Source organism: Streptococcus sp. LQJ-218, from assembly GCF_003428885.1.
GTDB lineage: Bacteria > Bacillota > Bacilli > Lactobacillales > Streptococcaceae > Streptococcus.
The window spans coordinates 1-51,693 of the sequence record NZ_QQRU01000011.1; the positions used below are offsets into that span (position 1 = coordinate 1).

The window sequence follows — 51,693 nt, forward strand, 5'->3', positions numbered from 1 at the left end:
TTATCCCAAATTTATTTGAAAGCTTCTCTATACTATATCCTTGCTTTCTAAGTTTATAGATCTGAACTTTATCCTCATAAGTTAATTTCATAATAAAAACACCCCAAAAATTAGATTTTTTCTGTCTAACTTTTGGGGTGCAGTACACAACCTTCAAGCTTTTGGACGTTTTCGAGCCAGTACTGCTCGGTAAAAAATTATTTTATTGATTTGAATGTAGGGTAGGAGTGAGAAACTAGCAATCCCAAAAGTAATCCAATTGAGGACGTACCAAGGAAGGAGTTGTAGGTCTAGAATAAAGCGCTGAAATTTGTAGCCTTTCATCAGGAAACGGCTAGTTTTTAGGACTTGTCCAGGTTTAGCTTGTCCCAAGTCTAGGGTGTCACAGAGGAGAAATTCTACCTGCGAATAGGCATAATATTGTGGAATATAGAGACTGTTTCCTATAATCATCAAGAAGATACTTGCTAGAAGGTAAAGACCAAAGGTCATGAGGAAGCGTTCAGTTTCAACTGAGGAGAGATCCAGATTGGGAAATTCAGGGTGAAGGGCAACAAATTTCTTTGCAAGAAAGCTACTGTAAAAAAGGAAGTAAATTCCAAGTAAACTAGGGATGGTCCATAAGAAGAGATAGAAACGTTTGAGAAGTAGAGTCAAAAAGGTTTGTGAAAAAAGCTCTTCGTTAAAGAGAGTGAGACTATTTTTGACGGATAGTTCTGTATCAGGATTCTTTATAAGTTTTAGCGTTGTATAGACGGAACTGGTTAGAAGTATTGTTCCGATAAAGGAGACTAATAGTGGAAAGAGGTAGGCTTGGGATACATGGCCAAACACGCTTAAAAAGGGTTGTTCTAAAATAGCCTCGTTGATGCGCTCTAAGGGATTGAGAAAGCCAGACAAGATGACCAGTATGCTAGGTAAGAAATAGACGAGAAAGAGGCGGGGATTTTCAACTTGAAATTGTCTAGCCTGCAGACGAATGGTTTTTAAATCAATTTTTGGGTATTTCATTCTTTCATTATACCATAGTTCGTGACAGTTCCCGTTTTTTTTGATAGAATCATACAGTATGCCCTTGGGGGCAAAGTAAGAACTGGAACTGTCTTTTCCAGCTTCGGAGGTAAAAAATGTCAGATTCACCAATCAAATACCGTTTGATTAAAAAAGAAAAACACACGGGAGCTCGTCTGGGTGAGATTATCACACCACACGGAACCTTCCCAACGCCTATGTTCATGCCAGTTGGTACTCAGGCAACTGTCAAAACCCAATCGCCAGAAGAGTTAAAGGAGATGGGTTCGGGAATTATCCTATCAAACACTTATCATCTCTGGCTGCGTCCTGGAGATGAACTCATCGCACGCGCAGGTGGTCTCCACAAGTTCATGAATTGGGACCAGCCTATTTTGACAGATAGTGGTGGTTTCCAGGTTTATTCCTTAGCAGATAGCCGCAATATCACAGAAGAAGGGGTAACTTTTAAAAACCATCTCAATGGGTCTAAGATGTTCTTGTCTCCAGAGAAGGCCATCTCTATTCAAAATAATCTGGGCTCAGACATCATGATGTCCTTTGACGAATGTCCTCAGTTTTATCAACCTTATGACTACGTTAAGAAATCGATCGAACGTACCAGCCGTTGGGCTGAGCGTGGTTTGAAGGCTCATCGTCGTCCGCATGACCAAGGTTTGTTTGGAATTGTGCAGGGGGCAGGATTTGAAGACCTTCGTCGTCAGTCAGCTCATGACCTTGTCAGCATGGATTTCCCAGGCTACTCTATCGGTGGTTTGGCAGTGGGAGAAACCCACGAAGAGATGAATGCTGTCTTGGACTTCACAACCCAACTGCTGCCTGAAAATAAACCTCGTTATCTGATGGGTGTGGGAGCGCCGGATAGCTTGATTGATGGAGTGATTCGTGGGGTGGATATGTTTGACTGTGTCTTGCCGACTCGCATTGCTCGTAACGGGACTTGTATGACTAGTCAGGGACGTTTGGTTGTAAAAAATGCCAAGTTTGCTGAGGATTTTACGCCACTGGATCCTGAGTGTGATTGCTACACATGTAAGAACTATACACGTGCCTATCTTCGTCACCTGCTCAAAGCTGATGAAACCTTCGGTATCCGCTTGACTAGCTACCATAACCTTTACTTCTTGCTTAACCTGATGAAGCAAGTGCGACAAGCCATCATGGATGATAATCTCTTGGAATTCCGTGAGTATTTTGTGGAAAAATATGGATATAATAAGTCAGGACGTAATTTCTAAAATAGAATTGACATAAGCTAAAAATCCTAAGTTTTCTCTTGGGATTTTTCTTATTTTTTTGATAGAATAAAGGGTATAATGAAAGGGAGAATAAACTCGTATGCGTATTAAATGGTTTTCCTTGATTAGGATTACAGGTTTACTGTTGGTACTCTTGTATCACTTTTTTCAGACGATCTTTCCTGGAGGATTTTTCGGGGTAGATGTCTTTTTCACATTTTCAGGTTTCCTGATTACAGCTCTACTCATTGAAGAATTTTCTAAAAACCATAAGATTGATTTGATAGGATTTTTTAGGAGACGTTTTTATCGGATTGTGCCACCTGTGGTTTTGATGGTCTTGGTGACCATGCCTTTTACCTTCCTAGTTCGACAAGATTATGTGGCTGGAATCGGGGGTCAGATTGCGGGTGTCTTAGGCTTTATGACCAACTTCTATGAACTGCTAACAGGTGGGAGTTATGAATCACAGTTCATTCCTCATTTGTTTGTTCATAATTGGAGCTTGGCTGTTGAAGTTCACTACTATATTCTTTGGGGATTGGCAGTTTGGTTCTTATCCAAAAAGGCTAAATCAAATGGTCAGTTAAAAGGGATGGTCTTTCTTTTATCTGCTGCGGCCTTCTTGATTAGTTTCTTCTCCATGTTTATTGGTAGTTTTCTAGTGACCTCTTATTCCTCTGTTTACTTCTCCAGTTTAACTCATGTCTATCCATTCTTTTTGGGAAGTGTGTTAGCAACTGTTGTAGGAGTTCGTCAGACGACTTCCTTAGTCAAGCAGTTGGATAAAATTTGGGATTTACGCAAGACCCTGTTGGTTTTTGCAGGAGGTTTTGGCTTCTTACTTATTTTGACCTTCTTTGTCAAATTCACTTATCTTTTTGCCTATCTTATTGGCTTCTTACTTGCCAGTCTGGCAGCCCTTGCTATGATACTAGCGGCGCGTGTTTTACATGAAAAGACTCCTAATGTGCAGGAACCAAAGATTATTAGCTTTTTAGCAGATACTAGCTATGCGGTTTATCTCTTCCATTGGCCTTTCTATATCATATTCTCACAGTTGACATCAAATCTTTTTGCTGTGTTACTGACTTTGCTTTTTTCTTATGGATTTGCTAGCCTATCATTTTATGTGTTGGAACCGTGGATTGCAGGAAAGAGTACACCTATTATACAAACTCTTCGTCCCCTACCTTATATCCATACAATTTTTGCAGCAAGTACTGGAATCTTGGCCTTCATTGTCTTCATAGTGACTTTGAAGGCACCACAAGTGGGAGCTTTTGAGACAGATTTGACTGTCAATGGTTTGAAGCAAGCTGCAACAAATATTGGTCAGACCAAGTTGATGGCAGAACGAGCAGAAGCTGATAGTTTAGGAATTGCTGATGGCACTATGCTAATTGGTGACTCGGTGGCTTTAAGGGCAAATACAGCCCTGCAGACAGCCCTTCCTGGAGCACAGATTAATGCGCAGGTCAGCAGAACAACCAAGACAGCCAATGAAATCATGCTAAATAATAGCCAGAATAAATTTCTACCAAAGATGGTGGTTATTGCAACTGGGGTAAATAATCCTGAAAATTATAAGGAAGATTGGGACAGTATCGTGAAAAATCTTCCTAAGGGTCATCATATGGTTTTGGTGACTCCTTACGAAGGAGATAAGACAAGAGAGACTTATGCAATCGTTGAGAAGGCGGCTGCCTATATGAGAGAATTGGCAGAGAATACACCTTATATCACAGTTGCTGATTGGAATCAAGTCGCTAAGGAACATCCAGAGATCTGGGTAGGGACAGACCAAGTCCACTTTGGAAGTGACACTAGCAAAATTGAAGAAGGAGCTAAATTGTATGCAGATACGATTGCTACAGCTTTACAAACAGCTCAAGACAAGCCAGTTAAATCAAAATAACTTGTATTAAAAAGACAAGAGTTGGAGAAATCCAGCTCTTTTATACTCTTCGAAAATCTCTTCAAACCACGTCAACTTCATCCACAACCTCAAAGCAGTGCTTTGAGCAACCTGCGGCTAGTTTCCTAGTTTGCTCTTTGATTTTCATTGAGTATTAAAATATCTCTAGAAAATAGGTCTATACCATTTACAAATAAAAAAGAAAGGTTTATAATATAATTGACATAATAAATTGTAGAATCAATCTTTTAAGGAGGTTAACATTATGCCTAACTATATTAAAGCGGATCAGTTTTTCTACCCACATGGTGTGCGTCGTGGTGGTTACTTGGAACTTGTGGATGGCAAGTTTGGAAAGCATGTAGAACAAATTCCTGAAGGAGCTGAGGTGATTGACTATACAGGTTATAGTATTGCTCCAGGACTTGTAGATACCCACATTCATGGATTTGGTGGTGTGGATGTTATGGACAATAATATCGAAGGAACCCTTCATACCATGAGTGAAGGATTGCTTAGCACGGGCGTTACCAGCTTCTTGCCAACCACTTTGACTTCCTCTTACGAGCAATTGCTTGCGGTAACAGAAAATATCGGTGCTCGTTACCAGGAAGCAAGTGGAGCCAAGATTCGTGGAATTTATTTTGAAGGGCCTTATTTCACAGAGAAATATAAGGGAGCTCAAAACCCTGTCTACATGAAAGATCCTCGCATGGATGAGTTTCGTGCTTGGCAAAAAGCAGCTAATGGTTTGCTTAATAAAATTGCCCTTGCGCCAGAACGTGAAGGTGTAGAAGACTTTGTACGTACAGTTACAGGTGAAGGAGTGACCGTTGCTCTTGGACACTCAAATGCGACTTTTGATGAAGCTAAAAAGGCAGTAGATGCTGGAGCGAGTGTTTGGGTACATGCCTACAATGGGATGCGTGGGTTGACTCACCGTGAACTAGGTATGGTGGGAGCTATGTATGAATTGCCACATACTTACGCAGAGTTGATCTGTGACGGTCACCACGTAGATCCAAAAGCCTGTGATATTTTGCTCAAGCAAAAAGGAACTGAAAATATTGCCCTTATCACAGACTGTATGACAGCGGGTGGGTTGGAAGATGGAGACTACATGTTGGGAGAATTTCCAGTAGTGGTTGCCAATGGAACTGCACGTCTCAAATCGACAGGTAACTTGGCAGGTTCTATCCTCAAACTCAAAGACGGTTTGAAAAATGTGGTTGAATGGGGCATTGCGAATCCGCATGAAGCCGTTATGATGGCTAGCCTCAACCCAGCAAAATCTGTTCACATTGATGATGTTTGTGGACAAATCCGTGAAGGCTACGATGCAGACTTTATCGTACTAGATAAAGATTTGGAATTGGTAGCAACCTATCTAGATGGTGTGAAACGTTATCAAGCATAATAAGAAGCAGAGGCTGTGTCTCAGCCTTTGTTTTTCTATTCAGAGGTATCTTTAGAAAGCTAGGGATTTGTTCTATAATTTTTAAAGTTAAGCAAAATCCTTTCATTGTTCTAGAAAATTGGTTATAATATACAATACAAAGGAAATGAATGAATATGTATCGTGTTATAGAAATGTACGGAGATTTTGAACCATGGTGGTTCATAGAAGGTTGGGAAAAAGATATTGTAGCAAGTAGGAAATTTGACCAGTATTATGATGCCCTCAAATACTATAAAACTTGCTGGTTTAGATTGGAACAAGAATCCCCTCTTTATAAAAGTAGAAGCGATTTGATGACCATTTTTTGGGATCCGGAAGACCAACGCTGGTGTGATGAATGTGATGACTATTTACAACAATACCATTCTTTGGCTCTTTTGCAGGATGAGCAGGTTATCCCAGATGAAAAACTACGCCCAGGTTATGAAAAACAAACAGGTAAGGAAAGGCACCGTTCTTGCCGTATGCAATTAAGATAGAAAAAAAGTAACTTTTTTGGAGTTGCTTTTTTTATTTTCCAAAATCTTTGCGAATAGTATAGGTGAGGAGGTAAGTATGGTTCAAGAAATTGCACAAGAAATCATTCGTTCGGCCCGGAAAAAAGGGGCGCAAGATATTTATTTTGTTCCTAAGTTAGATGCCTATGAGCTTCATATGAGGGTCGGAGACGAGCGCTGTAAAATCGGTTCTTATGATTTTGAAAAATTTGCGGCCGTCATCAGTCACTTTAAGTTTGTGGCGGGTATGAATGTTGGAGAAAAGCGACGTAGTCAACTTGGTTCCTGTGATTATGCCTATGACCAGAAGATAGCATCTCTACGCTTATCTACAGTGGGTGATTATCGAGGACATGAGAGTTTAGTTATTCGCTTGTTGCATGATAAGGAGCAGGAGTTGCATTTTTGGTTTCAGGATATTGGAGAACTGGGCCAGCAGTACAGGCAACGTGGTCTCTATCTCTTTGCTGGCCCAGTCGGAAGTGGCAAGACGACCCTGATGCACGAATTAGCTAAATCCCTCTTTAAGGGACAGCAAGTCATGTCCATCGAGGATCCTGTCGAAATCAAGCAGGACGACATGCTCCAGTTGCAGCTAAATGAAGCGATTGGGCTTACCTATGAAAATCTGATAAAACTTTCCTTGCGTCATCGTCCTGATCTCCTGATTATCGGAGAAATTCGAGACAGCGAGACAGCGCGTGCAGTGGTCAGAGCTAGTTTGACAGGGGCGACAGTATTTTCAACCATTCATGCCAAGAGTATCCGAGGTGTTTATGAACGCCTGCTGGAGTTGGGTGTGAGTAAGGAGGAATTAGCAGTCGTTCTACAAGGAGTCTGCTATCAGAGATTAATCGGGGGAGGAGGAATCGTTGACTTTGCAAACAAAGACTATAAAGAACACCAGCCAACTAGCTGGAATGAGCAGATTGGCCAGCTTCTTAAAGATGGACATATCACAAGCCTTCAGGCTGAGACGGAAAAAATTAGCTACAGCTAAGCAAAAAAATATCATTACCTTGTTTAACAATCTCTTTTCCAGCGGTTTTCATCTGGTAGAGACCATCTCCTTTTTAGATAGGAGTGCCTTGTTGGACAAGCAGTGTGTGACCCAGATGCGCACGGGCTTGTCTCAGGGGAAATCATTCTCAGAAATGATGGAAAGTTTAGGTTTTTCAAGTGCTATTGTTACTCAGTTATCCCTAGCTGAAGTTCATGGAAATCTTCACCTGAGTTTGGGAAAGATAGAAGAGTATCTAGACAATCTGGCCAAGGTCAAGAAAAAATTAATTGAAGTAGCGACCTATCCCTTGATTTTGCTGGGTTTTCTTCTCTTAATTATGCTGGGACTACGTAATTATTTGCTACCGCAACTAGATAGTAGCAATATTGCTACCCAAATTATCGGAAATCTGCCACAAATTTTTCTAGGCATGCTAGGGTTTGTTTCAGTAGGTGCCCTTTTAGCACTAACTTTTTATAAAAGAAGTTCTAAGATGCGCGTCTTTTCTATCTTAGCACGTCTTCCCCTCTTTGGAATCTTTGTGCAGACCTATTTGACAGCCTATTATGCGCGTGAGTGGGGGAATATGATTTCACAGGGGATGGAACTGACGCAGATTTTTCAGATGATGCAGGAACAAGGTTCCCAGCTCTTTAAAGAAATCGGTCAAGACTTAGCTCAAGCCCTGCAAAATGGTCGCGAATTTTCTCAGACGATAGGAACCTATCCTTTCTTTAAAAAGGAGTTGAGTCTCATCATCGAGTATGGTGAAGTTAAGTCCAAGCTTGGGAGTGAGTTGGAAATCTATGCTGAAAAAACTTGGGAAGCCTTTTTTACCCGAGTCAACCGCACCATGAATTTGGTGCAGCCACTGGTTTTTATTTTTGTGGCACTGATTATCGTTTTACTTTATGCGGCAATGCTCATGCCCATGTATCAAAATATGGAGGTGAATTTTTAACATGAAAAAAATGATGACATTCTTGAAAAAAGCTAAGGTTAAAGCTTTCACATTGGTGGAGATGTTGGTGGTCTTGCTCATTATCAGCGTACTTCTCTTGCTCTTTGTACCTAATCTGACCAAGCAAAAAGAAGCAGTTAATGACAAAGGAAAAGCTGCTGTTGTTAAGGTGGTAGAAAGTCAGGCAGAGCTTTATAGCTTGGATAAAAATGAAGAAGCTAGTCTAAGCAAGTTACAAGCAGATGGGCGAATCACAGAAGAACAGGCTAAAGCTTATAAAGAATACCATGCTAAACAAAATACCAGTCAAAGTGTTGCAGATTAAGGCCTTTACCATGCTTGAAAGTCTCTTGGTTTTGGGACTTGTGAGTATCCTTGCCTTGGGCTTATCCGGCTCTGTCCAGTCCACTTTTGCGGCGGTAGAGGAGCAGATTTTCTTTATGGAGTTTGAAGAACTCTATCGAGAAACCCAAAAACGCAGTGTAGCCAGTCAGCAAAAGACTAGTCTGAACTTAGATGGGCAGACGATTAGCAATGGCAGTCAAAAGTTGACAGTCCCTAAAGGAATTCAGGCACCATCAGGCCAAAGTATCATATTTGACCGGGCTGGGGGCAATTCGTCCCTGGCTAAGGTTGAATTTCAGACCAGTAAAGGAGCGATTCGCTATCAGTTATATCTAGGAAATGGAAAAATTAAACGCATTCAGGAAACAAAAAATTAAGGCAGTGATTTTACTGGAAGCAGTAGTTGCTCTAGCTATCTTTGCCAGCATAGCAACCCTCCTTTTGGGACAAATTCAGAAAAATAGGCAAGAAGAAGCAAAAATCTTGCAAAAGGAAGAAGTCTTGCGTGTAGCTAAGATGGCCTTGCAGACAGGTCAAAATCAGGTAAGCATAAACGGAGTTGAGACTCAAGTGTTTTCTAGTGAAAAAGGATTGGAGGTCTACCATGGTCCAGAACAGTTGTTGGCTATCAAAGAGCCATAAGGTCAAGGCTTTCACCTTATTGGAATCCCTGGTTGCCCTGATTGTCATCAGTGGAAGCTTACTCCTCTTTCAGGCCATGAGCCAACTCCTCATTTCAGAAGTTCGCTACCAGCAACAAAGTGAGCAAAAGGAGTGGCTCTTATTTGTGGATCAGCTGGAGGCAGAATTAGACCGTTCGCAGTTTGAAAAAGTAGAGGGAAATCGCCTCTATCTGAAGCAGGATGGTAAGGAAATTGCGATAGGTAAGTCCAAGTCAGATGATTTTCGGAAAACCGATGCCAGTAGACGAGGTTATCAACCCATGGTTTATGGCCTCAAATCTGCACAGATTACAGAGGACAATCAACTGGTGCGTTTTCGTTTCCAGTTCCAAAAAGGCTTAGAAAGGGAGTTCATTTATCGTGTGGAAAAAGAAAAAAGTTAAGGCAGGTGTTCTCCTATATGCAGTGACCATGGCAGCCATCTTTAGTCTTTTGTTACAATTTTACTTGAATCGACAAGTCGCCCACCATCAAGACCATGCTTTAAATAAAGAAAAGCTGATTGCTTTTGCCATGGCAAAGCGAACCAAAGATAAGGTTGATAAGGAAAGTGGGGAACAGGCCTTTAATCTGGGCCAGGTAAGCTATCAAAACAAGAAAACAAGCTTGGTGACAAGGGTTCGTACGACTAAGAGTCAATATGAATTTCTATTTCCTTCAGTCAAAATCAAAGAAGAGAAAAGTGATAAAAAGGAAGAGGTAGTGACTGATTCAAGTAATCAAGTAGAGAAGAAAAAATCAGAAGAGAAATCTGAAAAGAAAGAGAATTTCTAGCCAATCAAGCTACTTTGTGCTAAACTAAAAATATGAAACATGATTTTAACCACAAAGCAGCAACTTTTGATTCACCTAAAAATATCTTCCTTGCAAACTTGGTTTATCAAGCTATCGAGCAACAGATTGCTCTTCTATCAGACAAAGAAATTTTGGATTTCGGTGGTGGCACGGGTCTGTTAACCTTGCCCCTAGCCAAGCAGGTCAAGTCTGTAACATTGGTGGATATTTCGGAGAAAATGCTGGAGCAAGCTCGTTTGAAAGCGGAGCAGCAAGATATCAAGAATATCCAGTTTTTGGAGCAAGATTTACTGGAAAAACCCTTGGAGAAAGAGTTTGATCTCATTGTTGTTTGTCGGGTTCTTCATCATATGCCTGATTTGGATGCGGCGCTCTCACTGTTTCATCAACATCTGAGGGAAAATGGACAACTTTTACTTGCTGATTTTACCAAGACAGAGGCTAATCATCATGGATTTGATTTAGCTGAACTGGAAAAACAGCTAGCCCAGTTTGGTTTTTCGAGCATTGACAGTCAGATCCTCTATAGCGCTAAAGACCTGTTTCAAGGAAATTACTCAGAACTCTTTTTAACAGTAGCCCAAAAATCACTCGCCTAGTCAGGGAGTGATTTTTCTATAAGGATGGAAAAAAGCAGGGAAATTTGATAAGATAGGAATATGGATTTTGAAAAAATTGAACAAGCTTATACCTATTTACTAGAGAATGTCCAAGTCATCCAAAGTGATTTGGCGACCAACTTTTATGACGCCTTGGTGGAGCAAAACAGCATCTATCTGGATGGTGAGACTGAGCTAAAACAGGTCAAGGAGAACAATCAAGCCCTTAAACGTTTAGCGCTTCGCAAAGAAGAATGGCTCAAGACCTACCAGTTTCTCTTGATGAAGGCTGGGCAGACAGAGCCCCTACAGGCCAATCACCAGTTTACACCAGATGCCATTGCTTTACTTTTGGTGTTTATTGTGGAAGAGTTGTTTAAAGAAGAGGAAATTACGATCCTCGAAATGGGTTCTGGGATGGGAATTCTGGGCGCTACTTTCTTGACCTCGCTTGATAAAAAGGTGGATTACTTGGGAATGGAAGTGGATGATTTGCTGATTGATTTGGCAGCTAGTATGGCAGATGTAATTGGTTTGCAGGCTGGCTTTGTCCAAGGAGATGCAGTTCGTCCACAGATGCTCAAAGAAAGTGATGTGGTCATCAGCGACTTGCCTGTCGGCTATTATCCTGATGACGCCGTTGCGTCGCGCCATCAAGTTGCTTCTAGCCAAGAACATACTTACGCGCATCACTTGCTCATGGAACAAGGGCTTAAGTATCTCAAGTCAGATGGATACGCTATTTTTCTCTCTCCTAGTGATTTGTTGACCAGTCCTCAGAGTGATTTGTTGAAAGGGTGGTTGAAAGAGGAAGCGAGTCTGATTGCCATGATTAGTTTACCTGAAAATCTCTTTGCCAATGCTAAACAATCTAAGACTATTTTTATCTTACAGAAGAAAAATGAAATAGCAGTAGAGCCTTTTGTTTATCCACTTGCTAGCTTGCAAGATGCAAGTGTTTTAATGAAATTTAAAGAAAATTTTCAAAAATGGACTCAAGGTACTGAAATATAAAATAGATTTTGTTATAATAGATGAAAACGCTTAAAAAGGGGTATCATGTTATGACAAAAACAATTGCAATCAATGCAGGAAGTTCAAGTTTGAAATGGCAATTATACTTAATGCCAGAAGAAAAAGTATTGGCGAAAGGTTTGATTGAACGTATCGGTTTGAAAGATTCAATTTCAACTGTAAAATTTGATGGCCGTTCTGAACAACAAATTTTGGATATTGAAAATCACACACAAGCTGTTAAAATCTTATTGGATGACTTGATTCGTTTCGATATTATCAAGGCTTATGATGAGATTACAGGTGTTGGACACCGTGTTGTTGCCGGTGGAGAATATTTCAAAGAATCAACAGTCGTTGAGGGAGATGTTTTAGAAAAAGTTGAAGAGTTGAGCTTGTTGGCTCCTCTCCACAATCCAGCCAATGCAGCAGGTGTTCGTGCCTTCAAGGAATTGTTGCCAGACATTACCAGTGTAGTTGTTTTTGATACTTCATTCCACGCAACTATGCCAGAGAAAGCTTATTGCTACCCTCTACCAACAAAATATTACACAGAAAACAAGGTTCGTAAATATGGTGCCCACGGTACAAGTCATCAGTTTGTAGCAGGAGAAGCAGCAAAACTCTTGGGCCGTCCATTAGAAGACTTGAAATTGATTACTTGCCACATCGGTAATGGTGCTTCTATGACAGCTGTTAAGGGTGGTCAATCTGTCGATACTTCAATGGGATTCACTCCACTTGGTGGTGTGATGATGGGAACTCGTACAGGGGATATTGACCCAGCTATCATTCCTTACTTAATGCAATATACAGAGGACTTTAACACTCCTGAAGATATTAGTCACGTCCTTAATCGTGAATCAGGACTAATGGGGGTTTCAGGTAAATCTAGTGATATGCGTGATGTGATTGCTGCTATGAAAGAAGGGGATCACGATGCCACTTTGGCCTATGAAATGTATGTTGACCGTATCCAAAAACATATCGGTCAATACCTTGCGGTCCTAAATGGAGCAGATGCTATTATCTTTACTGCAGGTATCGGTGAAAATGCTGCAAATGTACGTGAAGATGTTATCTCAGGTATCTCTTGGTTTGGTTGTGATGTTGATCCAGAAAAGAACGTATTTGGCGTGACAGGAGACATCTCAACAGAGGCAGCGAAGATCCGTGTATTGGTTATTCCAACTGATGAAGAATTGGTCATTGCCCGTGACGTTGAACGCTTGAAAAAATAACTAAAATCAGAAAAAATATTTAGTACAAGGAGTTGGGAAAGTGATTTTTCCAGCTTCTTTTTCTGATGAAATTGTCCAAAACCTTGCTATGATTGGCTTTTTTGAAAAATATGGTATAATAGTAGTAATTTAATAGATGGAGTTGAGTTTTGAAGAAAAACTTTCGTGTAAAAAGAGAGAAAGATTTTAAGGCAATTTTCAAGGAGGGGACAAGTTTTGCTAATCGCAAATTTGTTGTTTACCAACTAGAAAACCAGAAAAACCATTTTCGAGTAGGTCTATCAGTTAGCAAAAAACTGGGGAATGCCGTCACCAGAAATCAAATCAAGCGACGGATTCGGCATATTATCCAGAATGCAAAAGGGAGTCTGGTAGAAGATGTAGACTTTGTTGTCATTGCTCGAAAAGGGGTTGAAACCTTGGGATACGTAGAGATGGAGAAAAATCTACTCCATGTATTAAAATTATCAAAGATTTACCAGGAAGGAAATGGGAGTGAAAAAGAAACTACAGTTGACTAGTTTGCTAGGACTGTCTCTATTGATCATGACAGCCTGTGCAACAAATGGGACAACTAGCGATATCACAGCCGATTCGGCTGATTTTTGGAGTAAATTTGTTTACTTCTTTGCGGAAATTATTCGCTTTTTATCGTTTGATATTAGTATCGGAGTGGGGATTGTTCTCTTTACGGTCTTGATTCGTACACTGCTTTTGCCAGTCTTTCAAGTTCAAATGGTGGCGTCTAGAAAAATGCAGGAAGCTCAACCACGCATTAAGGCGCTTCGAGAACAATATCCAGGACGAGATATGGAGAGCAGAACTAAGCTAGAGCAAGAAATGCGTAAAGTCTTTAAAGAAATGGGTGTCAGACAGTCAGATTCTCTTTGGCCGATTTTGATTCAGATGCCGATTATCTTGGCCTTGTTCCAAGCTCTATCAAGAGTTGACTTTTTAAAGACAGGTCATTTCTTGTGGATTAACCTTGGTGGTGTGGATACAACCCTTGTTCTTCCGGTTTTAGCAGCTGTATTCACCTTTTTAAGTACTTGGTTGTCCAATAAAGCCTTGTCTGAGCGTAATGGGGCTACGACAGCAATGATGTATGGGATTCCGGTTTTGATTTTTATCTTTGCAGTTTATGCGCCAGGTGGAGTCGCCCTCTACTGGACAGTATCCAACGCTTATCAAGTCTTGCAAACCTATTTCTTGAACAATCCATTCAAGATTATTGCAGAGCGCGAGGCCATAGTACAGGCACAGAAAGATTTGGAAAATAGAAAAAGAAAAGCCAAGAAAAAGGCTCAGAAAACGAAATAATAAGGAGGAATCTGGTAATGGTAGTATTTACAGGTTCAACTGTTGAAGAAGCAATCCAGAAAGGATTGAAAGAATTAGATATCCCAAGATTGAAGGCTCACATCAAAGTCATTTCTCGTGAAAAAAATGGCTTTCTTGGTTTATTTGGTAAAAAACCAGCTCAAGTTGATATTGAAGCTATTAGTGAAACAACGGTCATTAAAGCAAATCAGCAGGCTGTAAAGGGCGTTCCTAAAGAAATTAATGAACAAAATGAACCAGTCAAGACGGTCAGTGAAGCGACTGTTGATTTAGGGCATGTTGTAGAAGCAATTAAAAAGATTGAAGAAGAAGGCCAAGGGGTTTCTGATGAGGTCAAGGCTGAAATCTTGAAAAATGAAAAACATGCTAGCACTATCTTAGAAGAAACTGGGCACATTGAGATTTTAAATGAATTACAGCTTGAAGAAGCTGGTCTCGAAGAAGTAGAAACTCCTATTGTTGAGAGTCAAGCTGAACAAACTGAAAGCCAAGAATTAGAAGATTTGGGCTTAAAGGTGGAACCGAGCTTTGATATTGAACAAGTAGCTACGGAAGTAACGACTTATGTTCAGACGATTATTGATGATATGGACGTTGAGGCGACGATTTCAAATGATTATAACCGCCGTAGCATCAATCTACAAATTGATACTAACGAACCAGGTCGTATTATCGGTTACCATGGTAAAGTTTTGAAGGCCTTGCAACTATTGGCTCAAAATTGTCTTTATAACCGCTATTCAAGAACCTTCTACATCACAATCAATGTCAATGATTACGTTGAACACCGTGCAGAAGTCTTGCAGACCTATGCGCAAAAATTGGCGACTCGTGTTTTAGAAGAAGGCCGCAGTCATCAAACAGATCCAATGTCAAATAGTGAACGCAAGATTATCCATCGTATTATTTCACGTATGGATGGCGTGACTAGTTACTCTGAGGGTGATGAACCAAATCGCTATGTCGTTGTAGATACAGAATAAGTAAAATCAGGTTTATCCTGATTTTTTGCTAGCTAGAGGAGATTAAACGGATGTTAAATGAAATAAGAAATTATCTAGACTTTGCTGGTTTGCAGTACCGTAATCCTGATAAAGCAGGAGAAGAGCGAGAGAAAATGCTGGAATTGCGCCACAAAGGTCAAGAGGCACGAAAGGCTTTTACAGAGCTAGCCAAAGCCTTTCAAGCAAGCCATCCAGAATGGCAACTCCAACAGACTAGCCAGTGGATGAACCAAGCGCAGCGCTTGCGACCCCATTTCTGGGCCTATTTGCAGCGTGAGGGGGAAGTGACAGAGCCTATGTTGGCCTTACGATTGTACGGGAATCCTTCTGATTTTGGAGTCTCACTAGAAGTCAGTTTTATCGAACGTAAGAAGGATGAGCGAACATTAGACAAACAAGCCAAGGTCTTAGAAGTTCCAGTGGTAGAAGGGATTTATTATCTAGCCTACTCAGATGGAGAAAGCCAAAGATGGGAGGCGAACGAAGAAAATCGTTGTACTTTACGCGAGAAGGTGAGAAGTCAGGAAGTCCGCAAAGTGTTAGTTAAATCAGATGTTTCTGTGACAGAAAATTCATCTGAGGAAGATATCGTAGAAAATTTATTGAAATCTTATGATAAAATTCTTCCCTATTATTTAGCTACAAGAAAATTAGATAATCCGTAAAATATCATAAATCATACAGTCCAAGAGTGAACAGTCCGCTGTGTAATTCTTGGTCTTTTTGTTTCCGCTTTCACATTATATAATATAGGAGAACAATTAAAGACGAAATCCGTCGAATTTGGGGGTAGGCTATGACACGTCCGATTGGAATTTACGAAAAGGCGACGCCCAAGCACTTCACTTGGAAAGAACGCTTGGAGTTTGCCAAGGAGCTGGGCTTTGACTTTGTTGAAATGTCGGTTGATGAAAGCGATGCTCGCTTAGCGCGCTTGGAATGGAGTAAGGAAGAACGCTTTGAAGTGGTCAAGGCTGTTTATGAAACGGGTGTCCGCATTCCGACTATCTGCTTTTCTGGGCACCGCCGCTATCCGCTAGGATCAAACGATCCAGCCCTAGAAGCCAAGTCGCTGGAAACCATGAAGCAATGTATCGAGTTGGCGCAGGATTTGGGTGTGCGGGTCATTCAGCTGGCGGGCTATGATGTCTACTATGAGGAAAAATCGCCAGAAACACGAGCTCGCTTCCTTAAAAATCTACGCAAGGCTTGTAATTGGGCGGAGCAAGCGCAGGTTATTCTTGCGATTGAGATTATGGATGACCCATTTATCAATAGTATCGAAAAATACTTGGCTGTTGAAAAGGCTATCAACTCGCCTTATCTCTTTGTCTATCCAGACACAGGTAATCTCTCAGCTTGGCACAATGACCTCTATAGTGAGTTTGTTATCGGGCACCAGGCCCTGGCAGCTCTGCATCTCAAGGATACCTATCCTGTGACTGAGCAGTCCAAGGGGCAATTCCGCGATGTGCCTTTTGGTCAAGGTTGTGTCAACTGGGAAGATACTTTCAGAATTTTAAAAGAAACCAATTATCAAGGGCCGTTTTTGATTGAAATGTGGTCTGAAAATTGTCCAACAGTAGAGGAAACCAAGGCGGCTATCAAAGAAGCTCAAGATTTCCTTTATCCACTCATTGAGAAAGCGGGGTTAAACTAATGCTGTTACCAGAATTAAGAGAGCGCGTTTACAAGGCTAATTGTGACCTGCCAAAACATGGCTTGGTTAAGTTTACTTGGGGAAATGTCTCTGCGGTGGACCGCGAAGCGGGCTTGATTGTCATCAAACCGAGCGGTGTGGACTACGATAAGCTTAGTCCGGAAAATATGGTTGTGACCGACTTGGACGGCAATATCGTTGAAGGCGACCTCAATCCGTCATCTGATTTGCCTACCCACGTGGAGCTCTACAAGGCTTTCCCAAAAGTCGGTGGTGTTGTTCACACGCACTCAACGGAAGCGGTTGGCTGGGCACAGGCTGGGCGCGATATTCCATTTTACGGAACGACGCATGCGGATTATTTCTACGGTCCCATTCCAGCAGCACGTTCATTGACAGAAAGCGAAATCAACACGGCCTACGAAAAAGAAACAGGCACCGTGATTATTGAAACCTTCCGCGAACGTCAGATTGACCCAATGGCAGTGCCAGGTGTCACTGTGCGCAACCATGGTCCCTTTACTTGGGGCAAGACGCCAGAAGCTGCGGTTTACCACAGCGTTGTCTTGGAAGAAGTTGCCAAAATGGCGCGCTTCACCGAGCAAATCAAACCCGATGTCAAAGAAGCACCAAAATACCTCATGGACAAGCACTACCTCCGCAAACACGGACCGAACGCTTACTATGGGCAAAAAGGCGCTAGCCATTAAAAAACAAAGAGCAGTCTCAGGGATTGCTTTTTTGTGTTGGTTTTAAGTGGCATCTTGATTTTTAAAGTGATATAATAAATGCAATTTGATGAGTTAGAAAGAACAAAATGACAAAAAAAGTAACAATCAATGATATTGCTAACTTGGTTGGGGTGTCCAAGGCGACGATTTCTTATTACTTAAATGGAAATATGCGGAAAATGTCTTTGGAGACGAGGGAGAAAATCCGGCTGGCCATTGAAGAAACTGGTTATCAACCTAACAAAATGGCGCAAAGTTTGGTGACCAGAGACACCAAGACGATTGGCGTTGTGATTGCAGATATCACCAATCCCTTCATTTCCTCAGTTATCAAAGGAATTCATGACACCTGCAAGAAGTACGACTACACGGTTAACTTTACCAATTCAGACAATGACCAGCTGATTGAGCAGGAAAATATCGAGCGGCTTCAGCAGCAGAATGTCTCAGGGATTATTCTCGATACAGTGGATGCCAATTCTCCCCTGATTCAAAAGCTGAGTAAGAAGCGGACGGTTCTAGTGGACAGGCAATCGAGAGAAGTGACGCTGGACACGGTTGTATCTAATAATCGTGACTCGACCAAGGCTTTTTTGGCAGAAATGAAGAAGGCAGGCTATGAAGACATTTACTTTGTCACCTTTCCGATTGAGGGGATTTCGACGCGGGAAATGCGTTATCAGGGCTTTAAAGAAGAGGTTTCGGCTGCCCCAGAGAAACTTTTGGTTTTGGGACAAGACGGGACAGCTCAAAAAATTCTTCAGTTGATTGAGCAAAGGCAAGAAAAAATCGCTTTTTTTACCATGAACGGCCCAGCCCTGCTTGATTTTATGAAAATCTTGAACAAGACCGACTACAGCTATCCCCGTGATTTTGGTCTGGGTTCCTACGAGGATTTGGAATGGATGGAGGTTTTAAATCCGAATGTGTCCTGTATTCGCCAAGATTCTTATAAAATTGGTCAAGTGGCAGCAGAACATCTAATCAAAAAATTAAGAAGAGAGCTAGCGGCGGACCCTGCTCAACTCCTTGTCGTTCCTAGCTTTACAGTTCTTAGAAGCTCTTTTTAGAAATGAAGTATTCGCGCGAGTGGATACTTTTTTTAAAATATTTTTTGAAATCGCTTGCAATTTTGAAGAAGATAGTGTATACTGTAATAGTAGATCGGTGAAACGATTAACCATGAATTAAAGTATTATTTTATAAGAGAACGTAGTTCACTTTTATTTTTTGAAAATAAGTTAACCGTTTCACTCAGAGTTTGAAAATAATTTCGCAGTGAAAGGTTGATTGCTCGTCTAGAAAGGAGACCTAGTGAATAGTAAAACAATATTAAGCGACCACTTGGATGCCTGCTATGCCGTTGCAAGGTTGACCGATAGCGCTAACGACTATCTTTTGGTGGCTTCGGAGACCGAAAATGCCTGCTTAGCCTATGATGTCAATCGTGACTTCGCAAGGACGGTGGTTTGGAGCGAGGTTGGTGGCACCATGTCCATTATCCAAGTGCCAGGGACGCTGGATTTCTTGGCAACACAGCGTTTTTATCCTGGTTTTGATGCCAAGGATTGCCGGATTGTTCACGGACAGTTCGAGAGCGAGGGCAAGTGGACAATCACGGAAGTGGGGGCTTTTCCTTATCTGCATCGATTTGATTTAGTTGACAATGAGCGTGGAGCTATTCTTTTTATCGGTTGTACGATTGCTAATTCCAAGCAGTTTGTCGAGGACTGGTCGGATGACGGGAAAATTTTTGTCGGTCATTTTGATAAACAGCTAAGGCAGCTGACAAATGTAGAAGAATTGCCACTTCGGCTCAAAAAAAATCACGGTTACTATCCTGTTCACGCGGAGCATTACTCGCTTATCACAGCGGTGGAAGGGATTTATCGTTTGGTCTATCCGCAGGGTGTGTCTGACTGGACTTTGACCCAGCTCTTTGATGAAGAAACGAGCGATATTGTGCAGTTGGACATGGACGGTGACGGTCGTCTGGAAAATATGATTATCCAGGCTTTCCATGGCGATAGCTTGAGAATTTTGTCAGAAGATTTTAAGGAGGAATTATTTGCCTATCCAGAAGCGACGCCTTTTGGGCACGCTATCTGGTCGGGGACTTTGCTCGGTCAGCCAACCTTTGTCTTTGGCTGGCGCTCAGGTAAGAAGCACTTGCTTGCTTTTACCTATGAAAATGGACGTTTTCTGGAACACATGATTGCTCCAGAAGTTGCTTCTAGCAACTGTTTGGCTTTTGAAAAAGCTGGAAAATCCTATATCTTTTCGGCGAATAATGGGAAAAATACAGTTGCTCTTTACGAACTACAAAAGGAGGAAAAGAATGCCTAAGAAGAAAGTTCTTGTGACGGGAATTGTGCCTAAGGAAGGCTTGGTCAAGCTAATGGAAAAGTACGATGTGACCTACTCAGACGGGGAGCCGTTTTCACGCGACTATGTGCTGGAACACTTGCCTGAGTACGACGCTTGGCTCTTAATGGGGCAAAAAGGGGACAAGGAAATGATCGATGCGGGGAAAAACTTGCAAATCATCTCTCTTAATGCGGTTGGTTTTGACCATGTGGACATCGAATACGCCAAACAAAAAGGGATTGTGGTCTCCAATTCGCCGCAAGCCGTGCGGGTACCGACAGCTGAAATGACTTTTGCCCTTCTCTTAGCCACTACCAAACGTTTAGCCTTCTATGACAAGATTGTCCGTACAGGAAACTGGATTGACCCGAGCGAAAGACGCTATCAAGGGCTGACACTTGAGGGCGCAACGCTTGGTATCTACGGTATGGGGCGTATTGGTTCAACTGTGGCTGGCTTTGCCAAAGCTTTTGGGATGAAAGTGCTCTATCACGACCTCTATCGATTGCCAGAGGAGAGGGAAAAAGAATTGGGCGTTAGCTATGTGGAATTTGATGATTTGGTTGAGAAGGCTGATGTCATTACCATTCATGCTCCGTCTCTACCGTCCACTCACCACAAATTTAACAAAGAAGTGTTCAAGAAAATGAAGAACAGAAGCTATCTAATCAATGCAGCTCGTGGTCCGATTGTGTCTGAAGAAGACTTGATTGAAGCGCTTAAAACTGAAGAGATAGCGGGAGCTGGTTTGGATGTCTTTGAGTTTGAGCCAGAAGTTTCTGAAGAGCTTCGCGCTTTGGACAATGTTATCATGGCGCCGCATGCAGGAACGGGAACGATTGAAGGTCGCCGTACCTTGGCAGCAGAAGCCGCAGCGAATATTCTTTCTTTCTTCGAAGGGAACCCTGTCAATGTCGTAAACAAATAAAATAAAGGAAAAAGGGTAAAACTATGCTAGAAGCCTTACAAAAATTTTTCGATGTTTTTGGTGCAGCAATTGTTGTGCCAGTAATGATTTTTATTGTTAGTCTGTTCTTGAAAGTCAGTCCCAAGCGCGCTTTTTTCAGTGCCCTGCGCGCTGGGGTTGGTTTGACAGGATTTGGCTGGATCATCTCTGCTTTTACACCGCTGGTAACCAAGTACATCCAGCAAATGGTTGACACGGCAGGGCTCAATTTGCCTATCGTTGACATCGGTTGGCAAACGGGTTCTCTGACTGCCTTCTCTTCTTCAATCGGTCTGTCCTTCTTCGTTTTTGGTCTGCTGATTGAGTTGCTTCTTTTCCTTTTTGGGATTACGCGGGTCTTTGTACCGTCCAATCTCTGGAATAACTTCGGTTACATGATTTGGGGAACAATGGCTTATGCGGCAACAGGAAACTTTATCCTCTCCTTTGCTTTCATGGTCTTTGTCCTTCTTTACTCACTGATTATGTCAGAAGTGGTAGCAGAGCGTTGGTCAGAATACTACAGAGTCAAAAATGCAACAATCAACTCTATTCACAATATCGAAACCTTGATTCCAGCCTTAGTATTGGATCCGCTGTGGAACCTTATCGGTATCAACAAGGTCAAACTCAATCCAGAATCGCTGAAAACCAAGCTGGGAATTTTCGGAGAACCCATGACTCTCGGTTTCTTGCTGGGGATGATTATCGGGATTCTCGGTAGCTTGAAAAATCTGGCGAGTTTGGAAGCCTGGGGTGGCATTCTAGGTTTTGCAATGTCACTTGCAGCCGTTATGACCATTTTCCCCTTGATTACAGGCGTGTTTGCAAGCGCTTTCGGACCTCTGGCTGAAGCGGTCGAAAAGAACAAGAAAAAAGAAAGCGAAGAAGAAGACGGACTGGCAGACAAGAAACGCTGGTTTATCGCAGTGGATGACGGAGTTGGTTTTGGTGAACCTGCCACTATCATTGCTGGGCTCATTCTGGTACCAATCATGGTCTTGATTTCCTTGATTTTGCCGGGCAACCGCGCGCTTCCAGTCGTTGACTTGATTGCTATTCCCTTTATGATTGAAGCCATGATTGCCGTATCAAAAGGAAATATCCTCAAGGCGATCCTAAACGGAATCGTTTGGTTTTCACTGGGACTTTATGCGGCCAGCGCCCTCGGTCCAATTTATACGGAAGCTGTGCAGCAATATGGATCGGTCTTGCCAGCAGGAGTGGTCTTGATTATGAGTTTCAATCTTTTGGCTCACCCTTTGACGGCTCTCGTCTTCTTTGCTTGGATTTCGGGCAATCCGCTTTGGATTGGCGTGACGATTGCTGTTTACCTAGTATCTCTTTTCTTCCTACGGACAAAACGCGAGTCTATCTACGCTTATTTGCGGAAAATGGCAGATAAAAATAGTGGCTTTGAAGGAAGTAAAGAAAAGATTATGATTAGCGAAGACTAATGAATGACAGATTTGAATTTGGAGGACTGTATCATGAAGAAAATTGACGGACATGCACATATTTTAAATACTATTGCTGGTTTTAATGGCAAGGGCAGACTGAATGCTCTGGGCAATGGCTATGCCATTTGGGACGACGGCGAATTGATTAAGCTCATTCCAGACGGCTATGGCGACAAGGACTTTACAGCAGAGGCTTTCTTGAAGTACATGGATGCCAATGATGTTGAGAAAGCGGTGATTTTGCAAGGCCACTTGAATGGCTATCAAAACTACTATACTCATCTGGCGATTAAGCGCTACCCAGACCGCTTTACAGGCGCATTTTCGGTGGATCCATTTGCTGAAAATGCCATGCAGATTGTTCGCCGTCATGTAGAAGAGCTGGGCTTTAGAGCACTCAAATTTGAAATCAGCCAAGGTGGTGGTATCCACGGCTATCGTGGACAAAAGACGCCTTTCCGCTTGGACAGCGACCCGCATGTCAGCTTGATTTTGAGCTACTTGCTGGATTATCCAGGCTTCGTTATCACTGTGGACTATGGCAACTTTGACCAAATCAGCCACCAGCCGGATGCTATTGCCAATCTTGCTCGTTTGCACCCAAGCCTTGACTTTGTTGTCTGTCATTTGTCATTCCCGCATGCAGATACACCAAATCGTCTGCGAGCGGAACTCAGCATGTGGAAAGATTTACCAAACATCTACACAGATATTTCTGCTATCCAAGATATTGACCGTCCAGATACTTTCCCATTCCCTAAATCTGAAAAGAATGTTCGGATTGCTAAGGAAGTGCTGGGAGCTAAGCGCATCATCTGGGGCACAGATTCACCTTGGTCAGCTACTTTTAACACTTATGAAGAGTTGGCAACTTGGCTGGAGCACGTGGATATTTTCACGCCAGAAGAGTTAGAAGATGTCCTCTATAATAATGCAGAGCGCGTTTACTTTAAGCCGTCGGCTGTTCAAGCAAACCGTGAAGCAGTTGATGCAGCGACTAAGGAATTAGGCTTGTACTAAAGCCGCATATGCTTGTTCATAAAGAAGCTGTGAGGCAATCTCAGCTTCTTTTATACTTGAAATCGGAGGAGAAAAATGAAATATTTTTTAAGTATCGATTATGGGGGAACTAATACCAAGGCAATCGTATTTGATGAAGAAGGGCGACAATTAGGGCAGTCTGCTTTTAGTACCAAGAAGATTGAGGAAAAAGCAGGCTATCGCGAAGTGGATTTGAAAGAGACCTGGCAGGGGATTCGTCAGGCTATGAGGCAAGCTGTCAAAAATGCCCAGCTTAAGGCAGAAGACATCAGTGCTCTTGCCTGTATTGGTCATGGGAAAGGCCTCTATCTGCTGGACAAAAATGGTCAGGAATTTACGCGCGGTATCTTGTCTACAGATGAGCGAGCAGTCGAGTTGGCTCAAGAATTTGAGGAGCGGCTAGACGAAATCTGGGATTTGACGCACCAGCATGTTGCTGCCGTGCAAAATCCCGTTTTGCTTCGCTGGCTCAAAGAGTATGAACCAGAGATTTACCAGAATATTGGGGCAATTCTGTCGGCCAAGGACTATGTCCGCTTCAAGCTGACTGGGCGTATTCATCAAGAGATGGGAGATGCTTCGGGCAATCACTGGATTAACTTCCAGACGGGTACTTACGACAAAAGAATTACGGCTTTCTTTGGTATTGAAGAAATGTACGAGGTTTTGGCGCCTCAAGTGGACTATGCAGAGTTTGTTGGTGGCTTGACCCAAGAAGCTGCCGCAGCAACGGGACTTCTTGCAGGAACGCCTGTGGTTGGTGGTCTCTTTGATATTGATGCTTGCGCAATTGGCTCTGGCGTCTTAGACGCCAGCACTTTTAGCGTGATTTCAGGCACTTGGAATATCAATACTTATCCCAGTAAGACGGCAGTCAGCCAAGATAGCGGATTGATGCACTCTTATTTTCCCAATCGTGATTTTTTGATAGAGGCAGGCAGTCCAACTTCGGCGGGCAATTTGGATGCTATGATAAAAATGCTAATGATGGAGGAAATCCAACATCTCAAGGGTTCAAAATCCTCTATTTACGATGTACTGGAAGTGTTTTTGCAGGAGACGGACGCTTCTTACAGCAAGATTCTCTTTTTCCCTTTTCTTTATGGCAGCAATATCAGCAGAGCTGCTGAGGCTTGTTTCTTTGGTCTGACAACCCAGTCCAGCAAGTCAGAGATGATTCGGGCGGTTTATGAGGGGATTGTCTATGCGCACAAGCAGCATATCGATGATTTGTTAGCGACGGTTGAGCAAAGACCGCGCGTTTTGCGTTTGTCAGGCGGTGCGACAAATTCGCCAGCTTGGATGCAGATGTTTGCTGATATTTTAAATATCCCAGTAGAGACGGTTGAAGCGTCAGAATTGGGCGGTCTGGGCGGCGCCATTGCTTGCTTGCAAGCGGTGGATGATTTGAGTCTAGAAGAAGCTGTCGAAAAAATGGTTCGGGTCAAGGAACGCTTTGAGCCTCAGGCTAAGGAACATGAGCTTTACCAAAAGAAATATCGTGTTTACCAAAGTTTGCTCGTAGCCATGGAGCCTGCTTGGGCAGAGCTTTGTCAGCTACGGACGACATTAGAATAGAGGGTTGGGATGAAAATAAAGCAAGAAGAATTGATTATCAACACGATTGCTTTTAAGGAAGAATTAGACAGGGGAGTCAAGCAAGAAGATTTGCTAGAAAGCGTCAAAAATCTAGGGCTTTCAAGGGTTGAAATTCGGCGAGAGTTTTTAGGGGATATTGATGTAGAGTTAAAAAACATCAGAAAAAAAGCCGACCAGCTAGGGCTGTCGCTCTTTTACAGTGTCAATGAGGATTTTGTCATAGGAGATAGGGTCAATCCGAAACTTAAGGCTTTGCGGCAGGAAGCGGAGCTCTTGGGCGCTCCCTTTATCAAATTAAACACGGGCGATGCTAGTCAGATTTCAGTAGCTTCTTTGGCAGAGTTGGCGCCTAGTTTTCAATCATCTGTCGGACTTAAACTGGAAAATAACCAAGACTCTCTTTATGCCAGTATCAAGAATTGCCGTTTGATGATGAACAAGGTCAGCGCAGCAGATCTGCCTATTGCTTTCGTCTTTGATCTTGGCAACTGGGCTTGGCTGGGAGAAGATATAGAGCAGGCTTTTGCTAGCTTGGCAGAAGTTACCGATTACCTCCACTGCAAAAATTACCGTCATGTAAATGGTCAAGTGGAGATTACTAGTTTATTTGAGGGTGAGTTAGATACTCTTAGCCTCATGAAGCGCTTTAGCCATGTGCGCTATCTTGCCCTAGAATATCCGACTTCCTTGGAAAGCTTAGAAGCAGACATAGCGCGGCTACTGGAAAAATAAAACTGGGATAGGTTCACCTACCTCAGTTTTATGGTTGATAATTGTTTTTGTCTTGGTCAGTGATTGGTCGAATGACGCGGCAAAGAACGCCAGCCACCACAACATTAGCTGGGGTGTCCTTGGTCACGACGCTCCCTGAGCCAATGACACTATTGTCACCAATCGTCACGCCTTGATTGATATGAACGCCAGCACCTAGCCAGACATTGTCGCCAATCTTAATCGGCTTGGAATAGCAACTTCCCTGACTACGCTCCCAAGCATCCAGAGCATGATTGGACGTGTAGAGTCCGACGCGCGGTCAAAAAAGGAAAGAAAAGCAAATGATTTATTTAGATAAAAGTAGCTCTGTCTTGCTCAACTATCTTTTGCAGTTGATAGAGCCTGAAACAATTATGGCGATTTCTCGTGCCACAGGGCAATCGCGCCGCAAAATTTATTATCATTTAGAAAAAATAAACGACGCTTTGCCTCAAGGAGTTAACAAGATTGTCAGCCAGCCGCGAGTCGGACTGGTTTTGACAGCGGAACAACGAGAAGCTTGTGAAGCCTTGCTTGAAAGCGTGGATGCTCACAGCTATGTCATGAGTATGGAAGAGCGCATGCAGCTGATGCTTCTCTTTATCTGCGTCTTGAAAGAGCGCGTGACGATTGAAAAGCTCATGGATTTGACCGAGGTGTCGCGTAATACAGTGCTCAAAGACCTTAACACCATTCGTAGCCAGCTGACGGTCGAGCAGTATCAGATTAGTCTCATTACAACCAAGTCGCAGGGCTATGTTCTCAAATGCCACCCGCTCAATAAAGTCCAGTACGTTCACGCTCTATTGACCACGATTTTTTCTGAGGGCAATAGCGGTTTTATGCGGATTTTGGGAAGTAAAATCAAGCAGTTTGTGGAGGAAGATGTGCTGCTATCCGAGGAATTACAAATTTTTCTCAACCAGCAGGTGCATTTTATCGAGCAGGACTTGGGCAAGAAAATCAATCGCTATGAAATCGAGTTTATGCTCAAGGTTCTGCCTTATCTGCTGCTGTCCTACCGTAATATGACCTTGAGCGAGCAGGAGAGAGACGATTTGTACCGCGAGTTTTCTCTTATTCGTAAGCGCGTGGAATACAGCACGGCTAAGAAACTTCAAACTTTGCTGGACGAAAAATTGGGCTTGCGTTTGGATGAGATTGAGCTGTCTTGGATTGCGGTTTTGTTGCTTTCTCATCGAAAAGACCAGGATTTACATGCAACTAGTGAAGATTTCGCGGATTTGCAACTGGCCATTGACAATTTTATCTGGGATTTTGAAGCGCATTCTCCCTATGAGCTGGAAAATCGTGACGACCTGATTCGCAATCTCATGACCCACTGTAAGGCGCTTTTGTTCCGCAAAACTTACGGTATTTTGTCCAAAAATCCTCTGACACGGCACATCCTGCAAAAGTATCCTGAGCTTTATCACTATACCGAGCAGAGCGTGGGGATTTTGGAGGAGGCCTGGCTCATTTCGCTGACGCGAGGCGAGATTGCCTACTTGGCTATGCACCTAGGTGGTGCTTTGAAGCCACAGGCGACGGGGCCCAAGGAGGTCAAGCAGATTTATATTGTTTGCGATGAGGGGGTGGCAGTCCAGCGCTTCTTGCTCAAGCAGTGCCAGTATTATTTTCCGCATGACTATATCCGCGCGGTCTTTACCAGTGAGCAATTTAAGAGCGTGGAAGACCTGCTGGAAGTGGATTTGCTGATTGTGACCAGCGACGGGCTTAGCAGTAGATTTCCGCTGGTGCAGGTCAATCCTATTTTTGACTATGAAGACGTGGTCAAGCTCAACAGCTTTATCAAGTATCGCCTGACAGCCAGTCAGCACAGCGATTTCAGAAGTGAGCTAGAGCGGCTCTTGGGGCATTATCTTGCTAATAGCGAAGAAGCCAAGGAACTCCAGTACCAAATCGAAAACCTGGTCGAAAAGCAGATTTTGACTGGAAATTAGCCTGATTTTACCAGTCCACGAACAAAAATGTACATTTTGAGGGCTCTTGTTTTAATTTTCTGAAAAATTTGTTATTTTATTTTGCATATGAAAAGAAAAATCAACCAATATATCTATCCAATTATTCTAGTAAAGATGTTAACAACCGTGTGGGTTGAAGTTTTTTAAACGGTAGGAAAGTAAAAGTCTACAGCGATTTGGGAATGACGATTTATTTGTCTGCTTTGCTAATTACGATTGTCTGTTCAATTTTTGCTATTTGGCACTGGGGTGATAAATCTATCTTTAAATTTTCTAAAATAAAACTGTCTTATACTCTAGTAACAGTGGGACTTTATTATTTACTTCAGTATTTTAACGAGCAGTATTGGAAATGGTTTCCTAATTACGTTACGACAAATCAACAAGGCTTAGATGATATTAGATATGCGCAACCTAGCACATTTGTATTGGGCAGTCACTTGTTCGTGATGTCTATTTTGAGCCCTGTTCGTGAGGAGTTGGTTTTTCGTGGAGCTATTATGACCAGTTATTTCAGGAATTCCCAATATTTCTTGGATGTTCTTGTTTCGGCAGCAACCTTTAGTATTTTTTACATTATAGGCTTTCCTTGGTCTTGGATTGATTTTTTCTTTTATGCAATGGCTGGTGCTGTGATAGGTTTTATTTTTCGTTACACCAAGTCGATTTACTACCCTTTGGCTTTCTATATTTTTTGGAATACAGCTAATCATTGGAGTGAGATTTGGAGTTTCATCTATTTGAATATTCTCAATTAAACTACACCCGCAAGTCCAAACTCGCGGGTGTTTTTATCAAAAAATAAAGTCCAATCTTGAACACTGGCTTGTGTTTTATTTGGTCTTTTTTTCTTTGCCGCCAAGGGCTATACTAAGAGAGTAGATTAAAATTCGTTTGGAGGAGGAGCCACTCATGCCTAACGTAAAAGATATTACTAGAGAATCTTGGATTCTCTTAACTTTCCCAGAGTGGGGAACTTAGCTCAATGAGGAAATCGAAGAAGAAGTGGTGCCAGCAGACAACTTTGCCATGTGGTGGCTAGGAAACTGTGGTACTTGGATTAAAATACCAGATGGTGCTAACGTTGTCATGGACCTTTGGTCAAACCGTGGAAAATCAACTAAAAAAGGGAAAGATATGGTTCGCGGACACCAAATGGCCAATATGGCAGGTGTTCGTAAATTGCAACCAAACTTGCGTGTTCAGCCAATGGTTATCGATCCATTTGCTATCAACGAGCTAGACTACTATTTGGTTTCATATTTCCACAGTGATCATATCGATCCTTATACAGCTGCAGCAATTCTTAACAATCCCTAAGTTAGAGCATGTTAAGTTTATCGGCTCTTACCATTGTGGACGAATCTGGGAAGGATGGGGTGTTCCAAAAGAGCGTATCATCGTTGTCAAACCAGGCGACACTATCGAACTAAAAGACATGAAGATTCACTCAGTAGAATCATTTGACCGTACTTGCTTGGTAACTATACCAGTGAACGGTGCTGATGAGACAGGCAGTGAACTTGCTGGCTTAGCTGTTACAGATGAAGAGATGGCTCAAAAAGCTGTTAATTATGTCTTTGAAACACCTGGTGGAACTATTTATCATGGTGAAGATTCTCACTTCTCAAACTACTTTGCGAAGCATGATAAAGACTTCAAAATTGATGTTGCTTTGAATAACTATGGTGAAAATCCAGTCAGTATCCAAGATAAAATGACATCTATAAACCTTCTTCGTATGGCAGAAAATCTACGTGCCAAAGTTATTATTCCAGTTCACTATGATATCTGGTTTAACTTCATGGCTTCTACTAATGAAATCCTAGAACTTTGGAAAATGAGAAAAGATCGTTTGCAATACGATTTCCATCCATTTATCTGGGAAGTTGGTGGGAAGTACACTTATCCTCAATATCAACACTCAGTAGAATACCATCATCCACGTGGTTTCGACGATTGTTTTGAATAAGACTCTAATATTCAATTTAAAGCTTTGCTCTAATATAAAAATATTCTTTGGAGGTTATCCGTATGTTGCATGATACGGATAATTTTCATATAATAGTATAATAGAATGTGTGATTCAATCATCACCTCAAATAGAAAGGAAATTCTATGTCAAATCTATCTGTTAATGCAATTCGTTTCCTAGGTATTGACGCCATTAATAAAGCTAACTCAGGTCACCCAGGTGTGGTTATGGGAGCGGCTCCAATGGCTTATAGCCTCTTTACAAAACAACTTCGTATCAATCCAGCTCAACCAAACTGGATTAACCGCGACCGCTTTATTCTTTCAGCTGGTCATGGTTCAATGCTTCTTTATGCCCTTCTTCACCTTTCTGGCTTTGAAGATGTGAGTATGGATGAGATCAAGAGCTTCCGCCAATGGGGTTCAAAAACACCAGGTCATCCAGAATTTGGCCATACAGCGGGGATTGATGCTACGACAGGTCCTCTAGGACAAGGAATCTCAACTGCCACTGGTTTTGCCCAAGCAGAACGTTTCTTGGCAGCCAAATATAACCGCGAAGGCTACAATATCTTTGACCACTATACTTATGTTATCTGTGGAGACGGAGATTTGATGGAAGGTGTCTCAAGCGAGGCGGCTTCATACGCAGGCTTGCAAAAGCTAGACAAGTTGGTTGTTCTTTATGATTCAAATGACATCAACTTGGATGGTGAGACAAAGGATTCCTTTACAGAAAGTGTCCGTGACCGTTACAATGCCTATGGTTGGCATACTGCCTTAGTAGAAGATGGAACAGACTTGGAAGCAATCCATGCTGCTATTGAAGAAGCTAAGGCTTCAGGAAAACCATCTTTGATTGAAGTGAAAACTGTTATTGGTTATGGTTCTCCAAACAAACAAGGAACTAATGCTGTACACGGTGCTCCTCTTGGAGCGGATGAAACTGCAGCAACTCGTCAAGCCCTTGGTTGGGACTATGAACCGTTTGAAATCCCAGAACAAGTTTATGCTGATTTTAAAGAACATGTTGCAGACCGTGGCGCATCAGCCTATGAAGCATGGACAAAACTAGTAGCTGATTATAAAGAAGCTCACCCAGAATTGGCTGCAGAAGTAGAAGCCATCATCGATGGACGTGATCCAGCTGAAGTGACTCCAGCAGACTTCCCAGTATTAGAAAATGGCTTCTCTCAAGCAACTCGTAATTCAAGTCAAGATGCCTTGAATATTGTGGCGGCTAAGTTACCAACCTTCCTAGGTGGTTCAGCTGACCTAGCCCACTCAAACATGACTTATATCAAGACTGATGGACTTCAAGACGATGCCAATCGCTTGAACCGTAACATTCAGTTTGGCGTTCGTGAATTTGCCATGGGAACGATCTTGAACGGGATGGCCCTTCATGGTGGACTTCGTGTATACGGTGGAACTTTCTTTGTCTTCTCTGACTATGTGAAGGCAGCTGTTCGCTTGTCAGCCTTACAAGGACTTCCTGTGACTTATGTCTTTACCCACGATTCAATCGCGGTTGGGGAAGACGGTCCAACGCACGAACCAGTTGAGCATTTAGCAGGTCTTCGTGCCATGCCAAATCTAAATGTTTTCCGCCCAGCAGATGCGCGTGAAACGCAAGCAGCTTGGTACCTTGCAGTGACAAGTGAGAAAACACCAACTGCCCTTGTCTTGACACGTCAAAACTTGACTGTTGAAGAGGGGACAGATTTTGAGAAGGTTGCAAAAGGTGCCTATGTTGTCTATGAAAATGCAGCAGACTTTGATACCATCTTGATTGCGACAGGTTCAGAGGTCAATCTAGCTGTCTCAGCTGCTAAAGAATTGGCTAGTCAAGGTGCAAAAGTCCGCGTAGTCAGCATGCCTTCTACAGATGTCTTTGATAAACAAGATGCAGCTTACAAGGAAGAAATTCTTCCAAATGCAGTTCGTCGTCGTGTTGCAGTCGAAATGGGTGCGACTCAAAACTGGTACAAATATGTTGGACTAGATGGTGCCGTTCTTGGTATTGATACCTTTGGGGCCTCTGCTCCAGCACCAAAAGTACTGGCAGAATATTGCTTTACTGTAGAAAATCTTGTAAAAGTAGTTCAAAACTTGAAATAATCGCAGAAATCAGAGTGAAAGCTCTGATTTTTCTTACTAGAAAAACAAGGCACAACCTTGTAAAAGTAGCTGAAATTTGATATAGTAGTCCTATGTAAAATACAAAGGAGAAAATACTATGGAAAATATTAGTCCAAATTTAACATTTGTGATCATGCTTGTAGGTATGTTTGCCTTGATGTTCTTTATGCAACGCTCTCAAAAGAAACAAGCACAAAAACGTATGGAAAGCTTGAACAAGCTTCAAAAAGGCTATGAAGTGATTACAATCGGTGGTCTTTACGGAACAGTCGATGAAGTGGATACTGAGAAGAGAACGATTGTTCTTGATGTAGATGGAGTTTACTTGACTTTTGAACTAGCTGCTATCAAGACCGTGTTACCGCTTAAAGAAACAGCTTCATTAGAAGGTGCAATTGAAAAATAAAACGGGATTACTAACTCCCGTTTTTCTATAAAAGAAAGGAAATGGGATGAAAAAACTAGTCTTTGTCTGTCTGGGAAATATTTGCCGTAGCCCTATGGCCGAGTTTGTTATGAAATCAATGACAGATAATTATGAAATCCAAAGTCGAGCGACGTCCTCTTGGGAACATGGCAATCCGATTCATAAGGGAACTCAAGGGATTTTTCAAGAGTATGAGATTCCTTATGAAAAAGGCAAAACATCGCTTCAGATTAGTAAGGAAGATTTTGAATCCTTTGATTATATTATCGGAATGGATGCTTCAAATGTTTCTGACTTACGTCAGATGTGTCCAGTAGACTGTCAAGATAAGATTTACTCATTTGCATCTGAAAGTGTTCCAGACCCTTGGTATACAGGAGATTTTGAGGAAACCTATCAGCGTGTTCAAGAGGGTTGTCAAGCTTGGTTAGAACGTTTAAAAAAGGAGAGTAAAGATGGAAAATCTTAAGAATTTTTACAAAAAGTATCTTGTCTATCTGACTCGTCCACTTTTAGAGACTCTAGCAGTAGTCGTCATTGTTTTTTGTGCTGTACTCGTCTTTTTTCTAAATATGCCCGGAAAAGGTGTTCTAAAGCTTGATAATGGAACGATTGTTTACGATGGCAGTCTTGTACGTGGTAAAATGAATGGGCAAGGTACCATTACCTTCCAAAATGGAGACCAATATACAGGTGGTTTCAACAATGGAGCATTCAATGGAAAAGGTACCTTTCAATCTAAAGAAGGCTGGACATACGAGGGTGATTTTGTAAATGGTCAGGCTGATGGAAAAGGGAAACTAACAACTGAACAAGAAGTCGTTTATGAAGGGACTTTTAAACAAGGCGTTTTTCAACAAAAATAAAGCCTCCTTATCAAAGGAGGTATTGTTAGAAATAAAAAGTAAGCGCTTACCAGAAAATCTATCGATTTCCAAGCCTCTCTTCCAATCAAGTTTGTGAAATAAAAAAATTTGAAATAAATTTCACAAACTCTAAAAGAAAAGCTTGTGGAGAAAAGAAAATGAGAAACATTTCACAAGAAACTAAAAATTCTTTGTGAAATGTTTGTGAAACTGTTTACAAAGTTGAAATAATGCGTTATAATAATCTTGTGAAAAAATTAACAAAGGACTTGCAATCCTTGAAAGCTATGGAGGAAAATATGGCTGATAAAAAAACTGTGACACCAGAGGAAAAGAAACTTGCTGCTGAAAAGCATGTCGATGGTTTGGTGCAAAAAGCTCTAGTTGCTCTTGAAGAAATGCGTAAGTTGAACCAAGAGCAAGTTGACTACATCGTAGCTAAAGCATCAGTGGCGGCTTTGGATGCCCACGGAGAATTGGCTTTACATGCCTTTGAAGAAACAGGACGTGGTGTATTTGAAGATAAAGCGACTAAGAACTTGTTTGCTTGTGAACACGTGGTGAACAACATGCGTCACACTAAAACAGTTGGCATTATCGAAGAAGACGATGTAACAGGATTGACTCTCATCGCTGAACCAGTTGGTGTTGTTTGTGGTATCACTCCAACAACAAACCCAACATCAACAGCGATCTTTAAGGCATTGATTTCATTGAAGACTCGTAATCCAATCGTCTTTGCCTTCCACCCATCAGCTCAAGAATCATCAGCTCACGCAGCTCAAATCGTGCGTGATGCTGCGATTAAAGCAGGAGCTCCTGAAAACTGTGTACAGTGGATTACTCAACCATCTATGGAAGCAACTAGTGCGCTTATGAACCACGAAGGTGTTGCAACAATCCTTGCAACAGGTGGTAATGCCATGGTTAAAGCTGCATACTCATGTGGTAAACCAGCTCTTGGGGTAGGTGCCGGAAACGTTCCAGCTTATGTTGAAAAATCAGCTAACATCCGCCAAGCTGCTCACGATATCGTCATGTCTAAATCATTTGATAACGGTATGGTCTGTGCATCTGAACAAGCGGTTATTATCGATAAAGAAATTTATGATGAATTTGTAGCAGAGTTCAAATCTTACCACACTTACTTTGTAAACAAAAAAGAAAAAGCCCTTCTTGAAGAGTTCTGCTTCGGCGTGAAAGCAAACAGCAAAAACTGTGCTGGTGCAAAATTGAACGCTGACATCGTTGGTAAACCAGCAACTTGGATTGCAGAACAAGCAGGATTTACTGTTCCAGAAGGAACAAACATTCTTGCTGCAGAATGTAAAGAAGTTGGTGAAAATGAGCCATTGACTCGTGAAAAATTGTCACCAGTTATCGCCGTTTTGAAATCTGAAAGCCGTGAGGATGGTATTACTAAGGCTCGTCAAATGGTTGAATTTAACGGTCTTGGACACTCAGCAGCTATCCACACAGCTGACGAAGAATTGACTAAAGAATTTGGTAAAGCTGTTAAAGCTATTCGTGTTATCTGTAACTCACCTTCTACTTTCGGTGGTATCGGGGACGTTTACAATGCCTTCTTGCCATCATTGACACTTGGATGTGGTTCTTACGGACGCAACTCAGTTGGGGATAACGTTAGTGCCATTAACCTCTTGAACATCAAAAAAGTCGGAAGACGGAGAAATAACATGCAATGGATGAAACTTCCTTCAAAAACATACTTTGAACGTGATTCAATTCAATACCTTCAAAAATGTCGTGACGTAGAACGTGTCATGATCGTTACTGACCATGCCATGGTAGAGCTTGGTTTCCTTGATCGTATCATCGAACAACTTGACCTTCGTCGCAATAAGGTTGTTTACCAAATCTTTGCAGATGTAGAACCAGATCCAGATATCACTACAGTTGAGCGTGGTACTGAGATCATGCGTGCTTTCAAACCAGATACAATCATCGCTCTCGGTGGTGGATCTCCAATGGATGCTGCTAAAGTAATGTGGCTCTTCTACGAACAACCAGAAGTAGACTTCCGTGACCTTGTACAAAAATTCATGGATATCCGTAAACGTGCCTTCAAATTCCCATTGCTTGGTAAGAAGACTAAATTCATCGCGATTCCAACTACATCTGGTACAGGGTCTGAAGTAACACCATTTGCCGTTATCTCTGATAAAGCAAACAACCGCAAATACCCAATCGCTGACTACTCATTGACACCAACTGTGGCAATCGTAGACCCTGCTTTGGTATTGACAGTTCCTGGATTTGTTGCTGCGGATACTGGTATGGACGTATTGACCCACGCGACTGAAGCATACGTATCCCAAATGGCTAGCGACTACACTGACGGTCTTGCGCTTCAAGCTATCAAACTTGTATTTGAAAACCTTGAAAGCTCAGTTAAGAATGCAGACTTCCACTCACGTGAGAAAATGCATAACGCTTCAACAATCGCTGGTATGGCCTTTGCTAATGCCTTCCTAGGTATTTCTCACTCAATGGCCCATAAGATTGGTGCCCAATTCCACACAATCCACGGTCGTACAAATGCAATTTTGCTTCCATACGTCATCCGCTACAATGGTACACGTCCAGCTAAGACAGCAACATGGCCTAAGTACAACTACTACCGTGCAGATGAAAAATACCAAGATATCGCTCGCATGCTCGGCCTTCCAGCTTCTACTCCAGAAGAAGGTGTGGAATCTTACGCAAAAGCTGTCTACGAACTCGGTGAGCGCGTAGGTATCCAAATGAACTTCAAAGCACAAGGAATTGATGAAAAAGAATGGAAAGAACATTCACGTGAATTGGCCTTCCTTGCTTATGAAGATCAATGTTCACCAGCTAACCCACGTCTTCCAATGGTTGACCACATGCAAGAAATCATCGAAGATGCTTACTATGGCTACAAAGAAAGACCAGGACGCCGCAAATAATTAATTATCAGCCTAGAGGCAGGAATTTCCTGTCTCTTTTTTGTAATTCTATTTGAAAAATGGTATAATCATCGCATATGTTTATTTGAAAATCAAAGCTTTGATAATCGTGCGAGGGAGAAATCTAAGAGATGAATGATCTAGGGGAAAAGGTAAGACTTCTTAGAGAAGAGAAAGGACTTAGTCGCCCTGTTTTTTGTGGAGATGAGTCAGAACTGTCAGTCCGTCAGTTGGTGAGAATCGAAAAAGGAGAATTTCGCCCGACGATAAAAACACTAGAATATATTGCAGATAGATTAGAAATTCCGTCCTATGTCTTGATGCCAGATTATAAGGAATTACCGAAGCGTTACCAAGAATTAAAATACTTTCTACTTCATCATCCTGACTATGGAGACAAAGAGTTGCAGGAACAAAAGGAAGAATATTTTGATGAGATTTTTGAGTGTTTTTATGATGACCTGCCCCGTGATGAGAAGATGATAGTGGATTGTCTTCAAGCTATAGATGAGGTGAGGGCGACGGATAATGAACAGTATGGAATAGCGCTTTTAGATGAATCTTTTGAGGAGCTTTGGAATCAAAGAGAATTTTCCTTTTCAGAACTTTTAAAAATTAGATTGTATTTTTTGTGTAGTTATTTAGAAAATATAAAAAAAGGACAGTTATCTATTAGCGAACAGCAGAAACTTCAATTAATGTTTCAAAAAGTGTGTAATAACGTAGAAAATAGCAGTACCGACGATTTATTTCTTGTTCGTGATGTGTTATTTGCAGGGCTGGGAAGTTGTGAATTGCTGAATGACTTAGAATTATTTAAGTTAGCTGTGGAAAAACTTAATTGGATTTCTGAAAAAACACGAGATTTTCAAAAACAACCGATTGTCTTGATGGTGGAGTGGAAATATTATATTCAGACGGATTATGATACAGCCAAACAAAAGTATGAAGAAGCAAAAATGATGGCGAGGATGTTTGGCAATGAGAAGTTAATCGTTAGTTTAGATAATGAATGGGCTGAGGACCTAGAAAGATACCGTTAAATGGTTTATAGGAGTGACATTTCTGTCATTGGTGAAATGTCGCTTTTTTGTTACAATGAATTTTACTAGGTATACATTTGGTGCTGATGTCGCTTGAAGGATTTTCTATCAGTATGATGTATGACGATAAATGTTTCAAACAAGGAGATAAGAATGTCCATTTTATCCATTAAAAATATTTCAAAGTTTTACACTTTGGACGGTAAGCATCAAGAGCAGGCCCTAAGAAATATTAACCTGCAGATTGCAAAAGGTAAAATTACAGCGATTTACGGTCCATCAGGCTGTGGCAAAACTAGCTTGCTAAACATTATCAGTGGTCTAGATAGACAATACGAAGGAGTTTTAGAGTTTAAAGGGGAATCCCTCCGTGACTTATCAGAGATTGACCTAACTCAATTTCGTAAAGATAAGATTGGATTTGTATTTCAAAATTTTAACCTCATTCCTCATCAGTCTGTCTTGGACAATGTCAAGCTCCCTCTCTATGTCAAAGATTTATCTGACAGGGAGATGACAATGATTGCAAAGGAGCAATTAAGTAACTTGGGCATGGAGCCTTTTATGGCTAAAAATGTTAAACAGCTTTCTGGAGGTCAAAAGCAACGTGTAGCCATTGCGCGTGCTCTGGTCAATCAACCGGATATGATTGTAGCTGATGAGCCAACAGGGTCACTGGATTCTCAATCCCAAGAAAAGGTATTGGAGGTATTTAAAAATTTAGCCCAAACAGGGAAAACAGTAGTGATCGTAACCCATAATCCAGAGGTTGCCGAATATGCAGATGTGATTATCAAAATGAAGGATGGTGAAGTCGTTGAAGAAGTCAAAAAATAAAGGATTATCATTAAAAAATAAATTCAAACTTTCTTTAAATAACTTTATGGAAAGAAAGTGGCGTAACCTATTGATTGCGCTAGCAACCTCAATCGGTTTTGTAGGAGTCTTAATTTCTTTCGGCTTAGGAAATGCTTTGATTTCGATGATTGATGAAAATACGAATGGAGGTCAAATTCCTTCTCAAGTTCAGATTGCTTTAAACACAGAGAATGCTGGACGAGGCTTTTTGAACCAAGATGATAAGAACTATATCGTGGATACAGTTGGGAAAGAAGCTATTAAATATTTGGAGAGTCCTTTTGGGATGATCATGTCAACTATTACTATAGATGGACAAGAAATGGATCTGAGCCAAACGATGCCATCTTATGCTCAAGTGGTGAGTTTATATGAGGATACAAGTATCTCCGTTAGCAGTAATGAGAAAGAAAAAGTGCTAGCAGGGCCTATATACACTGATGCAAAGGAGCAGGGTTTGACGATTCCGATGAGTCTACTAAAAAATTGGAATGAACAGACAGGAAACAATCTGACAGCTAGTGATGTTATAGGCAAAACAGTATCGGCAAGCATTGTAGAAAATGGGGCTGAAGGTAGCAAGACTTCTCAATTTCAAACAAAAATTGTACGTGTGATCAATGATGAAGATGACATGGAGGACAGCAACAGTTTCATGCCGTCTCATCAAATGGAAACGATTTTGAAAGAAGCTGGATTTACAAAAGCTGTATCTTATTTTATCTTGGAACTCAAAGATCCATCACAGACAAAAGCGGTAACAGAAGAATTACAGAAAAATAAGAAGTATACTGTCCTTTCTCAACAGAAGATTCTTGATATTGTGATTACCTTTATTCGTGTCATTCAGGGATTGTTGATTGTGCTTTCATCACAAGCTATTGTGGTAGCAGCGGTCATGATTGGTATTATCATTTACATCAATATCATGCAACGTTCTAAGGAAATAGGTGTCATGAAGGCAGTTGGTTATCAAAATCGTGATGTCAAAGGAATTTTTATTTACGAGGCTATCTGGATTGTAGGCATCGCCTTGCTATTAGCATTTTTGGTTGCACAAGGGGTGGGAAGTTTGGCGAATGCGATTGTGAGTCATTTTTACCCATCCATCACGAAGGTTTTTGAATTAAATCTTCTATCTATTTTAGGAACTCTAGCTTTCGCTCTATTACTTGGTTATGTCTCAGCCTACTTCCCAGCACGTAAAATTAGTAAAATGGATCCTGTAGAATCGCTACGATACGAATAGTTAAGGACGTTACTAGATTATCATCCCTAAAAAGAAACTGGTAACTTCTCAAACTAACTTCCAGTTTCCCACAACCTAGCTTTTAGTATGAGAAAAACGCGTGAAACCAGTGGAAATCCGTCTTAGACTAACTTCCACTGGTTTTCTTTTTCTTGCTATATAAGGGTTCAAAAGCGAAAAGACTCAGAAAAAAGTGCACGACAAATAGCCCTAAAACGGAGTCGTCTTAGAGTAAATTCCAGTTGCTAGCGTTTAGTGTGAGACTTTTCGATGGTGATAAGATGTTTAGTTAGAGGGGAAACTTCCCTTTATTTCAATAAATCAGGTGATAAGTGTGTGTCTTCTGGTTTGACAAATTGGCAACCCAAAAGAGGAGCGATGTCCTTGCCAAATGTGAAGGTGAAGACGTCGTAAGCAGATTTCCCTTGAAACTCTTCTCGTTTCAAGGAATTGACATGGGAAATGACTAGATTGATGTCTTTCTGAGTTAAATGGTCAAAGGAAGTACCCTTGGGAAGAATGGCTCGCAAAACTGTATGGTTTTTCTCAATCCGCCCCTTCTGGTCAGGACGGCTAGGGTCGCAGAAGTAGAGGTGAGACTTCCCATCAATGTCTCGCTCAAGCTCCTCCACATAGGAGAACTCAGATCCCTTGTCCGTGCCGATGTAGATGAGCACAATGAAAAATGCAGTTCAAAATTCGTGCTTCACAAACCAGCAAGATTTCTTACCAATTGATTGTTGGAGGCAAGGAAATGTAAGCCATCACTAAAGACAGTAAGATAAATGACGAAATGGCGAACTAAAAAGACAATTTTGTTGTTTTTGCCCAAAAAAACAAGACATATCTATTGGTAGCGCTTTCAATTTTTATTATAATGTAATTGTAAATCATTAAGATTGGTAATCAAAAACTATAGAGAGAGGATTTTTGATTATGAAAAAAAATAAAAATGGTGAGTGTTGCATTACTTAGTACAGTAATGTTGAATATAGCACTTACAGAAGGTGTTTTAGTTGTTCATGCTAATGAGGTGGTTTCAGCGACAAAGCTTGGAAATACTTTTAATGATTTATCGGAAGAATCTATTTTATTAATTTTAAAAGCAGTAGATGAAATGCCACAAGGAATGTTGGAAAGAGGGAATCAGGAAGAAATTGATAAATATATGCTTAGCAAAGGTATAGATTTAAAATTTGATAATGAAGAACAGGTCAGGGACTTTTGGGGATATGTAGGTGCAGTTGCTTGGGCGGTAGGATCTGCTGCTATAGGTATTGCTATGCTTGCTAAAATTAAACAATTTATAGTAGCAGTAGGAACTATCAAGGCAGCCGCTTCCACTTTAATATCCATTGCTGAATCTGGAGCTAATTACGAAAATATTATAAAATTTGGATATGCTGTAGTGGATATGGAATCTACTATTTTGGAAATTAAGGCAATGGGTGATAACTGTTTTGAATAAGAAATATAATGTCGTTTTATTTTTATTATTTATAGTCTATTTGTTTGGATACTTCACAATTTCAAAAAATTTAATTCCTATAATGTGTGTGATCCAAATATTTTTGTTAGAAAATATATTTAAATCTCAAAATAAGCTTATCCAAATAGGTAAAATCATAGTTATTATTGCTTCTATAATATTATTTATTGATAGTATACTAAATTAAGAGTCTGGGACAATAGTGTCTCGATTTTATCAAAAAAAGCAACGGTTTTGTGCCGTTGTTTTTTACTTGGTTGCGATAGTCTTGGTAAAATAAAATTGATACCGCCTAAAATCGAAAAAATCTGCAGGAGTTTTTCACCCTGCAGAAATCAGATTCATTCGCTTAGTATTCAGTGCTTTAAAGGTCCTCCCTCAGTTCGTCGAGCACTTGACGCCAAGCTTGAACAATCTTTTCTCTCAAATAGTTCCTTGCGAGATCATAAGAAGCCTGGTGCATAGACTTCAAGTCATTTTCTAAGATAAAAACGAGCTTCTCTGCCATGTCAGCAACCAATTCTTCTTCATTTCTATCCACACCACATGGAACTAGATAGCCATTTTTTCCATCCTGAATGAAGGTTGGATTACCATAGCGAGCATCAAAACCAAGTAAGACCAACCCCGAACCAATGGCTTCCATCAGGGTTAAACCAAAGGTTTCCCACTGGGAAGTCGTGATATAAACTTGATACTGGGGATAGAGAGACTCTAAATCTGCATGTCCTTGAAGCAAGATATAATCATCCGCATGAAGATCTTGTATAAGCTGGCGCAAAGTAGGCTCCTCTCCTCCTTTACCAAAGATATGAAATTGCAAAGCGGGTACCCTTTGATGGGCCAAAGCAACCGCCCGAATGGCTAAATCAATTCGTTTACGAGGATCCAGACGAGAGGCTGTCATCAAGCTCAGAGGTTGGCGAGGGGACGATGGTTGCTGTAACTGATCCAAATGTCCAACAGGAAGTACATAAATAGGGAGTACATCTATACCTTGCTTTTTAAAGGTTTCTAATAAGACCTCTTTTTGAAGTTCTGTTGCTGTTAGCAGGAAGTCAAAGCGTTGCATATATTTAAATACATAATAGTACTCATAATTAAGAGAACCATTCAAAAATTCATGCTCCGAGTGAAAGACAAACCCTAAGCGAGCAGAAGTCTTTTGCTCAAGAATAGGACGGGCAAAGTCCATTAAGGATGCTCGATCAAGCAAGAGAATATCCTCTTTCCTAAATCAAGTCGAGCAAGAAAACGTTCCAACACTTGAGTTTGGGTCAATAAGATTTCCCTTCCCAATTGATAAAACCAGTCTTTTCCCTGCTTGATTTCCTGAAAAGCTACCCTGCCATTTTGATGGTGATAGGTTCGTCGAGCGATGATCTCATCTACAAAGTACTCTGTAACGATTTTTTTAGCTCCATACCACTCCCGTTTTACCATAGATTCTCTCACTAGATAATCAACATAGCGGACACAGCCTTGATGATAAGGATCTAAAGTAAAAACCAGTGATTGTTCATTAGAAATCTGGTAATGGACCTCAGTCTCCGTCTTTTTCACCAAGTCTAGTCCCGTTAGCTGAAAGTCCGTTTGTAGAGCCTCGACTGTGACAGAAGGAACACTGATTTCTTGATCCGTAAAGCTGAGATAGGCGTATAAGAGTTCTTCATCCTTGTGGCCAAGCGAGAGATAATAGGCTAACTTCTGAGGACTGGGCCAGGTCGTAAAGACAAATCGTGCTGGCTCCTGTAACTGACGAAGCATGATTGCCCGAGAAGCCTGAGCCACATCTACCCCATTTGGTTCATATCCCACCAAGAGATTAAAGGTATAAATGGTCATTTGGCTTCCTCCCCTCGACAATTAAAGAATGCAAGTAAATCTTCTTTCCTAGGCAATTGCAAGATGACTCTTTGTTCCTCAATCCGATTAGTAAACTCTTCTGGTGATTGCAACACATCTTTGATCTTTTCTAGTAATAACTCACTGGATGCGAGGACAGTTGGTAATTTTTTGTAAGCCTCATAATGAACAGTCGTGTTTAATCCAAGAATTAGTTGCCCACTTTCAATCGCTCTTATAGAGGCTGATAAAACTTCCTTACCATGATTCACATCCAAATATAGCGAGCAGCTTGTCAATAACTCCTGAAAACGCTCCTCTGAGCAATTCGGATGGAGATGAAGATTAGAAATAGAGCTTAAATTGGTTAATTTGGGTCCCATGTTGGTCAGGGCTGCAACATGAAAGTCCACTTCGGGAAGACTTGCTACCAAGTAGGCCAAGCTTTCCACTTCTTCTGATGCTGTCATGATCAAAGCCTTAGGTTGAAAGGTAATTGTCCCAGGATCAACCAACCCAGCCATATAGTGAAGGTCCGCTTTTCGATCTTCAGGAGCATAGTAATTCAAGATGAGTATCTGCTTGAATTGTTTTTGTAGGTCGCTTAAATTCTCTTGATGAGGACTGCAAAAAATCAGATCTTTTTTTCCAAATTCTTGTAGGAGGGGAACTACCTTCGAATCTAAACAGATAAGCGGTTCCTGACCAGAAAGGACTTTTTCGAATAGAGCTCGTCTCAATTCCTCCTCATTGGCATAAAGTTGATCTAGACCAGACTTTTTCTGATAGAGGAAATACCCCTTTTTGACAAAATGATGCAAGACCTCTTCCTGATTTCGATTGTAGTAAATTTCCAGGTAGGTTTGTCCATCTTCTTCCAACAGTCGTTTACGGCTTCTCCAACCATAGCGATTGTAATCCTCAACAGTCAGAACAGTATCCCCCTCACCCAGCCACTCTACATACTCTACGGTTCGTGATTGGATATCTTTTCGTAAGATTATATTTCCTCGTCGTTTCTGACCATCAAAAATATAGGTCGTAATCCCCATAGTCCATGGCTCCCAATAATCAGGAACAGGCAAGTCATTAAAAAAGAGGGGTTGCCCCTCCCTAGAGCTAGGATCTGTATAGGTCAAGAGGGAAGCCAAACTATCTTCACCTAGCCCCAAATCTGTTTCCAAATTGGTAAACAGGACCTGATAAGACTGCCCCAAGATAGCTAGTAGCTTTCTGATCTTTTCCAACTCTCTATTATTTTCTGGTGCAATGACTAGCATAAGAATCCTTTCTAAAAAGGAGCCCACTAACTAAGAATCTAGGGCTCCAACAAACCTAAGTTTATACGGGCACATCGATAAGTTTCTGTTTCTTGTAGCTGGGCTTCTTCAAGCTTTTCAATCGCTCGCTTCAATCTCGTCTTGTAGATATAGCGATGCAAAGTCAGATCATATCCCATCATTCCTAAAAGAGCCAGCTTTTCATTTTTTGCTTCCATTTCATCCAGGACGCGCTTCTCAGTCCAGACCTGGGATAAGGTGTCCTCTCTGCCGACCCGATACCAGTAGATACACTTCTCTGTATGAATAACACGCTCAGCCTTAAGCAAGAGCTTGTACATTAGGAAGTTATCCTCTACATTTTTCCCAAGTGGAAAACGAAGATTCTCAAAAAGAGAAAGCTTGAAGAGCTTCATCATGGCACAGGCCCAAGCCATATCCTTGGTTTCTTGGACAGCATCTTGATCGATAATCGCCCGCCCCTCATATACAGCTTCTGAGTAGGTCTCTTCCGTAACTTTAATGAGGTATTTACTTCTCGAATCATCATATAAATTATAGTTTCCAATGGAGATATCGGCCTCATATTTTTTTAATTGGTTATAGAGGGTTTCGATATAGTCTTCCGTTACCCAATCATCTGGGTCGATAAAGGTAATATAGTCCCCTGTTGCTAGATCAATCCCCGCATTTCTTGCAGCAGATAAACCCGCATTTTCTTGGCGAATGTAGCGAATACGTGTATCCTTCTTAAAAAACTCCTTACAAATGGCCTCTGATTGATCAGGAGACCCATCATTGACTAAGATAATCTCCAAATGAGGATAGGTTTGGGTCACAACGGTCTCGAGACACTGTCTCAGAAATTTTTCCACATTGTAAATGGGAATTATAATACTAACAAGTTCTTTTCTTTCCATTTTCTATTTCTCAACTGTCTTTAAATACTGGCGGATAGCTTCAATCATCTGATCTACATGCTGGTCTTCAAAAAGATAATTTCGGCCAGTCTGATCATGATTGGTACTAAGAAAGGAATAAATCGGCTTGCCCAACTTGTGAATTTTTTGAATAATTTGGTCTACTTCTCCATGTGGATTGATATCCAGATAAAAATCGATTTTTTCTAAAACCTTGCGACTTGTCAGAGGATCAAAGGCTGGATAAAGAATTAAATTTGGATACCGTTCCAACTGAATCAAGCCAAAACCAAAATGAGTGGGGGCTAATACATGAAAGGCAACGTCCGGAAAGGCTCTCAGTAGACACTCTACCTCATGTAAATCTGCCGAATGAGTATAAACCGCAGTATGATAAGGGAATTCCCCTACTAGATCTTCTAAGCGCTGCTGCATGAGTGGCTTTCTCAATAAGGTATCTTCCCAAGATAAAGTATAATAGAACCACCAAATCTCTCTAAAACGATTGAAACGATTGGCTGTCCAAGGTTTATTGTGAGATGTATAATGAATAACTGCTGGAAGACCTGAAAACTCATCATACCAGGCCAGGTCTCCATACTGATGCTGATCCTTATCCGATCCTACTTGAAGGTTATAGGTCAAAGGCAGGCGAAGCCAAGCATCCTTGAAGTAGTGATTCAAAATTCCTTGATCTCCATAAACATGCTGGTGATGCTCCTTGGTCAACTCAAATAGAGCTTGCGTCGTCTGGTGATCACGCCACCATGCCAAGTCCAATACGAGCAGTCCGGCATTGAAGCCCTCTCTTGTTGTTGGGCGATCTTCTACTGCACCTATACCACAGCCATCAAGATCTACTTCAAATAAGTCTGATAGAGGTTTCGTCACAATCATATCACAATCCAAATAGAGAATACGATCTTCTTCGACTAAGTCTGAAATGCAATAACGGAAAAAGGTCGCATAGTGAAGATGTGAGCTTGGCAGTGAGAACTGCTTGAAACTCTCTGAGGCAACCCGACAGTTCAAAATCTCTGAGTCAATGGTTGCCAAACGATGATTCATCAGTTGAAACCACTCTGTCGGGATATTTTCATTCAGTACATAGATTTTTAATTGGCGATGATGGGCACAAAGTGATTTGATAGCAATTTCTAATTTTTCCATATAGGATAACTCTGCTACAAAGACAACCGCTTTTCTATTCATTCATTTCTCCTTCTTAAACACCATTAAGAATATCATTTTTAAAGCTACAAAACAATTGCTAGCTCCTAAAAAATGAACCTGGGACAATAGTATCTCGATTTTATCAAAAAAAGCAACGGTTCCACAATTGGAAATCTCTAGCCTTTTTATAACTGAGAACTTGTTGTCTCAGGGTCTCTGCGAGTTAGAGAATATATTTTTATTAAGAAATCCATAGAACAAGAGGCAGGTTCAAGCTCGAGTAAATAAATGAAAATATTATAAAAGCTTATCAGAAAAACAAGTCCAGCGCTTGCAATTAAACTTAAATAGTTATATAATAGGTTTGTTGAAAGGTGATTTGTAGTGATTCAAGTTACTCTTTTCACAATAAAAATTTCATGATTTTCATAAGGAGGAAATCACTAATGGTAGTTAAAGTTGGTATTAACGGTTTCGGACGTATCGGTCGTCTTGCTTTCCGTCGTATCCAAAACGTAGAAGGTGTTGAAGTTACACGCATCAACGACCTTACAGATCCAGTTATGCTTGCACACTTGTTGAAATACGACACAACTCAAGGTCGTTTCGACGGTACTGTTGAAGTTAAAGAAGGTGGATTTGAAGTTAATGGTAAATTCATCAAAGTTTCTGCTGAACGTGATCCAGAACAAATCGACTGGGCTACTGACGGTGTAGAAATCGTTCTTGAAGCTACTGGTTTCTTTGCTAAGAAAGAAGCAGCTGAAAAACACCTTAAAGGTGGAGCTAAAAAAGTTGTTATCACTGCTCCTGGTGGAAACGACGTTAAAACAGTTGTATTCAACACTAACCACGACGTTCTTGACGGTACTGAAACAGTTATCTCAGGTGCTTCATGTACTACAAACTGCTTGGCTCCAATGGCTAAAGCTCTTCAAGACAACTTTGGTGTTGTAGAAGGATTGATGACTACTATCCACGCTTACACTGGTGACCAAATGATCCTTGACGGACCACACCGTGGTGGTGACCTTCGCCGTGCTCGCGCTGGTGCTGTAAACATCGTTCCTAACTCAACTGGTGCTGCAAAAGCTATCGGTCTTGTAATCCCAGAATTGAACGGTAAATTGGACGGAGCTGCTCAACGTGTTCCTGTTCCAGCAGGTTCTGTAACTGAGTTGGTAGCAGTTCTTGAAAAGAACGTTACGGTTGATGAAGTGAACGCAGCTATGAAAGCAGCTTCAAACGAATCATACGGTTACACAGAAGATCCAATCGTATCTTCAGATATCTTAGGTATGTCTTACGGTTCATTGTTTGACGCAACTCAAACTAAAGTTCTTGACGTTGACGGTAAACAATTGGTTAAAGTTGTATCATGGTACGACAACGAAATGTCATACACTGCACAACTTGTTCGTACTCTTGAATACTTCGCAAAAATTGCTAAATAATTCTTGAGTCGATAAAAAGCAAGGCCTCTTGGTCTTGTTTTTTTATATGGAAAAATGGATGACATAATCATCCATTCTTTTTTAATTCTTTTTCAAAAGTATCTGAAAGAGCAGTGAAACTTAACTTTTCTAAAGTAAGTGGGTGGGTTAAGGACAAACGGAAGGCATGAAGCATAAGCCGACTTGTCTTTAATTTGCTATTATAGAGAGGGTCACCTAAAATAGGAAGGTTATGATGCGAAAGGTGCACACGAATCTGATGGGTTCGCCCTGTCTTTAGCTTGCAACGAACCAAGGAAGTTTTATTTGGAAATTGTTTTAATCTGCTTATATGCGTTTCAGCATATTGCCCATTTTTTCTATCAACTATTCGTTTTCTGCGGTCATGGCGATCACGCCCAATTTTGTCTTTGAAGACAAGTTCTTTTTTATTGATATTTCCATCAACTAGTGCCCAATATTCTCTAGCAATCTCTTTTTTCTCCAATAAGCGATTGAGAATAGGTAGGATAAAAGGATTTTTAGCAAAAAGGACTAAACCGCTGGTCTCCATGTCTAGACGATGAACGACATAGCAGGTTTGGCCAACATAGGCACTGACATGGTTAAGAAGGGCAATTTCGTTTGGCTGATTACCATGCGTTTTCATCCCCTCTGGTTTATTGACAATAATCAAGTGTTGATCTTGATAAACTTCCTGAACTAGGTTTGGGTTGCCCCAAGGAATTTCTTTTTCGGGATAATCTTCCTCGTCAAAAGACAATTGGCAAACATCTCCAGGCTTCACCATCTCGTTCCAATGAACTTCTCGCTGATTAATCAAAATGTGTTTCTTGATTCTCAAAAAATGACGAATTTTTCTAGGGATAAGGAGTTGCTCCTCAAGTAACTGCTTTACCGTCATTTGAGGTAGAGAGTCTGGTAATGTAAATGTGAATTGCATACAGATATTGTAACAAAAAAAGCCCTATTTGGATAGAAAATAGCTAAATTCTTGTCTTCCTATGATGAAGATGATAAAATAAACGCATGAAATTAGATAAATTATTTGAGAAATTTCTTTCTCTTTTTAAAAAAGAAACCAGTGAACTAGAGGATTCTGCGGCTACTAGCTTGCGTCGCTCTCGTAGTGATAGAAAAAAATTAGCCCAAGTGGGTCCGATTCGAAAATTCTGGCGTCGTTATCATCTAACAAAGATTGTCCTTATACTAGGTTTGAGTGCAGGCTTGCTAGTTGGAACCTATTTGTTTGCTGTAGCCAAATCAACCAATGTCAATGATTTGCAAAGTGCCTTGAAAACTCGGACACTCATTTTTGACCGTGAAGAAAAAGAGGCTGGTGCCTTGTCTGGTCAAAAGGGAACCTATGTTGAACTGACTGACATCAGTAAAAATTTGCAGGATGCTGTTATTGCGACAGAAGACCGTTCTTTCTATAAAAATGACGGGATTAACTATGGTCGTTTCTTCTTGGCAATTGTCACTGCTGGTCGTTCAGGTGGTGGTTCTACTATTACCCAACAGCTGGCTAAAAATGCCTATCTGTCACAGGATCAAACCGTTGAGAGAAAAGCGAAAGAATTTTTCCTTGCCTTAGAATTAACAAAAAAATACAGTAAGGAACAGATATTAACCATGTACCTTAACAATGCCTATTTTGGAAATGGTGTGTGGGGTGTAGAAGATGCGAGTAAGAAATATTTTGGAGTCTCTGCATCAGAAGTGAGTCTGGATCAAGCTGCGACTCTGGCAGGGATGCTTAAAGGACCGGAACTGTATAATCCTTTGAATTCCGTAGAAGATTCTACCAATCGTCGTGATACTGTCTTGCAAAATATGGTTGCAGCGGGTTATATTGATAAAAATCAAGAAAGCGAAGCTGCAGAAGTTGATATGACTTCGCAATTGCACGATAAGTATGAAGGAAAAATCTCAGATTACCGCTATCCCTCTTACTTTGATGCGGTGGTTAACGAAGCCGTTTCCAAGTATAATCTAACAGAGGAAGAAATTGTCAATAATGGCTACCGCATTTATACAGAACTGGACCAAAACTATCAAGCAAATATGCAGGTTGTCTATGAAAATACATCGCTATTTCCGAGGGCAGAGGATGGAACATTTGCTCAATCAGGAAGCGTAGCTCTCGAACCGAAAACAGGGGGAGTTCGTGGAGTTGTCGGTCAGGTTGCCGACAATGATAAAACTGGATTCCGGAACTTCAACTATGCAACTCAATCAAAACGTAGCCCTGGTTCTACAATTAAGCCCTTAGTTGTTTATACGCCTGCAGTTGAAGCAGGCTGGGCTTTAAATAAGCAGTTGGATAACCATACCATGCAGTATGACAACTATAAGGTTGATAACTATGCAGGGATCAAAACGAGTCGAGAAGTTCCTATGTATCAAGCCTTGGCGGAATCGCTTAATTTGCCTGCTGTTGCCACTGTTAATGATTTGGGCGTAGACAAGGCTTTTGAGGCCGGAGAAAAATTCGGACTCAACATGGAAAACGTCGATCGTGTTCTCGGTGTGGCTTTGGGAAGCGGTGTCGAAACCAATCCTCTTCAAATGGCTCAAGCATATGCTGCTTTTGCAAATGAAGGTTTAATGCCGGAAGCTCATTTTATTAGTAGAATTGAAAATGCTAGTGGTCAGGTTATTGCGAGCCATAAAAATTCACAAAAACGGGTGATTGATAAGTCTGTAGCTGATAAGATGACCAGTATGATGTTGGGGACATTCACCAACGGTACCGGTATTAGTTCATCTCCTGCAGATTATGTAATGGCAGGAAAAACTGGTACAACTGAAGCAGTTTTCAATCCGGAGTACACAAGTGACCAGTGGGTAATTGGTTATACTCCTGATGTGGTAATCAGTCATTGGCTTGGTTTCCCGACGACTGATGAAAATCACTATCTGGCAGGATCTACTTCAAACGGTGCAGCTCATGTCTTTAGAAATATTGCAAATACCATTTTACCTTATACGCCAGGAAGTACCTTTACAGTTGAAAATGCGTATAAGCAAAATGGAATCGCACCAGCTAACACAAAAAAACAAGTACAAACGAATGATAATAGCCAGACAGATGATAATTTGTCTGATATTCGAGGACGTGCGCAAAGTCTAGTAGATGAGGCTAGCCGTGCTATCTCGGATGCTAAAATTAAGGAAAAGGCTCAAACGATATGGGATTCGGTAGTCAATCTATTTCGTTAAGATGCTTGTCAAAGCCTAGCTTTCTTGTTATAATAGATAAGATGGAGGCGTTATGGCATTAAAAAAAGCAAGCCTAGCTTGTGCGGTTTGTGGTTCAAGAAACTATTCAATCAAGATCAGCGGAAACCCCAAGCCTACACGACTAGAAGTAAATAAATTTTGTAAACATTGTGGTAAGTACACTACACATAGAGAAACGAGATAGGAGAGAGCGATGCGTTTTATTGGAGATATTTTTAGACTTCTTAAAGACACAACATGGCCAACTCGCAAGGAAAGCTGGAGAGATTTTCGTTCTATCATGGAATATACTGCTTTCTTTGTTGTGATTATTTATATTTTTGACAAGTTGATTGTTTCAGGTTTGATTCGATTTATTAACATTTTTTAGAAGAACTGTGGAGTTATTCACGCTAAAAGTCTTCTATTATGAAAGGAAGTATCATGGATAGTTTTGATAAAGGATGGTTTGTCTTACAAACCTATTCTGGTTATGAAAATAAGGTAAAAGAAAATCTATTACAACGTGCACAAACCTACAATATGTTGGATAACATTCTACGTGTTGAAATTCCAACACAAACCGTGCAAGTTGAAAAAAATGGAAAGAGAAAAGAAGTAGAAGAAAATCGCTTTCCAGGTTATGTTCTTGTAGAAATGGTTATGACGGATGAAGCTTGGTTTGTTGTTCGAAATACACCAAACGTTACAGGATTCGTCGGATCTCACGGAAATAGATCAAAACCAACTCCATTATTGGAACAAGAAATCCGTGATATCTTGGTTTCTATGGGACAAACTGTACAAGAGTTTGATATCGATGTTGAAGTTGGTCAAACTGTACGTATTATTGACGGTGCTTTTGCAGACTATACTGGTAAAATTGCAGAGATTGATAACAATAAAGTGAAGATGATTATCTCTATGTTTGGTAATGATACAGTTGCAGAAGTAAACCTAAACCAAATTGCAGAATTATAACCCAAAGAGAGGCAAGTCCTCTCTTTTTTGTGCAGTTGAGGAGGTAGAGAGAACAGAACAGAGAAAAGAACCCAATTAGCTTCTTTATTTGTTAAACTGTATCTAGAAAGGGGAACGTTATGTTTAAAGAATTGTATAAAGAAG

Annotated in this window: 50 protein-coding genes and 5 pseudogenes; 45 read left to right on the top strand and 10 right to left on the bottom strand. The window is 41.1% G+C overall.

Annotation, left to right across the window (positions count from 1 at the left end; translation table 11 throughout):
- A pseudogene (locus D2908_RS09295) lies at positions 1-91 on the bottom strand (transposase); the annotation flags it as partial.
- Positions 92-153: 62 nt separating this feature from the next.
- Positions 154-1,011: a DUF975 family protein gene (locus tag D2908_RS09300; RefSeq protein ID WP_117306610.1), complete on the bottom strand. Its 858-nt coding sequence runs from the start codon at positions 1,009-1,011 to the stop codon at positions 154-156.
- A gap of 116 nt (positions 1,012-1,127) precedes the next feature.
- Between D2908_RS09300 and tgt the strand changes: the two genes are divergently transcribed.
- From tgt to D2908_RS09440, 27 genes are all read left to right on the top strand, one after another.
- Positions 1,128-2,270, top strand: coding sequence for a tRNA guanosine(34) transglycosylase Tgt (tgt, locus tag D2908_RS09305; protein ID WP_117306612.1), 1,143 nt, complete (start codon positions 1,128-1,130; stop codon positions 2,268-2,270).
- Positions 2,271-2,370: 100 nt separating this feature from the next.
- Positions 2,371-4,188, top strand: a complete 1,818-nt coding sequence (locus D2908_RS09310; RefSeq protein ID WP_117306613.1) for an acyltransferase family protein — start codon at positions 2,371-2,373, stop codon at positions 4,186-4,188.
- Between the two features lie 265 nt (positions 4,189-4,453).
- Positions 4,454-5,605, top strand: coding sequence for an N-acetylglucosamine-6-phosphate deacetylase (gene nagA, locus D2908_RS09320; RefSeq protein WP_117306617.1), 1,152 nt, complete (start codon positions 4,454-4,456; stop codon positions 5,603-5,605).
- A gap of 155 nt (positions 5,606-5,760) precedes the next feature.
- A complete protein-coding gene (locus D2908_RS09325) occupies positions 5,761-6,126 on the top strand; it encodes a DUF1033 family protein (RefSeq protein ID WP_049496917.1) in 366 nt (121 codons plus the stop codon).
- A gap of 76 nt (positions 6,127-6,202) precedes the next feature.
- Complete coding sequence (gene comGA, locus D2908_RS09330) at positions 6,203-7,144, top strand: competence type IV pilus ATPase ComGA (protein ID WP_117306619.1); 942 nt, start codon at positions 6,203-6,205, stop codon at positions 7,142-7,144.
- Entirely contained in the window at positions 7,092-8,108 is a 1,017-nt protein-coding gene (comGB, locus tag D2908_RS09335) for a competence type IV pilus assembly protein ComGB (RefSeq protein ID WP_117306620.1), read from the top strand. Before comGA ends, comGB begins: the two co-directional genes overlap by 53 nt.
- Position 8,109: 1 nt before the next feature.
- Positions 8,110-8,433 (top strand): comG operon protein ComGC, encoded by a 324-nt coding sequence (comGC, locus tag D2908_RS09340; RefSeq protein ID WP_117306622.1) that lies wholly within the window; start codon positions 8,110-8,112, stop codon positions 8,431-8,433.
- Positions 8,396-8,830, top strand: a complete 435-nt coding sequence (gene comGD / locus D2908_RS09345; RefSeq protein ID WP_165847495.1) for a competence type IV pilus minor pilin ComGD — start codon at positions 8,396-8,398, stop codon at positions 8,828-8,830. Before comGC ends, comGD begins: the two co-directional genes overlap by 38 nt.
- Positions 8,793-9,095: a competence type IV pilus minor pilin ComGE gene (gene comGE / locus D2908_RS09350; protein WP_276308509.1), complete on the top strand. Its 303-nt coding sequence runs from the start codon at positions 8,793-8,795 to the stop codon at positions 9,093-9,095. Before comGD ends, comGE begins: the two co-directional genes overlap by 38 nt.
- Positions 9,058-9,519, top strand: coding sequence for a competence type IV pilus minor pilin ComGF (gene comGF / locus D2908_RS09355; protein ID WP_117306625.1), 462 nt, complete (start codon positions 9,058-9,060; stop codon positions 9,517-9,519). The genes comGE and comGF overlap by 38 nt, the downstream gene beginning before the upstream one ends.
- Positions 9,497-9,910 carry a competence type IV pilus minor pilin ComGG gene (gene comGG / locus D2908_RS09360; RefSeq protein ID WP_117306627.1) on the top strand — a complete coding sequence of 138 codons (414 nt, stop codon included), beginning with the start codon at positions 9,497-9,499 and terminating at the stop codon, positions 9,908-9,910. The genes comGF and comGG overlap by 23 nt, the downstream gene beginning before the upstream one ends.
- Before the next feature lie 32 nt (positions 9,911-9,942).
- Positions 9,943-10,530 (top strand): class I SAM-dependent methyltransferase, encoded by a 588-nt coding sequence (locus D2908_RS09365; protein WP_165847496.1) that lies wholly within the window; start codon positions 9,943-9,945, stop codon positions 10,528-10,530.
- A 60-nt stretch (positions 10,531-10,590) separates the two neighbouring features.
- Positions 10,591-11,544 (top strand): class I SAM-dependent methyltransferase, encoded by a 954-nt coding sequence (locus D2908_RS09370; protein WP_117306628.1) that lies wholly within the window; start codon positions 10,591-10,593, stop codon positions 11,542-11,544.
- A gap of 50 nt (positions 11,545-11,594) precedes the next feature.
- Entirely contained in the window at positions 11,595-12,785 is a 1,191-nt protein-coding gene (locus D2908_RS09375) for an acetate kinase (RefSeq protein ID WP_117306630.1), read from the top strand.
- Positions 12,786-12,934: 149 nt separating this feature from the next.
- Entirely contained in the window at positions 12,935-13,306 is a 372-nt protein-coding gene (gene rnpA / locus D2908_RS09380) for a ribonuclease P protein component (RefSeq protein ID WP_117306632.1), read from the top strand.
- Positions 13,281-14,105, top strand: coding sequence for a membrane protein insertase YidC (locus tag D2908_RS09385; protein WP_206269746.1), 825 nt, complete (start codon positions 13,281-13,283; stop codon positions 14,103-14,105). The genes rnpA and D2908_RS09385 overlap by 26 nt, the downstream gene beginning before the upstream one ends.
- A 17-nt stretch (positions 14,106-14,122) precedes the next feature.
- The gene (gene jag / locus D2908_RS09390; protein ID WP_117306635.1) at positions 14,123-15,109 is read left to right on the top strand and encodes an RNA-binding cell elongation regulator Jag/EloR; all 987 of its coding nucleotides are present in this window, start codon (positions 14,123-14,125) and stop codon (positions 15,107-15,109) included.
- Between the two features lie 50 nt (positions 15,110-15,159).
- On the top strand, positions 15,160-15,795 hold the full coding sequence (locus D2908_RS09395) for a ribonuclease P (protein WP_117306637.1): 636 nt from the start codon (positions 15,160-15,162) through the stop codon (positions 15,793-15,795).
- Between the two features lie 131 nt (positions 15,796-15,926).
- Positions 15,927-16,790, top strand: a complete 864-nt coding sequence (locus D2908_RS09400; protein WP_078353020.1) for an L-ribulose-5-phosphate 3-epimerase — start codon at positions 15,927-15,929, stop codon at positions 16,788-16,790.
- Positions 16,790-17,500 carry an L-ribulose-5-phosphate 4-epimerase gene (locus D2908_RS09405; RefSeq protein ID WP_050241469.1) on the top strand — a complete coding sequence of 237 codons (711 nt, stop codon included), beginning with the start codon at positions 16,790-16,792 and terminating at the stop codon, positions 17,498-17,500. Before D2908_RS09400 ends, D2908_RS09405 begins: the two co-directional genes overlap by 1 nt.
- Positions 17,501-17,607: 107 nt before the next feature.
- Complete coding sequence (locus tag D2908_RS09410; protein WP_117306639.1) at positions 17,608-18,591, top strand: LacI family DNA-binding transcriptional regulator; 984 nt, start codon at positions 17,608-17,610, stop codon at positions 18,589-18,591.
- A gap of 244 nt (positions 18,592-18,835) precedes the next feature.
- Positions 18,836-19,867 carry a hypothetical protein gene (locus tag D2908_RS09415; protein WP_078353022.1) on the top strand — a complete coding sequence of 344 codons (1,032 nt, stop codon included), beginning with the start codon at positions 18,836-18,838 and terminating at the stop codon, positions 19,865-19,867.
- On the top strand, positions 19,860-20,816 hold the full coding sequence (locus D2908_RS09420) for a 2-hydroxyacid dehydrogenase family protein (RefSeq protein ID WP_078353023.1): 957 nt from the start codon (positions 19,860-19,862) through the stop codon (positions 20,814-20,816). Before D2908_RS09415 ends, D2908_RS09420 begins: the two co-directional genes overlap by 8 nt.
- A gap of 23 nt (positions 20,817-20,839) precedes the next feature.
- Positions 20,840-22,291 carry a PTS transporter subunit IIC gene (locus D2908_RS09425; RefSeq protein ID WP_117306641.1) on the top strand — a complete coding sequence of 484 codons (1,452 nt, stop codon included), beginning with the start codon at positions 20,840-20,842 and terminating at the stop codon, positions 22,289-22,291.
- Between the two features lie 33 nt (positions 22,292-22,324).
- Positions 22,325-23,314, top strand: coding sequence for an amidohydrolase family protein (locus D2908_RS09430; RefSeq protein ID WP_165847497.1), 990 nt, complete (start codon positions 22,325-22,327; stop codon positions 23,312-23,314).
- A 75-nt stretch (positions 23,315-23,389) separates the two neighbouring features.
- On the top strand, positions 23,390-24,913 hold the full coding sequence (locus D2908_RS09435; protein ID WP_117306644.1) for an FGGY-family carbohydrate kinase: 1,524 nt from the start codon (positions 23,390-23,392) through the stop codon (positions 24,911-24,913).
- Positions 24,914-24,922: 9 nt separating this feature from the next.
- Complete coding sequence (locus tag D2908_RS09440) at positions 24,923-25,666, top strand: AP endonuclease (protein WP_117306646.1); 744 nt, start codon at positions 24,923-24,925, stop codon at positions 25,664-25,666.
- 28 nt (positions 25,667-25,694) lie between these two features.
- Here D2908_RS09440 and D2908_RS09445 read toward each other — a convergent pair.
- Positions 25,695-25,967, bottom strand: a pseudogene (locus D2908_RS09445) (DapH/DapD/GlmU-related protein); the annotation flags it as partial.
- 22 nt (positions 25,968-25,989) lie between these two features.
- Here D2908_RS09445 and D2908_RS09450 point away from each other — a divergent pair.
- The 11 genes and pseudogenes from D2908_RS09450 (at position 25,990) to D2908_RS09500 (ending at position 39,182) form a co-directional block, all read left to right on the top strand.
- Positions 25,990-27,651 carry a transcription antiterminator gene (locus tag D2908_RS09450; protein ID WP_117306648.1) on the top strand — a complete coding sequence of 554 codons (1,662 nt, stop codon included), beginning with the start codon at positions 25,990-25,992 and terminating at the stop codon, positions 27,649-27,651.
- 203 nt (positions 27,652-27,854) lie between these two features.
- Positions 27,855-28,430 (top strand): type II CAAX endopeptidase family protein, encoded by a 576-nt coding sequence (locus D2908_RS09455; protein ID WP_240628286.1) that lies wholly within the window; start codon positions 27,855-27,857, stop codon positions 28,428-28,430.
- A 154-nt stretch (positions 28,431-28,584) separates the two neighbouring features.
- Positions 28,585-29,644 (top strand): annotated as a pseudogene (ulaG, locus tag D2908_RS09460) (L-ascorbate 6-phosphate lactonase).
- 146 nt (positions 29,645-29,790) lie between these two features.
- Positions 29,791-31,767, top strand: coding sequence for a transketolase (gene tkt, locus D2908_RS09465; protein ID WP_117306650.1), 1,977 nt, complete (start codon positions 29,791-29,793; stop codon positions 31,765-31,767).
- A 127-nt stretch (positions 31,768-31,894) separates the two neighbouring features.
- Positions 31,895-32,194 (top strand): preprotein translocase subunit YajC, encoded by a 300-nt coding sequence (yajC, locus tag D2908_RS09470; protein WP_049492702.1) that lies wholly within the window; start codon positions 31,895-31,897, stop codon positions 32,192-32,194.
- Positions 32,195-32,240: 46 nt separating this feature from the next.
- Positions 32,241-32,684, top strand: a complete 444-nt coding sequence (locus tag D2908_RS09475; protein ID WP_117306652.1) for a low molecular weight protein-tyrosine-phosphatase — start codon at positions 32,241-32,243, stop codon at positions 32,682-32,684.
- Entirely contained in the window at positions 32,671-33,081 is a 411-nt protein-coding gene (locus tag D2908_RS09480; protein WP_117306654.1) for an MORN repeat-containing protein, read from the top strand. The genes D2908_RS09475 and D2908_RS09480 overlap by 14 nt, the downstream gene beginning before the upstream one ends.
- Before the next feature lie 299 nt (positions 33,082-33,380).
- The gene (adhE, locus tag D2908_RS09485) at positions 33,381-36,032 is read left to right on the top strand and encodes a bifunctional acetaldehyde-CoA/alcohol dehydrogenase (RefSeq protein ID WP_117306676.1); all 2,652 of its coding nucleotides are present in this window, start codon (positions 33,381-33,383) and stop codon (positions 36,030-36,032) included.
- Positions 36,033-36,163: 131 nt separating this feature from the next.
- Positions 36,164-37,075 (top strand): XRE family transcriptional regulator, encoded by a 912-nt coding sequence (locus D2908_RS09490; RefSeq protein WP_117306656.1) that lies wholly within the window; start codon positions 36,164-36,166, stop codon positions 37,073-37,075.
- 153 nt (positions 37,076-37,228) lie between these two features.
- On the top strand, positions 37,229-37,912 hold the full coding sequence (locus tag D2908_RS09495) for an ABC transporter ATP-binding protein (protein ID WP_117306658.1): 684 nt from the start codon (positions 37,229-37,231) through the stop codon (positions 37,910-37,912).
- Positions 37,881-39,182 (top strand): FtsX-like permease family protein, encoded by a 1,302-nt coding sequence (locus tag D2908_RS09500; protein WP_165847498.1) that lies wholly within the window; start codon positions 37,881-37,883, stop codon positions 39,180-39,182. The genes D2908_RS09495 and D2908_RS09500 overlap by 32 nt, the downstream gene beginning before the upstream one ends.
- Positions 39,183-39,490: 308 nt before the next feature.
- Here D2908_RS09500 and D2908_RS09505 read toward each other — a convergent pair.
- A pseudogene (locus D2908_RS09505) lies at positions 39,491-39,841 on the bottom strand (IS30 family transposase); the annotation flags it as partial.
- Between D2908_RS09505 and D2908_RS10190 the strand changes: the two are divergent.
- Positions 39,836-39,939 (top strand): annotated as a pseudogene (locus D2908_RS10190) (His/Gly/Thr/Pro-type tRNA ligase C-terminal domain-containing protein); the annotation flags it as partial. The pseudogenes D2908_RS09505 and D2908_RS10190 sit on opposite strands and share 6 nt — an antisense overlap.
- Positions 39,940-40,134: 195 nt before the next feature.
- Positions 40,135-40,650, top strand: a complete 516-nt coding sequence (locus D2908_RS09510) for a hypothetical protein (protein ID WP_117306660.1) — start codon at positions 40,135-40,137, stop codon at positions 40,648-40,650.
- Between the two features lie 385 nt (positions 40,651-41,035).
- Here D2908_RS09510 and D2908_RS10195 read toward each other — a convergent pair whose 3' ends face one another.
- The 5 genes from D2908_RS10195 to D2908_RS09535 are packed head-to-tail and all read right to left on the bottom strand — an operon-like array spanning position 41,036 to position 45,928.
- Complete coding sequence (locus tag D2908_RS10195) at positions 41,036-41,887, bottom strand: glycosyltransferase (RefSeq protein ID WP_240628284.1); 852 nt, start codon at positions 41,885-41,887, stop codon at positions 41,036-41,038.
- Positions 41,866-42,516: a hypothetical protein gene (locus tag D2908_RS10200; protein ID WP_240628285.1), complete on the bottom strand. Its 651-nt coding sequence runs from the start codon at positions 42,514-42,516 to the stop codon at positions 41,866-41,868. Before D2908_RS10200 ends, D2908_RS10195 begins: the two co-directional genes overlap by 22 nt.
- Positions 42,513-43,796 (bottom strand): accessory Sec system glycosyltransferase GtfB, encoded by a 1,284-nt coding sequence (locus D2908_RS09525; protein ID WP_117306662.1) that lies wholly within the window; start codon positions 43,794-43,796, stop codon positions 42,513-42,515. Before D2908_RS09525 ends, D2908_RS10200 begins: the two co-directional genes overlap by 4 nt.
- Before the next feature lie 38 nt (positions 43,797-43,834).
- Complete coding sequence (locus D2908_RS09530; RefSeq protein WP_117306664.1) at positions 43,835-44,716, bottom strand: glycosyltransferase family 2 protein; 882 nt, start codon at positions 44,714-44,716, stop codon at positions 43,835-43,837.
- Positions 44,717-44,719: 3 nt separating this feature from the next.
- Positions 44,720-45,928, bottom strand: coding sequence for a glycosyltransferase (locus tag D2908_RS09535; RefSeq protein WP_117306666.1), 1,209 nt, complete (start codon positions 45,926-45,928; stop codon positions 44,720-44,722).
- Between the two features lie 407 nt (positions 45,929-46,335).
- Here D2908_RS09535 and gap point away from each other — a divergent pair, with 407 nt between their 5' ends.
- A complete protein-coding gene (gene gap / locus D2908_RS09540) occupies positions 46,336-47,343 on the top strand; it encodes a type I glyceraldehyde-3-phosphate dehydrogenase (protein WP_117306668.1) in 1,008 nt (335 codons plus the stop codon).
- 67 nt (positions 47,344-47,410) lie between these two features.
- Here gap and D2908_RS09545 read toward each other — a convergent pair whose 3' ends face one another.
- The gene (locus tag D2908_RS09545; RefSeq protein WP_117306670.1) at positions 47,411-48,286 is read right to left on the bottom strand and encodes an RluA family pseudouridine synthase; all 876 of its coding nucleotides are present in this window, start codon (positions 48,284-48,286) and stop codon (positions 47,411-47,413) included.
- An 86-nt stretch (positions 48,287-48,372) separates the two neighbouring features.
- On the opposite strand from D2908_RS09545, the gene pbp2a reads away from it, so the two are divergent.
- The 4 genes from pbp2a to nusG are packed head-to-tail and all read left to right on the top strand — an operon-like array spanning position 48,373 to position 51,549.
- On the top strand, positions 48,373-50,568 hold the full coding sequence (gene pbp2a, locus D2908_RS09550) for a penicillin-binding protein PBP2A (protein ID WP_117306672.1): 2,196 nt from the start codon (positions 48,373-48,375) through the stop codon (positions 50,566-50,568).
- Positions 50,569-50,620: 52 nt separating this feature from the next.
- A complete protein-coding gene (rpmG, locus tag D2908_RS09555) occupies positions 50,621-50,773 on the top strand; it encodes a 50S ribosomal protein L33 (protein ID WP_001809375.1) in 153 nt (50 codons plus the stop codon).
- A gap of 9 nt (positions 50,774-50,782) precedes the next feature.
- Complete coding sequence (gene secE, locus D2908_RS09560) at positions 50,783-50,959, top strand: preprotein translocase subunit SecE (RefSeq protein WP_001210990.1); 177 nt, start codon at positions 50,783-50,785, stop codon at positions 50,957-50,959.
- A 53-nt stretch (positions 50,960-51,012) separates the two neighbouring features.
- Complete coding sequence (nusG, locus tag D2908_RS09565; protein ID WP_033687381.1) at positions 51,013-51,549, top strand: transcription termination/antitermination protein NusG; 537 nt, start codon at positions 51,013-51,015, stop codon at positions 51,547-51,549.
- Positions 51,550-51,693 lie beyond the last annotated feature (144 nt).

What these genes read in the sequence shown, in the direction of transcription:
- D2908_RS09300 (WP_117306610.1), bottom strand. Translation starts at nt 1,011, where the DNA reads ATGAAATACCCAAAAATTGATTTAAAAACCATTCGTCTGCAGGCTAGA.
- tgt (WP_117306612.1), top strand. Translation starts at nt 1,128, where the DNA reads ATGTCAGATTCACCAATCAAATACCGTTTGATTAAAAAAGAAAAACAC.
- D2908_RS09310 (WP_117306613.1), top strand. Translation starts at nt 2,371, where the DNA reads ATGCGTATTAAATGGTTTTCCTTGATTAGGATTACAGGTTTACTGTTG.
- nagA (WP_117306617.1), top strand. Translation starts at nt 4,454, where the DNA reads ATGCCTAACTATATTAAAGCGGATCAGTTTTTCTACCCACATGGTGTG.
- D2908_RS09325 (WP_049496917.1), top strand. Translation starts at nt 5,761, where the DNA reads ATGTATCGTGTTATAGAAATGTACGGAGATTTTGAACCATGGTGGTTC.
- comGA (WP_117306619.1), top strand. Translation starts at nt 6,203, where the DNA reads ATGGTTCAAGAAATTGCACAAGAAATCATTCGTTCGGCCCGGAAAAAA.
- comGB (WP_117306620.1), top strand. Translation starts at nt 7,092, where the DNA reads ATGGACATATCACAAGCCTTCAGGCTGAGACGGAAAAAATTAGCTACA.
- comGC (WP_117306622.1), top strand. Translation starts at nt 8,110, where the DNA reads ATGAAAAAAATGATGACATTCTTGAAAAAAGCTAAGGTTAAAGCTTTC.
- comGD (WP_165847495.1), top strand. Translation starts at nt 8,396, where the DNA reads ATGCTAAACAAAATACCAGTCAAAGTGTTGCAGATTAAGGCCTTTACC.
- comGE (WP_276308509.1), top strand. Translation starts at nt 8,793, where the DNA reads ATGGAAAAATTAAACGCATTCAGGAAACAAAAAATTAAGGCAGTGATT.
- comGF (WP_117306625.1), top strand. Translation starts at nt 9,058, where the DNA reads ATGGTCCAGAACAGTTGTTGGCTATCAAAGAGCCATAAGGTCAAGGCT.
- D2908_RS09365 (WP_165847496.1), top strand. Translation starts at nt 9,943, where the DNA reads ATGAAACATGATTTTAACCACAAAGCAGCAACTTTTGATTCACCTAAA.
- D2908_RS09370 (WP_117306628.1), top strand. Translation starts at nt 10,591, where the DNA reads ATGGATTTTGAAAAAATTGAACAAGCTTATACCTATTTACTAGAGAAT.
- D2908_RS09375 (WP_117306630.1), top strand. Translation starts at nt 11,595, where the DNA reads ATGACAAAAACAATTGCAATCAATGCAGGAAGTTCAAGTTTGAAATGG.
- jag (WP_117306635.1), top strand. Translation starts at nt 14,123, where the DNA reads ATGGTAGTATTTACAGGTTCAACTGTTGAAGAAGCAATCCAGAAAGGA.
- D2908_RS09395 (WP_117306637.1), top strand. Translation starts at nt 15,160, where the DNA reads ATGTTAAATGAAATAAGAAATTATCTAGACTTTGCTGGTTTGCAGTAC.
- D2908_RS09400 (WP_078353020.1), top strand. Translation starts at nt 15,927, where the DNA reads ATGACACGTCCGATTGGAATTTACGAAAAGGCGACGCCCAAGCACTTC.
- D2908_RS09405 (WP_050241469.1), top strand. Translation starts at nt 16,790, where the DNA reads ATGCTGTTACCAGAATTAAGAGAGCGCGTTTACAAGGCTAATTGTGAC.
- D2908_RS09410 (WP_117306639.1), top strand. Translation starts at nt 17,608, where the DNA reads ATGACAAAAAAAGTAACAATCAATGATATTGCTAACTTGGTTGGGGTG.
- D2908_RS09420 (WP_078353023.1), top strand. Translation starts at nt 19,860, where the DNA reads ATGCCTAAGAAGAAAGTTCTTGTGACGGGAATTGTGCCTAAGGAAGGC.
- D2908_RS09425 (WP_117306641.1), top strand. Translation starts at nt 20,840, where the DNA reads ATGCTAGAAGCCTTACAAAAATTTTTCGATGTTTTTGGTGCAGCAATT.
- D2908_RS09430 (WP_165847497.1), top strand. Translation starts at nt 22,325, where the DNA reads ATGAAGAAAATTGACGGACATGCACATATTTTAAATACTATTGCTGGT.
- D2908_RS09435 (WP_117306644.1), top strand. Translation starts at nt 23,390, where the DNA reads ATGAAATATTTTTTAAGTATCGATTATGGGGGAACTAATACCAAGGCA.
- D2908_RS09440 (WP_117306646.1), top strand. Translation starts at nt 24,923, where the DNA reads ATGAAAATAAAGCAAGAAGAATTGATTATCAACACGATTGCTTTTAAG.
- D2908_RS09450 (WP_117306648.1), top strand. Translation starts at nt 25,990, where the DNA reads ATGATTTATTTAGATAAAAGTAGCTCTGTCTTGCTCAACTATCTTTTG.
- D2908_RS09455 (WP_240628286.1), top strand. Translation starts at nt 27,855, where the DNA reads ATGACGATTTATTTGTCTGCTTTGCTAATTACGATTGTCTGTTCAATT.
- tkt (WP_117306650.1), top strand. Translation starts at nt 29,791, where the DNA reads ATGTCAAATCTATCTGTTAATGCAATTCGTTTCCTAGGTATTGACGCC.
- D2908_RS09475 (WP_117306652.1), top strand. Translation starts at nt 32,241, where the DNA reads ATGAAAAAACTAGTCTTTGTCTGTCTGGGAAATATTTGCCGTAGCCCT.
- D2908_RS09480 (WP_117306654.1), top strand. Translation starts at nt 32,671, where the DNA reads ATGGAAAATCTTAAGAATTTTTACAAAAAGTATCTTGTCTATCTGACT.
- adhE (WP_117306676.1), top strand. Translation starts at nt 33,381, where the DNA reads ATGGCTGATAAAAAAACTGTGACACCAGAGGAAAAGAAACTTGCTGCT.
- D2908_RS09490 (WP_117306656.1), top strand. Translation starts at nt 36,164, where the DNA reads ATGAATGATCTAGGGGAAAAGGTAAGACTTCTTAGAGAAGAGAAAGGA.
- D2908_RS09495 (WP_117306658.1), top strand. Translation starts at nt 37,229, where the DNA reads ATGTCCATTTTATCCATTAAAAATATTTCAAAGTTTTACACTTTGGAC.
- D2908_RS09500 (WP_165847498.1), top strand. Translation starts at nt 37,881, where the DNA reads ATGGTGAAGTCGTTGAAGAAGTCAAAAAATAAAGGATTATCATTAAAA.
- D2908_RS09510 (WP_117306660.1), top strand. Translation starts at nt 40,135, where the DNA reads ATGGTGAGTGTTGCATTACTTAGTACAGTAATGTTGAATATAGCACTT.
- D2908_RS10200 (WP_240628285.1), bottom strand. Translation starts at nt 42,516, where the DNA reads ATGACCATTTATACCTTTAATCTCTTGGTGGGATATGAACCAAATGGG.
- D2908_RS09525 (WP_117306662.1), bottom strand. Translation starts at nt 43,796, where the DNA reads ATGCTAGTCATTGCACCAGAAAATAATAGAGAGTTGGAAAAGATCAGA.
- D2908_RS09530 (WP_117306664.1), bottom strand. Translation starts at nt 44,716, where the DNA reads ATGGAAAGAAAAGAACTTGTTAGTATTATAATTCCCATTTACAATGTG.
- D2908_RS09535 (WP_117306666.1), bottom strand. Translation starts at nt 45,928, where the DNA reads ATGAATAGAAAAGCGGTTGTCTTTGTAGCAGAGTTATCCTATATGGAA.
- gap (WP_117306668.1), top strand. Translation starts at nt 46,336, where the DNA reads ATGGTAGTTAAAGTTGGTATTAACGGTTTCGGACGTATCGGTCGTCTT.
- D2908_RS09545 (WP_117306670.1), bottom strand. Translation starts at nt 48,286, where the DNA reads ATGCAATTCACATTTACATTACCAGACTCTCTACCTCAAATGACGGTA.
- pbp2a (WP_117306672.1), top strand. Translation starts at nt 48,373, where the DNA reads ATGAAATTAGATAAATTATTTGAGAAATTTCTTTCTCTTTTTAAAAAA.
- rpmG (WP_001809375.1), top strand. Translation starts at nt 50,621, where the DNA reads ATGGCATTAAAAAAAGCAAGCCTAGCTTGTGCGGTTTGTGGTTCAAGA.
- secE (WP_001210990.1), top strand. Translation starts at nt 50,783, where the DNA reads ATGCGTTTTATTGGAGATATTTTTAGACTTCTTAAAGACACAACATGG.
- nusG (WP_033687381.1), top strand. Translation starts at nt 51,013, where the DNA reads ATGGATAGTTTTGATAAAGGATGGTTTGTCTTACAAACCTATTCTGGT.